The sequence below is a fragment of the Rhodococcus sp. 7Tela_A2 genome (genome assembly GCF_049311045.1).
Taxonomy (GTDB): Bacteria; Actinomycetota; Actinomycetes; order Mycobacteriales; family Mycobacteriaceae; genus Rhodococcus.
This window is the reverse complement of the sequence record NZ_JAXION010000002.1, coordinates 57,672-110,069: the sequence shown is the minus strand read 5'-3', so window position 1 is coordinate 110,069 and position 52,398 is coordinate 57,672. Positions and strand designations below refer to the sequence as shown.

Sequence of the window (52,398 nt, the reverse complement as noted above, 5' to 3'; positions counted from 1 at the left end):
CCATCCACAAAAGCGGATGATCGCACCAAATAATTGGCACTGACATTCATCGGCACACTGTTGAGTTCTCAAAGAACACGCACACACCATCACTCACGAATTTCACAACTCGCTCGTTCCGGGGCAACTGTTCCAGCCTAGATCCCGCACCACACAGACGCAAATCCGTGTCGCTTCCGAACCCAGGGGCAGTACGAAACCTTACCAGAAGATTTCGAACCAGATATTCAGGCGCTCTCGTCCAACCTCGTTTTCCCAGTCCCTGTAGGTCCGGGTCGGTGTCCGTGTCGCTCTGACCTGGATTAAGTTACGCGAGCACCCCCACAAACACCAAATCGCCAGGTCAACGCCGATTCCGGCCGCGTTCAGGGCACCCAGTACTTCGCAGCGAGGCTCTGGACCACCTCGTCGTCCTCGCCGGCCTGGGACAGCAACGCGAGATCGCCGTCGATATCGGTCAGGCGGGGGTCGTCGGCCTCCGCGGCGTCGATCGGCCGGCCCCCGTCCTCCGCACGCTGACGCATGATCTTGTCGCGGACCCGGTCCTTCAGAGAGTCACCCATATACCGAGCATGAGTGCGCCGGTTGTGGTTGTCGAGCGCCGAGGAGGGCGTGTCACCGGTCGTCGCGATCCCGGAACACGCGGATCGCCATGGGGATCACCACGACGAGCGCACCGATGATCAGGATCAGGGAGAAGATTTCCATCAACATGACTCCATGGTCCCTGTCCGCACGACATCACGCGAGGACGACCGAGCCCTGGAACCAGAAGAGGGCCCCCCCCGGGGGGGGGGGGGGGCTCTTCGTGGAGCTGCCTGTCGGAATCGAACCGACGACCTTTTCATTACGAGTGAAATGCTCTACCGACTGAGCTAAGGCAGCATGCCGTTCGGCGTCCGAAGTCTAGCGGACTACCCCCACCGGGATGCAAACCGGCACTTCAGTCACCGGAACGCAGCGCTCAAGCGCGCCGCCATGGCTGCCAGCGCGAACTTCGGCTTGACGTTCTGCGCGAGAGCCTCGCGGCACTCGAGGATCGCTTCGATGCAGTCGAGCAGGGCCTCCGGACTGGTACGGGAGGCGAGATCGGCTGCACGTTCGGTCATGTCCGGATGGTTGGGCGTCGCGGTGGAACCGAACGCGTGGGCGAGGGCATCCCGGTACAGCCCCGCGAGGTCGATGAGCGCGCGGTCCATGATGTCGCGTTCGGTCCGGGTCTTGCGGGACTTCTGCGTGCGCTCGAGTTCTTTCAGTACGCCGGCCGAACCGCGCAGCGCACCTGCGGCTCCCTTACCGGTACCGCCTGCACCGAGCGCCGTCCTCAGCTCTTCTGTCTCACGCTCGTCGCGTTCGACACTGATCTCCTTGGCTTCCACCTCGGCGCTGCGTCCGAGTTCCTCGGCTGCGGAGTACGTCGTCGCAGGCCGGAGAACGGCCCCGGCGAGCTCGAGGGCGCGGTTGCGGTTTTCCCGCGCGATCGTGTCGGTGGCCAGACGGCGGGCCCTGCCGACGTGGCCCGCACTCACCGACGCGGCCCACCGCGCAGTCTTCTCGTCGATGCCGTCGCTGAGCTGCAGGACCTCGGCGATCGACGCGGCGCTGGGCGTGACGAGACCGACGTGCCGGCAGCGGGACCGAAGCGTCACCGAGATGTCCTCGGGATCGGTCGACGGGGCGCACAGCAGGAACACGGTGCGTTGCGGCGGTTCTTCCACCACCTTCAGCAGCGCGTTGGCCGCTCCCTCGGTGAGACGGTCGGCATCCTCGATCACCACGACCTGCCACCGGCCGGTGCTGGGCCGGCGCGACGCGACCTGCACGATGGCGCGCATCGCCTTGACGCTGATGGTCAGGCCCTCGGGGATCACCCGCCGCACGTCGCCGTGGGTACCGGCCATCGTGGTGGTGCATGCGTGGCAGTGTCCACATCCGGGAGTCTGTTCGTCGGTGCACTGCAGCGCGGCCGCGAAGCACAATGCCGCGATGGACCTGCCTGATCCGGGAGGCCCGGTGAACAGCCACGAATGCGTCATCGCCGAGCCGGTATCGCCGTTGCGCGCAGCGACTGCAGCCGCAACGAGATCGGTCTCGACATCGTGCTGGCCGACGAGACGATCGAAGACACCGGACATGCCGACCAGCGTAACCACCGGCACCGACCTGTTCCGTCCGGCTGTCCGAAACGTTCAAGACCTACGTGCCCGGCCCGCTCTACCGTCGGGTCATGACCATTCGATTCTCTGCCATCGGCCTGGTTGTCGAGGACTTCGGGCGCTCCTTCGAGTGTTACCGCACACTCGGCCTCGACCTGCCCGCCGAAGCACCCGACGCGCCGCACTTCGAGGTGACGGCGGCCGACGGTGTCCGTCTGATGTGGGACACGATCGACTCCGTGAAGTCGTTCGATCCGGGTTTCGAACCGGGGACGGGCGGGCCGAGCCTCGCATTCGAGTGCGGTTCACCGGGCGAGGTCGACGAGATGTACGCGGCACTGGTTGCCGCCGGGTGCACTTCGGCGATGAAGCCCTGGGATGCGGCGTGGGGGCAGCGTTACGCGAGCCTGCTCGATCCGGACGGCCACGGCATCGACCTGTTCGCTGCACTTTCCGAGTAGTTACGGCCCGGACCGCGGACGGACGAGGTCACCGAGCGTCGATCCCGACAGGGCGCGCACCTCACGCGCGAGGTGCGACTGGTCGCTGTACCCGCACTCGGCCGCAACCCTGGCCGGGTCTTCGCCCGCACGAGCGCGTTCCACCGCCCGCCGGAAGCGCAGGACGCGGGACAGCGTCTTCGGCCCGTAGCCGAACGCCTGGTGTGCGCGCCGGCGGAGGGTTCGTTCACTCCAGCCGGCAGCGGTCGCGGCATCGGCGACCGTCATACCGGATGCGAATGCATGCGCGAGCCCCGACAGAGGACTTCGAGGTGCTTCGTCCAGATCGCGGCGAGCGGCATGGACGAGGCCGGACACCGGGTCGTCTTCGACGGCCGCCACGATGTCGCGGACCCGGCGCGGGGACCAGATCTGGTCGAGGGAGACGCGCCGGTCGCGCAATTCGGAGGCGTCGACACCCAGGAACACGGGCCCGAGGCCGGGTGCGAACCGCACTGCCGCCAGTTTTCGCCGCGCCGCGAGGTCCGAGAACTGTGCGCGCGTGTCGGGACCCGCAACGAGAAGGCCGTCTTCGTGCCAGATCAGATCCATGCATCCGTCGGGCAGAACGGTGTTTCCGGCCGGTCCGGCGGGATCGGGCGTCGACACCCAGGCGATGACCCCGGGTATCCCGGACGCCCATTCGCGGTACACACCGCAAGGGTAGGCGTCCGGGCCGGGATCAGTCTGCTGCCTTCTTCGCCGCGGCTTTCTTGGCCGGGGCCTTCTTCGCCGCGGTCTTCTTCGCTGCGGTCTTCTTGGCGGGCGACTTCTTCGCCGCGGCCTTCTTGGTGGCCTTCTTCACCGGACCGCGCGCACGCCGGTCGGCGAGCAACTCCGAAGCCCGCTCGTCGGTGATCGTCGGGACCTCGTCACCCTTGCGCAGGCTCGCGTTGGTCTCGCCGTCGGTGACGTACGGACCGAACCGCCCGTCCTTGATCACCATCGGCTTTTCGCTCACCGGGTCCACGCCCAGTTCACGGAGAGGCGGCGTGGCCGCAGCCTGCCGGCCACGGCGCTTCGGCTCGGCGTAGATCTTCAGCGCCTCGTCGAGCGTGACGGTGAACATCTGCTCTTCGTCCGCCAGGGACCTCGAGTCGGTGCCCTTCTTCAGGTACGGACCGTAACGGCCGTTCTGCGCCGTGATCTCTTCACCCGACTCGGGATCGACACCCACGACGCGCGGGAGAGACAGCAGCCGGAGCGCGTCCTCCAACGTGACCGTCGACAGATCCATCGTCTTGAGCAGCGACGCGGTGCGCGGCTTCGGACCGGTGGCCTTCTTGGCCGCCTTCTTCACGGGTGCCTTCTTCGCAGCCTTCTTGGCGACAGCCTTCTTCGTCGCGGTCTTCGTGCCACCGCCGGCGGCCTCGACCTCCTCGACGGGGATCGGTGTCACGTCCGGTTCGGGTTCCGGCTCCGGGGTGGGCTCGGGCAGCAACTCGGTGACGTACGGACCGAAGCGGCCCTCCCGCGCGACGACCTCGTGACCGGTTGCGGGATCGACGCCGAGCACGCGCCCCTCCTGGGGCGTGGAGAACAACTTCTCCGCGTACTCGAGCGTCAGCTCGTCCGGCGGCAGGTCGTCGGGGAGATTCGCGCGCTGGGAGATCGGGTCGCCGTCCGGGTCGTCCGGGTTGACCACCATCCGCTCGAGATACGGGCCGAACCGCCCGACCCGAACATGGACCTCGCGGCCTTCGGCGTCGTCGAACAGACGGATCGAGTTGATCTCGCGGGCGTCGATGTCCTCGAGGTTCTCGCTGACGAGCTTCTTCAGGCCGCCCTGTCGTGCGACCGACTGCTCGCCGCCGTGCTCGCCGCCGAAGTAGAACCTCGTCAGCCAGTCGGTCCGGTGTTCGTGACCGGAGGCGATCTCGTCGAGGTCGTCTTCCATACCCGCGGTGAAGTCGTAGTTCACGAGCTGCGAGAAGTGGGATTCGAGCAGGCCGATCACGGCGAACGCCACCCAGGACGGGACGAGCGCACTGCCTCGCTTGTAGACGTATCCGCGATCGAGGATCGTCTTGATGATCGAGGCGTACGTCGAGGGCCGGCCGATGCCGAGTTCTTCGAGCGTCTTGATGAGGCTCGCCTCGGTGTACCGCGCCGGCGGGTTCGTGGAGTGGCCGTCGGGATCGAGCTTCGTCGCGGTGACCGCGGAGCCTTCGCTGAGGTTGGGCAGGCGCGACTCGGCGTCGTCGGACTGGCCGCCTGCCTCTTCGTCGACGCTCTCGACGTAGGCCTTGAGGAAGCCTGCGAACGTGATGGTGCGGCCCGACGACGAGAACGTGCACTCCTCCCCCGTGCCGGCGGTGCCGGTGATCCGGAGGGTGAGGGTGGTGCCGCGGACATCAGCCATCTGCGACGCGACGGTGCGCTGCCAGATCAGCTCGTAGAGGCGGAACTCGTCGCCGTCGAGACGCGCATGCAACTCACCCGGGGTGGCGAACACGTCGCCGGCGGGGCGGATCGCCTCGTGCGCTTCCTGCGCGTTCTTGACCTTACGGGTGTACTGGCGCGGCGTCGGGTGCACGAATTCGGCGCCGTACAGCTGGGTGGCCTGGGCGCGCGCGGCGCTGATCGCCGACTCGGACAGCGTCGTGGAGTCCGTACGCATGTACGTGATGTAGCCGTTCTCGTACAGCCGCTGCGCGATGCGCATGGTGCGTTCCGACGAGAACCTGAGCTTGCGCCCGGCTTCCTGCTGCAACGTCGAGGTCATGAACGGCGCATACGGCTTACGGGTGTACGGCTTGCTCTCGGCCGACGACACCGTCAGCGCGGTTCCGGCGAGCGCCTCGGCCAGACGACGCGCGTAGGTCTCGTCGAGAACCACGACGCCGGTGGACTTCAGTTTGCCGTCGGCACCGAAGTCACGGCCGGAAGCGACGCGGGAGCCGTCCACTCCGACCAGACGCGCACCGAACGAGCGGGGGCTCGCGGTTTCGCCCGCGTCCATGGTCGCCGCGATGTCCCAGTACTCGGCAGACCTGAATGCCATCCGCTCGCGTTCGCGCTGCACGATGATGCGGGTCGCGACGGACTGCACGCGCCCGGCCGACAAGCGCGGCATGACTTTCTTCCACAACACCGGGCTGACTTCGTAGCCGTACAGCCGGTCGAGGATGCGCCGGGTTTCCTGCGCGTCGACAAGGTCGGTGTCGAGTTCGCGGGTGTTCTCCGCGGCCGCACGAATGGCGGATTCGGTGATCTCGTGGAACACCATGCGCCGGACCGGAACCTTGGGCTTGAGGGTCTCGAGCAGATGCCAGGCGATCGCTTCGCCCTCGCGGTCGGGGTCGGTGGCGAGATAGAGCTCGTCGGCGTCCTTGAGGAGACTCTTCAGTTCGGAGACCTTGGACTTCTTCTCCGGGCTGACGACGTAGAGCGGCTCGAAATCGTGATCGACGTCGACACCGAGGCGGGCCCACGACTCACCCTTGAATTTGGCAGGGACATCCGCGGCGCCGCGCGGCAGATCCCTGATATGACCGACCGACGCCTCGACGACGTAATCGCGCCCCAGGTAGGGGGCGATTTTTTTCGCCTTGGTCGGGGATTCGACGATGACCAGCCGACGTGTACCCGAGGACCCGTCCGAAGTGCTCTTGTCTGCTGCCACCGTGCCGCCTGTGCCTTCCCTCTACCGACATGTCGCGCTTCTCGAAGACATGTATACCGACCACGTCCCCCCGACGTAGCCACACACAGGGTCGCACATCCTGGGCGGACGCCTCATCACGTGTGGTGGTCCCACGGCGCGGCACGAGGCCAGACCTCCCACGCCCCGGGGTCGTCGGGCGGTGCCCCGATGTTCTCGACGAGCCTGGTCAGGCGCTTGCGGCCGGACACTCGCAGGCCCGGTGACGACCCGCGTGTGCCGATGAGAGTGGGTGCGATACCGGCCCGCAGGAACGCCTCGGCGAGGGGCGCATGGGTGTCGGGTGTCTGCGGATCGAGGCCGAGGACGTATCGCTCTCCGTCCACTTCTTTCGTACCCGCGGCGAGAAACCATGCGCGCTGAGCACGCGAACTCGGCACCCACTCGAAGGGCACCGTCTTCACCGTGCCGCGCAACCACAGCAAAGCCAGTGGCATCGTCTCTGCGGCGAACGCCGTGCACACGGTCGTGCGGCCGTCGTCGGTGGTGCCGATCTCCGGTTCCAGCCCCGCCTCGGACATCAGGTGTGCGATCCCGGTAGCGCGCCAGGGGGCATCGACAACGGCGGAGATCCGGGCCCGGTCTCCGCGAATCGCGACCCGGCCCTGGGCTGCCAGCACCCCGCTCAGGTCTGCGACCGAAGGTGGCCCGAGCTCGGCGCCGAAGAACGACAGCTGGCTCACGATCCTTTCCTTCCGGTCGATCGATACCCGAAAATGCATCGTCCCCCATCACCGGAGGTGACGGGGGACGATTCAGATGAGGAGTCGAGCCTCACCTTGCGCTCATGGGAGCAATCTCTCAGACAGCGCGCACGCCGGTGGCCTGCGGGCCCTTGGTGCCCTGACCGACCTCGAACTCCACGCGCTGGTTCTCCTCGAGGGTCCGGAAACCGGCGCCCTGGATCTCGGAGTAGTGAACGAACACGTCTGCAGAACCGTCCTCGGGAGCGATGAAGCCGAAGCCCTTCTCCGCGTTGAACCACTTCACAGTGCCCTGTGCCATGCTTTTCCTTCTCTTTCTTACCACCGGATTCGACAGACCACCGGAAACGCGGCCCGCCCGGCCCCGGTTCCGACCGCTGTACTTCCGAACCCCCGTGGGAAGAGCAAAGCACCGCGCCCGCAACCATCGATCCTGCGAGCGTTCACTCTCTCAAGTCCACGAACACAGAAGCTGCGACCGCGTGCCAGTCAACCATGCCCGGGGCGGTCGCGACAGTAGTAATGGGCACAAACGTCCCAGAAAAATCGAAGGTCCCCGACCGTCGGTACGATTACCGATCGGTAGTGGTTTCCGCCCGCCGCAGACGGCAGAACCGCCGCCCCCGTTCGACCCCGCAAAACCCCGCAACCCCCGGAGCGCTCCGTGCCCAGCTCACCCCCGTTCGATCCGGGTAACGGCACGGCTGCGACCTACGGACGTGAACTCCTCGACCGCCTCCTGGCCGGAACACCCGCCGGCGAGTCCCCGCTCACCCACGTCGCCGCGCTGCCCGCCCGGCCGGCGCAGCACACCGATTGGCCTCGCTGGGCAGCCGAGCCGGTGGTCCGGGCCCTGCGCGAGCACGGGGTACCGCAGCTGTGGAGCCATCAGGCCGACGCCGCCGATCTCGCCGCCGCCGGACAGAACGTGGTCGTCGCCACCGGAACCGCGTCCGGCAAGTCGGTGGCGTATCAACTTCCCGTGCTCAGTGCCCTGGCGACCGACCCGCAGGCCACCGCTCTGTATCTCTCCCCCACCAAGGCGCTGGGGGCCGATCAGCTTCGCGCCGTCACCGAACTGACCATGATGGAGCCCGCACTGTCGACGGTGGCGGCGTGCGCGTACGACGGCGACACCAGCACGGAGATGCGGCAGTGGGCGCGCCGGCACTCACGGTGGATTTTCACCAATCCCGACATGCTGCACGTGTCGCTGCTGCCCGGGAACGCACGGTGGGCGCGGATGCTGCGTCGGCTGAAATACGTGGTGATCGACGAATGCCACTCGTACCGAGGAGTTTTCGGGTCGCACGTCGCACTGATCCTGCGCCGGCTCCGGCGGCTGGCCCGACACTACGGCGCCGATCCCGTGTTCATCCTGGCCTCCGCGACCACCGGCGAACCGGCCGACGCGGCGTCCAGGCTCATCGGTGCACCGTGCCGTGCGGTGACCGAGGACGGGTCGCCCCACGGACCCAGGACCGTCGCGATGTGGGAACCTCCGTTGCTGCGTGAGGTCACCGGAGAACACGGGGCTCCCGTGCGACGCGCGGCCGGGACCGAAGCGGCCCGGCTGCTCGCCGACCTCGTCGTCGAAGGTGCGCGGACGCTGACGTTCGTGCGGTCCCGGCACGGTGCGGAACTCACGGCCATGGGCGCGCGACGGTTGCTCGCCGCGGCAGCGCCCGACCTCGTCGACCACGTTGCCGCCTACCGCGCCGGTTACCTCGCGGAAGATCGCCGCGACCTCGAAGCGGCGATCTCCGACGGACGTCTGCTCGGAGTGGCGAGTACGAACGCACTCGAACTCGGAGTGGACATCGCCGGTCTCGACGCGGTGGTCGTCGCGGGATTCCCCGGCACCGTGGCCTCGTTCTGGCAGCAGGGTGGCCGCGCCGGGCGGCGAGGGCAGGGGTCGCTGGTGGTGCTGGTCGCCCGCGACGACCCCCTCGACACGTATCTCGTGCACCATCCTCAGGCGTTGCTGGGCAGGCCCGTCGAGTCGACCGTGACCGACCCGACGAACCCGTACGTCCTGGGGCCGCAGTTGCTCTGCGCGGCGTCCGAAAAGCCGCTGAGCGACACCGAAGTCGAGGAATACGAGGCGTGGGAGGTTCTCACTCGCCTCGCAGAGGACGGCCTCGTCCGCCGACGTCCGCACGGCTGGTTCGTCACTCCCGGTACACATCCGCACGCGGAGATCGACATCCGCGGCGGCATCGGCGGGCAGGTCGCGATCGTGGAGGCGGAAACCGGGCGGATGCTCGGCACCGTCGAAGGCAGTCGCGCGCCCGCAACGATGCATCCGGGTGCCGTACACCTGCACCGCGGGGAATCCTTCGTTGTCGACGAACTGCACCTTGACGACGGAATCGCACTCGTCCACGCCGAGGACCCCGAATGGTCCACCAGCGCACGGGAAGTCACGGAGATCTGCTGCACGTCGATCGACGAGCATCGGGACCACGGCCCCGTCACCGTCGCGGCGGTGGGTGTCGAGGTGACGCACCAGGTGGTCGGATACCTCCGGCGTCTGCCCTCCGGCGAGATCCTCGATCAGATCCCGCTGGAGATGCCCGAGCAGACCCTGGCGACCCGCGCTGTGATGTACACCGTCGATCCCGGACTGCTCTCGCAGATCGGCCTCACGGCCGAGCGGATCCCGGGTGCGCTCCACGCCGCCGAACACGCGGCGATCGGTTTGCTCCCCCTCGTCGCCACGTGCGATCGAGGGGATATCGGCGGCGTCTCCACCGACCTGCACCCGGACACCGGTCTTCCCACGGTCTTCGTCTACGACGGGCAGCCCGGCGGTGCCGGATTCGCCGAGCGTGGCTACCGCCGGATCTCGCAATGGCTCGAGGCAACCCGAGACGCCGTCGCAGCGTGCGAGTGCGTCTCGGGTTGCCCGTCCTGCGTGTATTCACCCAAGTGCGGCAACGGCAACGATCCGCTCGACAAGTCGGGCGCCGTGCTCGTCCTGACCGCCGTGCTCGACGCGATCGGCAGCCAGGACTGACACCGCACTACAACCGTCAGACCGCCGGCCTGTGCTCGTCCTCGGCACGTTCGGCGGCCAGCAGTGCCGCACGCTCTTTCCGCCGGAGCGCCTGCTGGGCCGGGTCCGGAACCGGGACAGCCGCCAGCAACCGCTTGGTGTACGGATCGGACGGCGACCGCAGAATACGATCGGTCCGGTCGAACTCCACGAGCTTGCCGGCCCGCATCACCGCGATACGACGTGCAAGCACCTCCACGACGGCAAGGTCGTGGCTGATGAACAGGCATGCGAAGCCGTATTCGCGCTGCAGTTCCTGGAACAGCTCGAGCACCTTGGCCTGCACCGAGACGTCGAGCGCCGACGTCGGTTCGTCCGCCACCAGCAGTGTCGGTTCGAGAGCCAGCGCCCGCGCGATACCCACGCGCTGACGCTGACCACCGGAAAGCTGATGCGGGTAGCGGTTGCGCATGTCTCGCGGCAACTGAACCTGATCGAGCAGTTCCTCGACCTTCTTGTCGCGCTGGGTGCGGTCCATTTCGGTGTGCAGCAGCATCGGCTCGCCGATGGACTGTCCGATGGGCCAGCGCGGGTTCAGCGACGAACCCGGATCCTGGAACACGATGCCGACCTTGCGGCGGACCGGGCGCAGATCGCGCGTCGACATCTTCGTGATGTCGGTGCCCGCAACGGACAGTGAGCCGGAGTGCAACTTGAGCAATCCCACTACGGCCTTGCCGATCGTCGACTTGCCCGAGCCCGACTCTCCGACGAGTCCCACGACCTCACCGGGCTCGATGTTGAGGCTCACGCCGTCGACCGCGCGGAAGCCGCTGTTGCGACGCGCCCCGGGGTACTCGATCACGCCGTCGACGATTTCGAGTGCGTACCGCACGTCCGGAGTGTCGTCGGTTCCGGCCTCGCCGACTCGCGAGCCGAGGTGGGGCACCGACGCCAGCAGTTCACGGGTGTAGGCATGCTCCGGCTTGTTGAAGACCTTGTCCGACGTCCCCTGCTCGACGATGGCACCGTTGCGCATGACGAGGATGCGGTCGGCCATGTCGGCGACGACACCCATGTCGTGCGTGATGAGCACGATCGCCGCGTCCACGCGTTCGCGCAGATCCCGCATCAGCTGCAGGATCTCGGCCTGCACCGTGACGTCGAGCGCTGTGGTGGGCTCGTCGGCGATGAGCACCGACGGTTCGGAGGCCAGCGCCTGGGCGATCATCGCTCGCTGGCGCTGCCCGCCGGAAAGCTGGTGCGGGTAGTACTTGACCCGCTTCTCCGGTTCGGGCATATCCACGAGACGGAGCAGCTCGATCACACGCTCCTTGGCCTGCGCTTTGGTCATGTCCGAGTGCGAGCGAATGGCCTCGGTGATCTGCCACCCGATCGTGTAGACGGGGTTCAGGGCAGTCATGGGCTCCTGGAAGATCACGGCAATGTCTTTGCCGCGCACCGAGTTCAGTTCACGTTCCGACAGACCGACGAGTTCACGACCGTCGAGAGTGATGCTGCCGCGGACACGGCTGTTGTCGGCGAGCAGACCCGGTACGGCCATGGCCGTCGTCGATTTACCCGATCCGGATTCGCCGACGATCGCCAGGATTTCGCCCCGCGCCACCTCGAACGAGACGTCACGTACGGCTGCTCTCCAGGTCTTGTCCACCTCGAAATCGATGGTCAGACCGGAGACTCCGAGGATTGCGCGGTCGGTCGTGGTCTCGTCGATCGTGTCGACACTCATTGCGTCAGCTCCGTTTCGGGTCGAGCGCATCTCGCAGCGCATCACCCATGAGAATGAAGGCCAGCACGGTCACCGACAGGAACGCGGCCGGGAACAGCACCAGGTGCGGCGACGTCGAGATGTAGTTCTGGCCCAGGTTGATCTGCAGGCCCCATGACATGGCGGGCATTTGCAGCCCGATACCGAGGTACGACAGTGCTGATTCCGCGGCAATGAACGTACCGACGGCGATGGTGGCGTAGACCAGAACAGGGGTCAGCGCGTTCGGCAGAATGTGCCGGACCAGGATGCGGAAGGTCGAGGCTCCCAGCACCTGGGCGGCCTGAACGTACTCGCTCTCCTTGATGGCGATGACCGACGAACGCACCAGGCGCATTGCTGTCATCCAGCCGAAAGTGATCAGTGCCAGCGACACGGTCCAGATGGTCCGCTCGGACGTCACCGTCAGCAGCACCAGCGCGCCGAGCAAGAGCGGGATGCCGAAGAAGATGTCCGTGAAACGGGCGAGCACGCTGTCGAGGGCGCCACCGAAATAGCCGGCGAGCGCACCGATCAGCACACCGATGATCAGGACACCGATGACTGCGAGGAGGCCGATGCTCAGGGAGACGCGGGCACCGTAGATCACGTTGGCGTAGTAGTCGCAGCCCTGCAGATCCGTTCCGAACCAGTGCTGTGCACTCGGTGGCCGGCGGCTGTCGGACAGGTTGCACGCCCGAGGGTCGATGCCGCGGGCGAACAGCTGCGGCATCAGCGCCATCATCACCAGGACGATGGTGATAATCCCGCCGAACCAGAAGAACACGCTGCGGCGCAACTTCTTCCACGCGTTGCCCCACAAGCTCGCCTGGCCCACCAGTTGGACGGCTTCGCCCGTCATGACATTGCCCGGCTCGCCCTCCTCCACGGCATGTGTACGGGCGGCCTCGGCATTTTTGGAATCCATACCACTACTCGTATCTGATCCGGGGGTCGAGGAATGCGTACAGCACGTCCACGACGAGGTTGAAGAAGATGTAGAAGAAGACCATCAGCGTGACGATGCCGACGACCACCGCACCTTCCTGGTTCTGTACAGCGTCGAAGATTGCGCGGCCCAGTCCGGGAATGTTGAACACCGATTCGGTGATGATCGCGCCGCCCAGCAGTGCGCCGATATCGGCGCCGATGAAGGTCACCACGGGTATCAAGCTGTTACGCAGCGCATGCCGGACCACGATGCGTCGATACCCGACGCCCTTGGCCCGCGCGGTGCGAATGTAATCGGCGGCCATCGACTCCGACACCGCGGTGCGAGTCAGCCGGGCAACGTATGCCATCGACAGCGACGCGAGCACCAGGCCCGGGAGCAGGAAGCTGTACCAGCCGTTGTTGATACCGGCGATCGGGAACAGTCCCAGCTTGTATCCGAGGACGTACTGCGAGACGAAGCCGAGGACGAACACCGGCACCGACACCAGCAGTGTCGACGAGACGAGCACCAGGTTGTCGAAGAAGGAGTTGCGACGCAGGGCTGCGAGCACGCCGGCCGTGATACCGATGACGACCTCGAAGGCGACGGCTACCGCCGTCAACTGCATGGTGACCGGCATCCGTTGCGCGATGGTGTCCAGCACCGGCCTTCCGGAGAAGTCGGAACCGAAGTCGCCCTGCAGAAGTCCGCCGACGTACTTGATGTACTGGACGAAGAACGGATCGTCCAGGTTGTACTGGGCGCGAAGCTGCGCGATGACCGCGGGCGCGAGCGGACGATCACCCGCGAGGGCACGAATGGGGTCGCCCGGGAGGGCGTAGACCATCGCAAAGATCAGAAAAGAGGCGCCGATCAGGACCGGAATGGTCAGCAGCAATCGGCGCGTGATGAAGCGACCCACTGGGTTCTCCTATACGGAACAGAACGTCCTACACAGTGGTGGGGGGCCTCGCTTGTGCTAAACACCCCACCACTTGTCACTCAGTTGACCGTGACGTCTTCGACCACGATGTCGCCGAACGCGTCGATCTTCACGTTGTCGACCCGGTCGCTGTACACGGCCTGGTTGAGACCGTAGAACAGCGGTGCGGAAGGCATGTCGCGGAACAGGATGTCCTCGGCCTTCTGGTACTCCGTCGTGGCAGCCTCGAGCGAGTCGGCGTTGTTACCGGCCGACAGGGCCGCGTCGAACTCGGGGTTGCTGTAGAAGGTGTTGTTCGAGCCCGCGGGCGGCAATGCGCTGGTGCTGTAGATCGGTGCGAGGAAGTTGTACAGGGACGGGTAGTCCATGATCCAGGCGAAGCGGAACGGGCCGGTCATGCCCTTCTCGTCCTGCAACGGCAGGTACTGCGCGAACTGCAGATCGCCGCGCAGCACGTACTCGATACCGAGGTTGCTGCGGATCTGGTTACCGACCGCGGTCATCCACGGGTCGTGCGCGGCTCCGGCGTTGAACCACAGATCAACGGGCTGGCTGCGATCGAAGCCGGCCTCGTCGAGAAGCTTGTTGGCCTGCTCGACGTTCAGCTCACACTTAGCGCCACAGGCGTCCTCACGGTAACCCTCGACGACCGGGGACCCGAAGGACTTGGCCGGCGTACGAGTGTTGGTGAAGATGGCCTCGGTGATGGCTCCACGATCGATGGCCATCGAGAAGGCTTCACGGACACGGGGATCCGAGAAACGCGGGTCGTAGGTGGGGAAGCTGAGCGAGGTGATGTCGGGGCGCGGGCGCTCGAGGTAGCGATCACCGAACTGATCGCGAGCGGTGGCCCACGCGTCCGGCGGCAGGTCCAGCATCACGTCGAGGCCGCCGGCCTGGACGTCCGTGTAACCGGTGGCCAGTTCGGTGTAGACCTTGAACTGCACGCCGTTCGACTGCGCGGCGTTCTCACCGGCGTAGTCCTCGTACTTGGTCACGGTGAAGCCCTGACCGTCGACGAAGTCCTCGTCGGCCTTGAACGGGCCGTTGCCGATCGGACGACGGCCGAAGCCCTCGGGATCGGAGAAGAAGGCTTCGGGCAGCGGCATGAACGCCGAGTACCCGAGCGTGATCGGGTAGATCGCGAAGGGCTCCTTCAGCTCGACCGAGATGGTCGAGTCGTCCACTGCCTTCAGACCGGACATGGTGGTCGCGGCCGGCTCGCCGCCCTCTGCGGCCTGCAGATCGTCGTAGCCCTTCACGTTCTCGAAGAAGTACGACGCGCCGTATGCGTTGGTGCTCAGCGCGGTGTAGTTCCAGGCGTCGACGTAGGACTTGGCATTGACGGGAGTCCCGTCGTGGAACGTCCAGTCCGGCTTCAGCTTGATGGTCCAGTTGACCTGGTCCTCGGACTCGACCGACTCTGCGACGCCGGTGTACTCGACCTCGCTGGTCTCGTCGTTGTAGTTCACCAAGGGCGCGAACAGCGCCTTGAGGACCTGGTTGCCCTCACTCTCGGTGGTGTTGCCGGGAACCAGGGGGTTCTCGGGTTGACCGATGTACAGGCTGTACGTGCCCTCACTACTGCCGGCAGCACTACTGCCGCCACATGCCGCAAGCATGCCGACGGCTACGAAGCCCACCGACACGACCGCGATCGTGCGCTTGATCCTCAAAATCAATCCTTCCTCAGCCCCAACGGGACAGCACCGCTGTCCACGAAGTCCGCGATGATCCACGGTGTCGGTGTGAGCCACAAGAACAAGACCGTGCGGCCCGGAACGTCGGTTGACTCTAGACACACGCCTAGCGACGGACGTGCACGCCCCGCCGGAAAGAAAGCCCGACGAACCCGACGAAATGCGTCCTTAACGCGACGAGCGGGGGTCGCACGGGCCGGGCGAGCCGAGCGAATCCGCGCTTCCATCCACCGGAAGCGTTATCGCAGCACTACACCGCGTCCCGAGGCCTCGTAAATCGGGCAAGTGGCCGACGGCGCCGGAGCCCCCAGTCCTGTGTGACACCCGTCACATGTGATGGGTGTCACATTGGTCCCGCTCGCGCGGTCCGCTCCTCATTCGGTGCCTGTCACCGCGGCCGGACCCGCTCGCGCGACCGCCCTCGCTTCGTCCCCGCCGAAGAGCGACGACACCGGAGCGGTCACCTCGAGGAGCGCGTACCAGTTCTCGATCTCGCATCGTCTCACCCGCACGTGCATGCGAAGCGCGATGGGCTCGGCCGCCTCGCACGCCGCCACGACACCGCGATCGAGCGCCGACGCGACGGCCACCGCGGCGAGGTCGGCCGCGCCCTGCGCACGGTGCCGTGCGACGACGACCGATCCGACATGAAGCAGCGTCGCGGTGACGGCGATCAGGGCCGCCATCACGGCGCAGCCGATCACGCTCGCGCTCCCGCGGTCACCCGCCGGAAGCCGGTCCGACATCACCGCAACCCCTCCGGTTCCCGCACCGAGACGGCTTCGGCCGTCAAGGTCACCAGGGGAAACAGAGGACTCTCGGCCGTCACGACAGCCACGATCAGATCTCCCTCCTCTCGCAGCGTGATTCCGGCGTCGGGGGGCGCGACACGGGCGGCCACCTCGACCGCCCGTGTGCGATCACCTCGTGCGGCGAGTCGCGCGGCCTCTCGCGCCGCGTCGTGACACCGCACCTGATACGCGATGCTCAGCACCGCACCGAGGCACAGGACCAGCACTGTCACCAGACTCGCGATCGCAAGCGCCGCTTCGACGGTGACACCGCCGGCATCCCCGGCCCGGAATCCCCGGATCGCCTCGCACCGGCCGACGCTCGGCCCCCGGCGTCTCACACCGCTGTGTTGAGCGCGCGCTCGACGATGCCGGTCAACGCCGACACGATCGAGTCGCCCGTCACCACCGCGTACAGGACCGCACCGAACGCCGCTGCCGCGATGGTTCCGATCGCGTACTCCGCCGTACTCATTCCGTCGTCGTCCACAACGAGATCCGACACGCGACTCCGGAAACCCCAAATACCGATGGTGCGCATAATTTTCCCTCCTTGCGGCGCGGACGGTCCGCACCGACGTTTCACAACAGCCCTCCCCCGAGCACGTCCCTGGCCAGGCCGATCACTACCGGCACGATGCCCAGACACACGAACGCAGGCAGAAAACACAACCCGAGCGGGCCGCTGACGAGCACACCCGCCCGCTCGATATCGGCGGCCACCCGGTCCTCTGCCTCCGTCCGGTACCGGACGGCCAGTTCTGCCACGGTCTCCGACAGGGGTGAACCGGATTTCGCCGAACGCCGCGCAGCCCTCGCGAAGTCCTCGAGCAGGTCGTCTCCCGGGCCGTCCCATGCCTCGGCCGGATCGGCACCGAGCGCGAGCCTGTCGGCGCCCCTGCGCAGCGCCGCGGCGAAATCCGGTGGAGCCGACTCCGCGACGACACGGGCCGCCGACGGCGCCGGCATTCCGGCGCGCAGACATGCGGCGAAGAGGTCGAACGCAGCCGGCACAGCATTCGGGTCGGGGCGTCCGGCCGATACCTGCAGGCCGGGAACACCTTTCGCATCTCTGAGGCGAGCGTTGCCGCCGGCGATCGGAAGGATCAGCAGGGCCGCGGCAGCGAGCGCGGCAGCGACGGCCGCCGTCATGCGCTCACCCTGTCGGCGATCCGGTCGGTCCACAACAACCCGGCGCATGCCAGCACCGTGCCCGCGACGAGAAGCATGCCGCCGAGTCCGTCGGAAAGCAGAATCCCCACCGGCGCCGCACCCATGAGTTGCCCGAGCCCGACTCCGAGCAACGGGAGGGCCGCGAGGACGGATGCGGTTGCACGCGCCCCTGCCAGGCCCGCGTCCGTGCGAGAGCGAATCCGCATCCTGGCGGAGAGGTCCGTCCGGGCCGCAGCCAGAAGTTCGGTGAGCGCCAGACCGTGCCGATCCGACACGGCCCATGCGTCGACTACCCGTGCCAGACTTCCCGCCAGTCCGTCGCGGTCGCCGGACGGAACCGAGGACCGCAATCCGTCCGACGCGGAACCTCCGAGGCGGGAGCGGGCAGACGCGACCCGGAACGCATCTGCGGCAGGTCCGGTGGTTTCGCGCGCTGCGGTATCGCAGGCGTCGGCAGGATGCGCACCCACTCGCAGATCCGCGATGACTGCCTCCAAGCCGGACAGCAACATTCGCCGATGTGCCTCGATCTGCGCCGCGCGGCGTTTCCGGCGTATCCGCCACAGCGTCGTCGCCGCCACCGTGGCTGCGGCCACCGCAGGTGCGACGCCGACCAGCATGGCGAGTGCGACACCTGCAGCGGCGGCGAGCACTCCCGGGTGACCGACAACGGGAAAACGAAAGGGAACGTGGGGACGGACTCGGTGTGCTCCCGACGAACGCGGGACGACGAGCAACGCGGCGGCAAGGCACAGTGCCGCCCCGATCACGGGACATCCCGTCGGCGAAGAGCACGTTCGAGCGACGCCATGCCCGCGACCGCACCGTGGTCGTACGTCCAGGCCGGCGACACGACGACTCCGGAGACGGGATCGCGTTCGACGACGCCGATCTCGACGAGGCGACGGGCACCACCGGGGCTGCGGTGAACATGAAGGACCACCTGGACCGCGGCAACGAGCTGACTGTGGAGGGCCGCTCGGTCGAGGCCGCCGAGCGCCGCGAGTGCCTCGAGCCGTGCCGGTACTTCGTCCGGCGAATTGGCGTGCACGGTGCCGGCGCCCCCGTCGTGGCCGGTGTTCAGCGCCGTCAGGAGATCGACCACCTCCGCCCCGCGAACCTCCCCGACGACGATCCGGTCGGGTCTCATGCGCAACGCCTGACGGACGAGGTCCCGCACGGTGACCTCCCCGACCCCCTCGACGTTGGGCGCACGCGCGACCAGCCGAACGACGTGGGGATGCGTGGGCACCAGCTCGGCAGCGTCTTCGACGCAGACGATCCGCTCCCGGTGGTCCACTGCTCCCAGCAGCGCCGCGAGCAGTGTGGTCTTTCCGGCACCGGTGCCCCCGACCACCAGGAACGCGAGTCGCGCACGGATGATGCGGTGCAGCAGACGGTAGGCGTCGTCGTGCACCGCACCGCGTTCCCGCAGGGCATCGAGTCCTTGGGTGGCGGGTCGCAGCACCCGCAACGACAGGCACGTTCCGCCCTGCGCAACCGGCGAGAGCACCGCGTGCAGCCGGACTCCGAACTCGCCGTGGCCGGGCAGCCTGCCGTCCACCCACATCTGCGCGTCGTCGAGTCTGCGTCCGGCGAACAACGCCAGACGCTGCGCGAGGCGGCGTACTGCGGTCTCGTCGGCGAAGGTCACGTCGGTCAGGTGCAGTCCGGAGCCCCGGTCGACCCACACCCGATCGGGTGCGGTGACGAGTACGTCTGTGACCGCCGGATCACCGAGCAGCACTTCGAGCGGTCCGGCTCCGGTGAGTTCGGTCTGGAGGTGCCGGAGGGCGGAGAGAAGGTCGGAGTCGCCGAGCACGCCCCCGGCTTCTGCGCGTAGCGCGGCAGCTACCCGCGCGGGGGTGAGATCCCCGGGTTCGTCCGCGAGGCGGTCGCGAACCCGGTCGAGCAGGTCGGCGGCGACAGTCCCGGTCACGCGATCCACCGCGTTCGCGGGCGAGCCGGATCGAGCCCGTCGAGCAGGGCTTCCGCCGCACCGACGAGCGGTGACCGCGACCGCAACCGGATACCCCCGCGTTCGAGTGTCTCGGCAAGGCCCGGTTCGGGCCGCATCGACGCGAGCAGCGGTAGCCCGGTGACCTCCGCGACGTCGTCGGGTGTGAGCCCACCCGGGGCCGGTCCCCGGACGACGAGGCCGGCCGGCACTGCGCGTTCGAGGAGTCGATCCGCGATCCGTGCCGACGACAGCGCTGCACCGACGCGGGCCGGCACGACGACCGCCGTGAGATCTGCGAGGGACAGGAGTGCGTCGGCGACGGGACCGAAGGCCCGCCCGATGTCAGCGATCACGGTCGTCCCGGACCGGTGCACCGCGTCCACGACCGCCGTCGCCGCGCCGGCGGTGAGTTGCGCGCCGGAATCCCGATCCGTGGACAGGACCCCGAGCCCCTGAGTCCACGAGGGGACGGCGTCGCGGAGCGCCCGGGCAGAGATGCGTCCGCTCTCGACGGTGAGCCCGGACCATCGCACGCCGGGCCGTTCCTCGAGTCCGGTGAGCACGTCGATACCGCACCCGTAGGGATCGGCGTCGACGAGCAGGACGTCGCGGCCGGAGTCTCGCCGCGCCGACGACCAGGCCAGGGCGGCAGCGAACGTCGACGCTCCTGCACCACCACAGCCCCCGACGACGGCGATCACCGTGCCGCCGGCTGCGTCGGGCTCGGCGGTCGCACCGATGACGGCGAGCAGTTCCACTTCGCTGTCGGGCAACCCGAGGACGTGTTCGGCTCCCACGACCGCAGCGGCCTGCCACTCCCGCAGGTCGGCGGCTCCCGGACACACGAGTACGACACCGGGCCGCCGCGGAAGATCGGCGGCACACGCCAGCGCCGACGCGTGGTCCACCACGACGACGGCGGCATCGGTCCAGGAACGGCGGGACGGCGGCGCGACGGCTTCGTGGAGTTCGCGATCGGCGGCCGCAGCGACGCGGCGCAACGCCGCGATCAGAGCGGTATCGTCGGTCAGCCCGAGGACGTGGGTCATGTGCTGAGCGTGCGGGGTGAACGCTCCGGCGGGACCGCAGAACTGCGTGCGACGCCGAATCTGGGGATCGTCGGAACGCCTGTGGACAAACCCCGTCACCTGCGGACTTTCGGGGAGGGAACGCCGCCGCGAGGGCCGGCGGGAACCCCCGGAACGAGGACGACCCTCGCCAGGGGGGAGGAGGCGAGGGTCGTCTGTGTTCAGCCCCGGGGGGGTCGGGCTGAACACAACCCGGACGGATCCGGGCAATCGTGATAGTACACCGAACGTGCACGCTGTTTGCAACTGAGCGGACCGGCGTGGCGAGGGCCACGCGCGACCCCCACAGTCCGCCTCCGGGCACCTATTGTGGTGCTCGTGACTGACGCGTCCGGGAACACGAGCACCGGCATCTCGACAGTGGATCATCCGGCAGGAAGTGGCCGCATCGCCGCCTTCTTCGACCTCGACAAGACCGTCATCGCGAAGTCGAGCGTTCTCGCCTTCACGCGCCCGTTCTTCAACGAAGGACTGCTCAGCCGCCGTGCCGTGCTCGAGAGCAGTTACGCCCAGTTGCTGTACGTGCTGTCCGCCGCGGATCAGGACCGCATCGAGCGGATGCGCGAGCACATCGCGCACATGTGTGAGGGCTGGGACGTCGAGCAGATCAAATCGATCGTCGACGAGACTCTGCAGGAAGTGGTCACTCCCCTCGTCTACGCCGAAGCGAAGGACCTCATCGCCGATCACCGGGCGCGTGGTCACGACGTGATCATCGTGTCGGCCTCGGGCGAGGAGGTCGTCACGCCGATCGCGCAGGCACTCGGTGCCTCCCACAGCGTCGGTAGCCGCATGCGGATCGTCGACGGACGGTACGCCGGTGAACTCGAGTTCTATTGCTTCGGGGAGGCCAAGGCCGTCGCGATCCGCGAACTGTCGGACCGGTACGGGTACGACCTGGCACAGAGCTTTGCCTACTCCGACTCCGCGACCGACCTGCCGATGCTCCTGGCGGTCGGCAATCCCCGTGTCGTCAACCCCGGTCGGGCGTTGCGACGTGTCGCGACCGAGAACCATTGGCCGATACTGCGATTCACACTTCCCGTGCCGTTGAAAAGACGTATTCCGACGTCGCCTCGCGCACTCTGGATGGCGGGTGGGATCGCCGGCGCACTCGCCCTGATCATCGGTGTTTCGAGCCGTCTCGCGCGCCGGTCGCACGCTTCGCTGCGGTACTGATTCCGGGCGACCCGCGGCGGATGGCGCACACCGCGTCCGCGGCCCTCCGTGCCACCCGAATATCGCACTGCACAACACGATTTCGCCGAACGGCACAGATGCGACGCGAAGCCGGCATGGGGCTTGCCTACCCCACCGCAAGGGGGGTAGAAAGGAACTACGGAACGACGGAAGGCCAAGAGCGAATCAGAAGAGAAGATTCGATCTCCCGACCGGAGTTCCCAGCACGGAAGCCGAGTACCCACGCGGAGCAGGTGCCACTATAAGGGCAGAAGCGTTGTGGGCTTGCGAGATGTGACTCTTCGAAGGTAAAGACCCCGCACCCGTTGCGAGGCCGAGCCGAGATAATCGCACCGTCGCCGAGGCCGTTGAGACACAACCCATTTCAGCACGCATGGTAACGCGGTTCACCGTGTCAGCGGGTGGTACGCCGATTCTATATCGACGCGTCACCCGCTTTTCCTGTGTCCAGCGCTTGTCGCTGCGGGCCCGGCGGCCTCCGTCGAATCTCCCGAGTGCCGGGCCGATCAGCCCGCGAACGCCTCGGCGATCGAGGTGGCTTCGCGCGCTCCCGCCTCGAGCGACCCGCAGCAGAAGATCACCCACCCGCCGACGCCCTCGGCGGTACCACCGGCGAAACCGTCGATCCCGCTGCGATACGCGTCGAGCCGGCGCATCCAGTGGACCTCGGGCACTCCGAGGTTCCGGGTGTCGAGACCGGTCGCCACACACACCAGCCGCGACGCCGCCCGTGCGACCACGCCGTCCGCGACGCCGAACGGCTTCAATGCCTGCAGTTCGCCGTGCACGATCGCCGCGAGCACCGGCGCGGGTGCGTCCGACCCACCTGTCACGAGTTGCGCCAACGCGTCCAGACGTTCTCCGACCCCGCTCCCGGTACGTGGCCGCCCGAGCTGACCCGCGTCCTCGAGGAGGTCCGCCGCCGCGAGCAGATGCAACCGGGCCAGGGCTTGCAGAGGCGCGCGGCGCCACGTCGACACCATGTTGCCCAGCGCGTCACCGTCGAGCGTCTGCGCGACACGCAGCGCACCGGCGAGGATCGGGTCACCGGCTTCACCGGGCTGCGGCAGCTCCATCGACCCACCGTCGATTGCGGCAGAGGCTCGCGCCGCGCGCACCGACGCCTCGGCTGCGGTGTTCGCCCAGCCCCGCCGGTTCGTGCGATGGCGATGGACCTCCGCGAGCGCGTCGCGCGCACGGTCGGCGGCGTCGCGCACGCCGGGGAGGTCGAGGAGCGGTGCAAGCGGGTCGGTCACAGTCTCCGACGGTACCGCCGGTGTTCCCGGCGACCGCCGGTGGGACCGGGCGTACGCACCGCACCACACCACTCGTCCCCGCCGCAGACCACCCGTCGCTCGAAACCGACCGATGGGCGACTGTGGCGTGACCATATACAGGCGCAACGGTGCGATGCGCGTCACAGATGATTACGCTCTCAGGAGCCCTGACGATAGACGACCCGAAAGGTGCCCCGCATCATGACGAGCGCAGCTCCGGACCACGAACAGCAGGCCTTGCCTCCGAGTGCCGAGTTCACAGCCACCGCCAACGCCGGTCCGGAGTTGCAGGCTGCTGCCGACGCCGATCGCCTCGGATTCTGGGCGACCCAGGCCGAACGACTCGAGTGGGCCTCCCCGTGGACCGAGGTGCTGGACTGGTCGGACGCACCGTTCGCGAAGTGGTTCGTCGGCGGGCAACTGAACGTCGCCTACAACTGCGTGGACCGGCACGTACTCGCCGGCAACGGTGACCGCGTCGCCATTCATTTCGAAGGTGAACCCGGCGACACGCGAGCACTGACGTACAACGACCTGCTGGCGGAGGTCTCCCGCGCCGCGAACACCTTCACGGAACTGGGCCTGGTGGCCGGCGATCGCGTCGCCATCTACATGCCGATGATTCCCGAGGCGATCGTCACGATGCTCGCCTGCGCTCGTCTGGGCCTGACGCACTCCGTGGTGTTCGCAGGTTTCTCCGCGACGGCGCTCCGCTCACGTATCGACGATGCCGAGGCGAAGCTTCTGGTCACCGTGGACGGTCAGTGGCGCCGCGGCGCCGCCGCGCCGCTCAAGGCGTCGGCCGACGAGGCGACCGCCGGTGCCGCGTCGATCGAGCACGTTCTCGTGGTTCGGCGCACCGGCATCGACGTCGAGTGGACCGAGGGCCGGGACCTGTGGTGGCACGACACCGTCGAGCAGGCATCGCCCGAGCACGAGGCGCAGCCGTTCGACGCCGAGCACCCGCTGTTCATCCTCTACACCTCCGGCACCACGGGTAAGCCGAAGGGAATCATCCACACGTCGGGTGGCTACCTCACGCAGGCGTCGTACACCCACCACAACGTGTTCGACCACAAAGCGGGCGAGGACGTGTACTGGTGCACCGCCGATATCGGCTGGGTCACCGGACACACCTACATCGTGTACGGACCGCTGTCGAACGGCGTGACGCAGGTCGTCTACGAAGGCACCCCGAACTCACCGACCCAGCACCGGCACTTCGAGATCATCGAGAAGTACGGGGTGAGCATCTACTACACCGCCCCCACGCTGATCCGCACCTTCATGAAGTGGGGACGGGCGATCCCCGACGCGCACGACCTCTCGTCGATCCGCGTGCTCGGCAGTGTCGGCGAGCCGATCAACCCCGAGGCGTGGCGCTGGTATCGCGACGTCATCGGCGGGGGCAAGGCTCCGATCGTCGACACGTGGTGGCAGACCGAGACGGGTGCGATCATGATTTCCCCGCTGCCCGGGATCACCGCGACCAAGCCGGGCTCGGCGATGGCGCCGCTGCCGGGCATCTCCGCGAAGATCGTCGACGACGAAGCCCGTCCGCTCGGTCCCGGCGGGAACGGCTACCTGGTACTCGACCAGCCGTGGCCGGCCATGTTGCGCGGCATCTGGGGCGATCCGCAGCGGTACCGCGAAACGTACTGGTCACGCTACGAAGACCAGGGTTGGTACTTCGCCGGCGACGGTGCGCGCTACGACGAGGACGGGGACCTCTGGGTACTCGGCCGTGTCGACGACGTCATGAACGTCTCCGGCCACCGCATCTCCACCTCCGAGGTGGAGTCGGCCCTGGTGAGCCACCAGACCGTCGCCGAAGCCGCCGTCGTGGGCGCGGCCGACGAGACCACCGGTCAGGGCATCGTCGCCTTCGTGATTCTGCGGGAGAACGTGGAGAACACCGGTGACGCGCTGATCAAGGAACTCCGCGAGCACGTGGCGGTGGAGATCTCCCCGATCGCGAAGCCGCGTCAGATCACGGTCGTACCGGAACTGCCGAAAACGCGTTCCGGCAAGATCATGCGACGGTTGCTGCGCGACGTGGCCGAAGGCCGCGAACTCGGTGACACCTCGACCCTCGTCGATCCCGCGGTGTTCGACGCGATCCGGGGCAAGTAGCTCCACAGACGGTGCGGCCCCTTCCGGACTTCGTGTCCCGGGGGGGGCCCCACTCGTCTCCGGGCAGCGCGGGTTTGGGGTCGCGCCGGATCGGTCACTCAGGGGCGGGCGCTCCGGCAGGTCTACAATTTTCGACGGTGTGCCGGGAAGTCTGGTCGGCGAGCGCTCGACCCTACCGGAATCCGCCGAACCGAAAGCCGCCCGTTGTCCCAACCCGCCTGGAGCACCTCGCTCGCCCGTTTCCTCCGTACCGAAACCGTGGGCGGATCCCTTCTCCTTCTTGCCGCCGCGCTGGCCCTGATCTGGGTCAATTCCCCACTCGGCGACTCCTACACCGCCCTTCGCGACTTCCAGATCGGTCCGGAGTCGCTGCACCTGCACCTGTCGCTGGGCACGTGGGCCAAGGACGGGCTTCTGGCGGTGTTCTTCTTCGTCGCCGGACTCGAACTCAAACGCGAACTCGTGGTCGGCGAACTCGCAGACCGCAAGAAAGCCCTGCTGCCGGTGATCGCGGCGTGCGGAGGCGTCGTCCTGCCCGCTGTCATTGCCGCGACCGTCGGCTGGGGCGCTCCCGGAATGGATCGCGGCTGGGCGATTCCCGTCGCGACCGACATCGCCTTCGCACTGGGCGTCCTGGCTCTCACCGGTTCTCGCATACCGACCAGTGCACGAGTCTTCCTGCTCAGTCTCGCGGTGGTCGACGACCTGATCGGTATCGCGCTGATCGCGGTGCTGTTCACCTCGGGACTCGCGTTGATGTGGCTGGTCGCGACCGTGGTCCTCGCCGCGGCGTACTGGGTTGCCCAGCAGCGCCGCATCACCACGGCATGGCTGTACGTGCCGCTCGCGCTGCTCACCTGGTACGCCATGCACCAAGCCGGGATCCACGCGACGGTCGCCGGAGTCGTTCTGGGTCTGCTCACACGCGTCCGCACCGACCCCGGCGAGGACTACGCACCCTCCGAGCGTCTCGAGCACCGGATCCAACCCTGGTCGGCAGGATTCTGCGTGCCCGTCTTCGCGCTCTTCGCCTCCGGGGTGCCTCTCGGCGCGGAGATGATCGGCAACGTCTTCACCGACCCGGTCGGTCTTGCCATCGTCCTCGGTCTGCTCATCGGCAAAACGGTGGGAATCTTCAGCAGCGCCTGGCTCGCGATCCGGGTGGGTATCGCGACCCGCCCGACCGGTCTGATGTGGGGAGATCTGTTCGCGCTGGCGGTGCTCGGCGCGATCGGGTTCACCGTCAGCCTGCTCATCGCGGAACTTTCGCTCGGGGGTGTCGACGGTGGCGCCGCCGCCGAGATCGCCAAAGCCGCCGTCCTGGTTACCTCGTTGATCGCGTCGATACTCGGTTCGGCGCTACTGTTACGGCGTGGGCGAGCCCACCGCAAGCAGAACGAACCAACCAAAGGGGTCGACTAGTGAGCGTGACGAACGGGAACCGTCCCGGGGACGGTGTGCCGACGAGTATCTCGGGCATTCCGCTGACGAAGGTGGACGCTCCGACGCCGCGGGATGCCAGCGTCGGTGATCTTGTCCGTGACGTGGCCACTCAGGTGTCGACACTCTTCCGCGCCGAAGTGCAGCTCGCGAAGGCGGAAGTGACCGGTGAGGTCAAGAAGGGCCTGCAAGGCAGCCTCTTCTTCGTCCTGGCGCTCGCCGTCCTCACCTTCAGCTCCTTCTTCTTTTTCTTCTTCCTCGCCGAACTCCTCGACGTCTGGGTTCCGCGCTGGCTCGCCTTCCTCATCGTCTTCCTGATCATGGTCGTGGTGACCGCGCTCCTCGCGTTGATCGGTTATATGCGCGTGCGCAAGGTGCGCGCACCGAGCAAGACGATCGACTCGCTCAAGCAGACGAAGTCGGTCCTGCCGAACCACCAGGACGACCAGGCTCCCGCCGGTCGTCATCACGCAGCGCGCTGATGCGCCGAGCGATATAGAGGTGGCTCCACCCGCCCCGCCCACGGCCCGCTATCCCGGGCCGTAGACGCATCGTGACATCCACGCGAACGGAATCCGGTTCCACGCGGTCGAAACCGGCCCGCACGATCCGGACACCCCGCTCGTACTCTTCGTGCACGGTTTCGCGGACCTGTGGTGGTCCTGGCGTCACCAGCTCACCGCCTTCGCCGAGTCGGGCTATCGAGCCGTGTCGGTGGACCTGCGCGGCTACGGCGATTCGGACAAGCCCCCGCGCGGATACGACGGCTGGACCCTGTCCAACGACATCGCGGGTCTCGTCCGCGCGCTCGGGCACAGCGAGGCGATCCTCGTCGGGCACGCCGACGGCGGGCTGGTCTGCTGGGCGACGGCGGTTCTGCATCCTCGGCTCGTGCGTGCCATCGCCGTCGTCGATTCACCCCACCCGATCTCTCTGCGCGACGGGGCACTGCGCGACAAGGCGCAGCGAAAAGCACTCCTGCCGACGTTCCTGTCGTATCAGGTGCCGTGGCGGCCCGAACGTCGGCTGGTTCGCGACGAGAGTCGCGAGATCGAACGGCTCGCGCGCCTGCGCTCGGGGCCGGAGTGGCAGGCCACGCCGGAATTCTCCGACGTCGTCGAGCGCCTCCGCTCGGCAATCCGTATCCCCGGCGTCGCGCACTGCACGCTGGAATACCAGCGGTGGGCATTCCGGAGCCAGTGGCGGCCCGACGGGCGACGTTTCATGAAGGCGATGGACGTCACACTCTCGCTGCCGGTCCTCCAGTTGCACGGCGTGCTCGATCCGTACGTACTGGCCGCGACGCTGCGCCGGTGCAAGCGTCACGCGCCCGGACGCGTCCTGAAGTTCGTCGACGGCGCGGGTCATTACGCGCATCAGGAGAAGCCCGACGTCGTGACGTCGCAACTACTCGGCTTCGTGCGGGGTCTCTGACTCCGACGGACAACCGCACGGGCCGGGCGCCGGCGTCAGACGATGCAGACGCCGGTTTCCACGGGTTCGAACACCGACCCGGCCAGTGCGAGTTGACGGCTGATCTCCCCGGCCGTGAGCACGAATCCCGTATCGGAGTCGTCGATGGCCGCGCCGAACACCATGCCGAGGACGAGACCCTGCGCGTCGACGAGTGGTCCACCGGAGTTGCCCTGCTGGATCAGACCGCGCACGGTGTAGACCTCTCGTTCGACAGTTCCGCTGCGGTAGATGTCGGGTCCCTGCAGATCCAGCGTTTCGCGGACCCGTGCGGCGCTCGCCGTGTACGGCCCGCCACCCGGATAGCCGAGGACGATCGCGTTCTCACCCGAGTCCGCGGGCACGGGGGCGAATGCCAGCGGTGGGGCCGTGAGCCCGGGCACCGACAGGATCGCGACGTCCACGGCCGGGTCGAACAGCACCACGGAGGCGTCGAGTGCGCCCTGTTCGGTGTCGACGGTCACGGCGGCAGTGCCCGCCACGACGTGGGCGTTCGTCATGACCCGTTCCGGCGCCACGACGAAGCCGGATCCTTCGAGTGCCTTCTGGCAACTCGGCGCGAGTCCGTTGATGCGGAGCACGCTCGGATGGAGATCTGCCGCCACCGGGCTGTCGAGCAACGAAGCGTCGGGGATCGCGACCTCGGCGATCGGGGTCCTGCCGAACGGTCCGATCACCTCGGGTAGCCCGGACGTGTCGAGCAGAGCCGAGAATTCGTTGGGTATCGCCCGCATCCACTCGGGAGCGAATTCGTCGACGGTGCCGAGGACATGAGAACCCCGCACCGCTGCGGACACCACGGGCTGAGTGGTGGCCGTCAGCGGAATGGCGAGAAGCCAGGCGGCGACGAGCACGGCGACGGCCTGCAGACCCGCGCCCACGACGCTGTCGACCGCCCGGACGCCGGGGCTGTGGATGCCACTGCGGGCAGCCCGGCCGAGCACCATCCCGGCCACCTCGCCGATCACGACGAGCACCACGATCAACGCGATCCCCGCCAGGATCCGCATTCGCCCCTCTTCGACGTGCACGAGCACGTGCGGCGCGATGAGAATGCCGGCGATCGCACCGAGCAGTACACCCAGGAACGCGAGGGCCGACGCAACCGCGCCCTGCCTCAGTCCCGACGATGCCGCGATGACGACGATCAGCACGATGATCAGGTCGAGCCAGCCGGATCCGGTCACGGTTCGACCACCTCGGTCTCCATTTCGGCGAGTACGACATCGAGGTCACGAATGTCGTGGTGATCCCATTCGATTTCCCATCCGGAGACGGCGAACAGGCCTGCGAGCACTCCTGCGGTGAAACCCCACACGAGCATCCCTTCGACCCGGAAGGCCGGTCCGCGATAGCCGAGCGCGTGCCGTACCTGGAAGCGGTTCCGCGGGTCGAGCAAGTCGTGCAGCGACACGCGCACCACGCGGGAAGCCTCGGCGGGATTGACCACACCGACGGGGCTCGGACGCTCCCAGTACGCGATCACGGGTGTCACGTCGAAGCCCGAGGGCGGGATGAACAGTTCGGGGAGCACAGCGAGCGGACGTACCCCGGCGGGGTCCAGGCCCGTTTCCTCCTGCGCTTCGCGCAGAGCGGTGTGTTCGGGACCCTCGTCGTCGGGATCGGCGGCGCCACCGGGAAACGCGACCTGTCCGCTGTGCTGGCGCAGGGTCGCCGCACGCTGGGTGAGCAGCACATCCGCGTCGGCCGGCAGGCCGCCACGGGCGAGCGGGTCAGGCGTCGGCGAACCACCGAACAACACCAGGACCGCCGCTTGCCGGACCGGGAGCCCGGAGGGCGCGCGCCGGTTGATGATCGGATTGTCGTCGTGCGGGTCCTTCGGCTCGAGGGTCGTGACCTTCCGCAACCAGTACGGCGTCATACCGCCACCCCCAGGTATTCGTCGACCACGGCGGCGACCTCGTCGGCGGAGCGGAAGGGCTGAGGCAGCACTTTGGCCACCGAGCCGTCGGCTCGCAGCAGGATCGTCACCGGCAGCACCGCCGGGGCTCCGACCGCGGCCTGGACTCGTCCGGAGCCGTCCTGCACTCCGGGCAGATGCACGTCGTAGTCCGTCAGCTTGCTCAGCGCATTGGCCTCGTTGGGATCGGTGTGCACCGTCACCACGGTCACCGCATCTCCGGCTCGTTCGGCGAATTCCTCGAGCACGGGCAGTTCTTCGGCGCACGGGCCGCACCACCACGCCCACAGATTCACCACAGCCGGTTTGCCCGCGAGTGCGGCGGCCAGGTCCACCGTGGAACCGTCGCCGACGCATTCGAACGTCAACCCCGCGAGCGGGCTGTCCGCAGACGCTCCCGCTGCAGGCGTTCCCGCTGCCGGCGGGCAGGGATCCAGAGCGGCGGTTTCCCGGAGGGGCGCGAGAGCCTGCGGGTTGTCCTGCGCTCGCCGGTCGACGGGTGCGGCCGAGGTCGCAGCGCCGGTCGCCGAGGGAGCCGGTGCGTCATCGTTGCCGCGCGGCCAGATGGCGACGATCAAGGCGATCACGACGACCAGTGCTGCCAGGCTCCAACGGCCTGCTGAGGAAGGGTGCACCGGCGTCACCTACCGGCCAGCTCGAGCAGATGCTCGGTCTCCGGTCCCTTCACCAGCGCGGCGGCGGTCGGCGGGTCGGTGGGTCCGATCCCGTAGGACGGGCAATCCTTGGCGAGCACGCACACTCCGCAGGCGGGTTTGCGCGCGTGGCAGACCCGACGGCCGTGGAAGATCACCCGGTGGGACAGCAGCGTCCACTCCTTGCGTTCGATGAGCGTTCCGACGGCGTGCTCGATCTTCACGGGGTCGGTTTCCGTGGTCCACTTCCAGCGTCCGACGAGCCGAGCGAAGTGCGTATCGACGGTGATTCCCGGCACATCGAAGGCGTTGCCGAGAATGACGTTCGCGGTCTTGCGCCCGATGCCGGGCAGCTTCACGAGGTCGTCGAGCCGAGCCGGCACCTCGCCGTCGTACTGCTCGAGCAGAGCCTGGCCCAGACCGATGAGTGCGTTCGCCTTGTTGCGGAAGAAGCCGGTGGATCGGATGAACTCTTCGAGCTCCGTCCGGTCCGCTTCGGCGTAGGCGCGGGCATCGGGGTACCGGGCGAACAACGCGGGAGTCACCTGGTTGACGCGCACGTCCGTGCACTGAGCGGACAGGATCGTCGCGACCGCCAGTTCGAGCGGCGTCGTGAAATCGAGTTCGCAGTACACATGGGGAAAAGCCTCGGCGAGCCGCCGATTCATCCGTCGCGCGCGGCGCACCAGCGCGAGCCGGGATTCGGAGCGGGGGGCCGCGCCCGAGTCACCACGGGGAGCCTGATCGGAGCTCTCGGACGGGGTCGCATGCACCTGGACCACTGTACGTAAACCCCTCCGCATCAATCCGCCCCCGTGTCTCATCTGAGACCTAACCCGTGTTTACTTCCCGGTATGCAAGCTCTCGCTGTGGTGCTTTTCCCAGTGCTGCTGACGCTGTTCGCACTCGCCATGGAGCGTGTCGAGTCCCGCCTGAGTCGTCTTTCCGTCCGCGAGGACGAGGTCGAGGAATTCCTCGACCAAGCCGACCAGGGCGATGTCGCCGCGCTCGCTCGCGAAGGTTTCCCCGGGGCTCTCGCCCGGTTCCACCGCCGTCGGCGCCGGGGGTCGACCGAGTCGGACGGCAGCACCTCACATCACGGTCTCGGGACGCGTCGCGCCAGCTGACCCACATACTCGCCGGTAGCCTGCGAGAAGGTTTTCGGAAGCAAAACACCCGATCCGTGGTGTCGGTCACTCACGCCTGACCTCGGCACAGTAGACTGGGGAGTCGTACGCCTGACAGGTGACCTCCGTCGGATGCCCGTAGACGTGCCGACACAGCAGCAAGACAACGTTTTTTCATTTCCCAAAAGGAGCGCACGTGGACGAGGTCCTGGCCAGAGCAGGCATCTTCCAAGGAGTCGAGCCCTCTGCGGTTGCGGCGCTGGTCAAAGAGCTTCAGCCGGTCGATTTTCCCCGTGGCCATGTCATCTTCAACGAAGGTGAGCCCGGCGACCGCCTGTACATCATCGTCTCCGGCAAGGTGAAGCTCGGTCGGCGTTCGCCCGACGGTCGCGAGAACCTGCTGACCATCATGGGCCCGTCCGACATGTTCGGCGAGTTGTCCATCTTCGACCCGGGCCCCCGTACGTCCACCGCGACGACCGTCACCGAGGTGCGTGCCGTGAGCATGGACCGCGAGGCACTCAAGGCGTGGATCGACCAGCGCCCCGAGATCGCCGAGCAGCTGCTCCGCGTGCTGGCCCGCCGGCTCCGCCGCACGAACAACAGCCTCGCCGACCTCATCTTCACCGATGTTCCCGGTCGCGTCGCCAAGGCTCTGCTGCAGCTCGCGCAGCGTTTCGGCACGCAGGAGGCGGGCGCTCTGCGCGTCACGCACGATCTGACGCAGGAAGAGATCGCCCAGCTCGTCGGTGCGTCGCGCGAGACCGTGAACAAGGCTCTCGCCGACTTCGCGCACCGCGGCTGGCTGCGCCTCGAAGGCAAGAGCGTCCTGATCTCCGACTCGGAGCGTCTGGCGCGTCGCGCCCGCTGACACGCGGCATCACGACACACGGGCGAGCCCGGCACGCGACACGCGTCCCGGGCTCGTTCGTTTACGGGTTGTGAGGTCTCGCCGTCAGGCGAAGCTCCTCAGGTATTCGAGTTGCACGTTCACCGACTTCTCCGCCGCGTCCCACAACGACCGGTCGACATCCGCATACACGTGCTCGACGACGAGGCGCGCTGTCGCGTCCTCACCGAGGGTGCGCACCGCGGCACGCACCTGTTCGAGGCGCTGCTCGCGATGGGCGAGGTAGTCCCGCGCGATCGTCTCCAGGTCGTCCAGTTCGGGGCCGTGCCCGGGCAACACCGTGTAACCCGGCCCCAAGCCGATCAGTGCACGCAGCGAGCGGAGATAGTCGCCGAGATCGCCGTCGGTGTCGTCGAGCACCGTGGTGCCGCGTCCGAGGATGGTGTCCGCGGTCAGGACACTGTTGTCGTCCTCCACGACGAAGGACAGCGAATCCGCGGTATGGCCCGGTGTCGCGAGTACGCGAATGCGAAGCCCGGCGGCTTCGACGACGTCACCGTCGGAAAGTTCGTTTCCGCCGCCGTGCCGGTGATCGGCCGACGACGCATGCACGGGGCAGTTGGCGAGTTCGGCGAACCGGCCCGCACCTTCGGTGTGGTCGAAGTGCCGGTGACTGATGAGTGTCGCGGCGACAGGAACCTGCGCGACGCGCGCGAGATGCGCTTCGTCGAGCGGGCCCGGATCCACCACGACGCACTCGTCTGCCCCGGGCGCACGGAGGATCCACGTGTTGGTGCCCTCCAAGGACATGACCGAGGGGTTCTCTGCCAGGACCACGGCAGCGTTCTCCGTGATCTGCCGCAGCCGGCCGTACGCGGGGTGGACCAGCGCCATGTTCTTGCCTTTCCTGACAGGGACGTCGTGGTCGATCCCACTCTACGAGGGCCGCGGATCGATGTCCCGGGCCACGACCCCCGTAGATCGGGTCACCGCCGTAGGTCAGCGCACCTCGACGATGAGTTCGACCTCGACGGGAGCCCCGAGCGGCAGTTCCGCGACGCCCACGGCGGAGCGGGCGTGCGCACCGACGGCACCGAACACCTCACCGAGGAATTCCGACGCGCCGTTGATCACGCCGGGCTGGCCGGTGAAACCCTCGGCCGAGGCCACGAATCCCACCACCTTCACGATGCTGGCGATGTTGTCCAGGCCGACGAGTCCATCGATTGCCGCCAGCGCGTTGAGCGCGGCGGTACGTGCCGCCTGCTTCGCGTCCTCGGGCGAGACCTCGGCGCCGACCTTGCCGGTGTGGGTGAGGGTGCCGTCGACGAGCGGCAGCTGGCCCGAGGTGTAGACGATGTCACCGGAACGGACGGCGGGCACATACGCCGCCACCGGCTTGGCGATCGGCGGCAAGCTGAGCCCCAACTCGGCGAGGCGTGCGGACCACTGTTGTGCCACCGCGTCAGCCCTTCGGACGCTTGAGGTAGGCAACGTGCTGTTCGCCGGTGGGTCCCTGCAGGACGGTGACGAGTTCCCACCCGTCGGAACCCCAGGTATCGAGAATCTGCTTGGTCGCGTGTGTGAGCAGGGGCACGGTCGCGTACTCCCACGTAGTCGTTTCACTCATGTCATGACCCTATCCGCCGCCTTAACGAGCGCACGACTTATAGGCTCGTGGTCGTGGCAACACCGACATCTCATTCCGGCGAGTGGCCGGCCGGCGCCGCACAGGCGCGACTGCACTTCGTGTCCGGCAAGGGCGGTACCGGCAAATCGACGGTCGCGGGAGCGCTCGCGCTCGCGCTCGCCGCGGGCGGCCGCAAGGTCCTGCTCGTCGAGACGGAAGGCCGGCAGGGAATCGCGCAGTTGTTCGACGTTCCGCCGTTACCGCCGGTAGAGACGAAGATCGCCTCCGCCGAGGGCGGCGGAGTCGTCTCCGCGCTCGCCATCGACATCGAGGCGGCGTTCCTCGAATACCTCGACATGTTCTACAACCTGGGGTTCGCGGGCCGTGCGATGAGGCGGATCGGTGCCGTCGAGTTCGCGACCACCCTCGCACCGGGTCTGCGTGACGTGATTCTCACCGGCAAGATCAAGGAAACCGTGGTGCGCACCGACGCGTCGGGACGCCGCGTATACGACGCGGTGGTGGTCGACGCGCCGCCCACGGGACGAATCAGCAGTTTCCTGGACGTCACCAAGGCCATGGCGGACCTCGCGAAGTCCGGCCCGATCCGGTCGCAGAGCGAAGGCGTGGTGCGGTTGCTGCACTCCGACGAGACGGTCGTGCACCTTGTCACTCTGCTCGAAGCGCTACCCGTTCAGGAAACCGCGGACGCGGTCGAGGAATTGCAGGCAGCAGATCTGCGCCTGGGCACCGTGATCGTCAACCGCACCGCGCCCGAACATCTGCCCGAAAATCTCGTCGATGAATTTGCCGGCGGGCGGGTACCCGGAGAATCGATCCGCGCCGCGTTCGGCCGGGTCGGGGTGAAGCTCTCCGACGACGATTTTGCCGGGCTGCTCACCGAAGCCATCGAGCACGCTGCAACCTTGCAGGCACAGCAGGTCAGCGCCGCTCAACTCGACGACGTGAAGGTGGCGCGCATGTCCTTGCCCTCCATGGCCGACGGCATCGACCTCGGCGGCTTGTACGAGCTTGCCCAGGCACTGACCGAGCAGGGCGTCCGATGACCGGGAAGGCCCGCGTCGCCACTCCGCTCGATGTCGGCGGAATCCTGGCCGATCCGTCGTCGCGGGTGATCGTGTGCTGCGGATCGGGAGGCGTCGGGAAAACGACCACTGCTGCCGCGCTGGCGTTGCGCGCTGCCGAGAAGGGCCGCAGCGTGGTGGTCCTGACGATCGACCCGGCGCGTCGGCTCGCGCAGGCCCTCGGGGTGCAGAGTCTCGACAATTCGCCGCAGAAGGTGGAACTCCCGGCCGGATCCACCGGCGAATTGCACGCGATGATGCTCAACATGCGTCGCACGTTCGACGACATGGTCCTCGAGCATTCCACGCCCGACAAAGCCCAGCAGATTCTGGACAATCCCTTCTATCAGACCGTCGCGTCGTCGTTCTCCGGTACGCAGGAGTACATGGCGATGGAGAAGCTCGGACAGCTCGCGCAGAGCGACGAGTGGGATCTGATCGTCGTCGACACACCGCCGTCCCGGAATGCGCTGGACTTCCTCGACGCTCCGCAACGGCTCGGCGCGTTCCTCGACGGCCGGATGATCCGGATCTTCACCGCTCCCGGCCGGGGCATCGGGCGTCTGGTCACCGGAGCGATGGGCATCGCTCTCAAGGCCGTGTCGACGATCGTGGGCAGCCAGATGCTGTCGGACGCGTCCGCGTTCGTGCAGTCGCTCGATTCCATGTTCGGAGGGTTCCGCGAGCGCGCCAACCGGACCTATCAGCTGCTCCAGCAGCCCGGCACCCACTTCATGGTGGTGGCGTCCGCAGAACCGGACGCGCTCCGAGAGGCCTCCTACTTCGTCGAGCGGCTCGGTGAGGACCGGATGCCGCTCGCGGGCCTGGTGCTCAACCGAACGCATCCGACCCTGTCGAAGATGCCCCCGGACCATGCGCTGACCGCGGCCGACGCACTTGCCGAGCGGGGCGGTGACGACGCGGAGGCTGCCGAAGCCGTCCTGCGTATCCACGCGCACCGCGCAGTCACAGCCAAGCGGGAACTACGTCTGCTGCGGAGTTTCACCGCCGCGAACCCGCGCGTGCCCGTGGTGGGCGTGCCCTCGTTGCCGTTCGAGGTGTCGGACCTCGAGGCGCTGAGGGCCGTGGCCGACCAGCTCACCCGCGAGGCCTGAACCTCTGCGGGTGGGCGGTGTCAGACCGCGTTCTGGTGGTGACGCTGCGCTGCGAAGAAGTCTGCCCAGGATTCGACCTCGGGGTGCTGCTTGAGAAGTGCTCGGCGCTGGCGCTCGGTCATGCCTCCCCAGACACCGAACTCCACTCGATTGTCGAGTGCGTCAGCGCCGCACTGGAGCATCACAGGGCAATGTCGGCAGATGACCGCGGCTTTGCGCTGTGCAGCGCCTCGCACGAACAGTTCATCGGGATCGACTTCGCGGCACCGTGCCCGGGAAACCCAGGCAATGCGTGCTTCCGCTTGGTCGACGTCGAGCCGGGCCGTCGGGGTGGTCATGTGCATTCAGTTGCCCCTCTACTCTCCGAACACCGCTACGCGGTGTCCGATATTGCGTAGGAGTCGCGCCGTAGCGCTTCCCCTATAACGCAATCTCCCCTGTCAAGGTGTTACCTGCATCACACTGATGTCTCAATCTAGGTAACCTGACGCCCGGGCGCAAGGCGAGGAAAACCTTTTCTGGTACGTACGTGCATAGCTGCACGTCGCGCGGCATGCCGCCGCCCTCAATACGACCGCGGAGGACGGCTGCCCGTACTGTGTACTTCGTGTCGATCCGAAGCACGGTGGCGAAGCTTGTTGGTTGTACCGCCCTCGGCGGCGTTCTCGTGGCAGGGATGCTGTTCCCGGCCGCAGGGGGTTTCGGGTACGTCTCCAACCGCGCCGCCGACACCGTGGACAACAGTTCTGCCGAACTCGTGGAGGGTGTCGTCCCCGCGGTGACCACGATGGTGGACAACGCGGGCAACCCCATCGCCTGGCTGTACGAGCAGCGCAGGTTCGAGGTGCCCAGCGACCAGATCTCCAACGAGATGAAACTTGCGATCGTCTCGATCGAGGACAAGCGCTTCCCGGAGCATCGGGGTGTCGACTGGCAGGGCACGATGCGCGCGTTCCTCACCAACACCACGAGCGGTCAGGTCGAGCAGGGCGCGTCGACGATCGACCAGCAGTACGTGAAGAACTACATGCTGCACGTCGTCGCCAAGACCGACGCCGAGCGCCGTGCCGCCATCGAAACCACTCCGGCTCGTAAGATCCGTGAGATCCGGATGGCGCTCACACTCGACGAGAAGCTGACCAAGGACGAGATCCTCACCCGGTATCTCAACCTGGTGCCGTTCGGCAACGGTTCCTTCGGAATCCAGGACGCTGCGCAGACGTACTTCGGCATCGACGCCAAGGACCTGAACATCCCGCAGTCCGCGATGCTCGCCGGCATGGTGCAGTCCAGTTCCGCACTGAACCCCTACACCAACTCCGAGGGCGTCCTCGAGCGTCGCAACATCGTTCTCGACACCATGATCGAGAACATTCCCGAGCGTGCCGCGGAGATCCGCGAAGCCAAGCAACTCCCCCTCGGTGTCCTCCCCGAACCCAACACGCTGCCTCGCGGCTGCATCTCCGCAGGTGATCGTGGCTTCTTCTGCGAATACGCGCTGCAGTACCTCGAGAACGCCGGGATCTCGCGCGAGCAGATCGACAAGGGCGGATACGTCATCCGCACCACGCTCGACCCCGAGGTCCAGTCGTCGGTGAAATCGTCGCTCGACAAGTTCACCAGCCCCACCGTCGATGACGTCGCCTCCGTGATGAATGTGATCGAACCCGGCCAGGACACGCACAAGGTCCTCGCGATGGGCTCGAGCCGCACGTACGGCCTCAACGGCGACAACAAGGAAACCGTCCAGCCGCAGCCGTACTCGCTCACCGGTCACGGTGCCGGGTCGATTTTCAAGGTCTTCACCGTCGCCGCGGCGATGGAGCGGGGCCTCGGCACGTCGGCAGTACTCGACGTCCCCAACCGGTACAACGCTCGCGGACTCGGCGACGGTGGTGCCCGCGGTTGCCCGCCGAACTACTACTGCGTCGAGAACGCCGCCCCCTACCCGGCGAGCCTGTCGGTGAGCGATGCGCTCGCCCAGTCACCGAACACCGCGTTCGTGAAGCTGATCGAGGCCACCGGTGTCGAGTCCGTCGTCGACATCTCCGTGCGACTGGGCCTGCGCTCGTACCTGCAGCCCCGCACGTCCGGATTCGGCGACCAGTCGATGTCGGACATGCAGAAGGATCAGCACCTCGGGTCGTACACACTCGGGCCGACCTGGGTCAATCCACTCGAACTGTCGAATGTCGCGGCAACTCTCGCGTCGCACGGCAAGTGGTGCCCCCCGTCGCCTATCGAGGGCGTGTTCGACCGCGAGGGCAAGCCTGTTCCGATCACCCAGGAGGCCTGCGAGCAGGTCGTCGAGCCCGGCCTGGCGGATACCCTCGCCAACGCACTGAGCAAGGACACCTCGGGCGGTGGCACGGCAGCGGGTGCCGCCGGATCCGTGGGATGGAACCTGCCCGTCTCGGCCAAGACAGGTACCACCGAGTCCCACATGTCGTCCGCATTCCTCGGCTTCACCAACCGGTACGCGGGCGTCGTCTACACCTACGGTGACTCCCCCACGCCCGGCCAGATCTGCTCCGGTCCCGTCCGGCCCTGCTACGACGGCAACCTCTTCGGCGGCACCGAGCCGGCGCGAACCTGGTTCTCCGCGATGCTGCCGGTGGCGACACGATTCGGCTCGATCGAACTTCCGCCGGTAGACCCGCGTTACGTGCGCGGTGCCGGCAACGCCCAGGTGCCCGACGTGGCGGGGCTCCCTCGTGAGCGCGCCACGCAGCAGCTTCAGGACGCCGGATTCTCGGTGACGGAGGCGACGGTGAAAGCCGAGCAGCGCGCCGGCACCGTGACGAGCAGTTCCCCCTCGGGTTCGGCCGTCCCGGGCAGCACGGTGACGATCTTCGTCAGTGACGGCTCGGTGCGCGCCGTGCCGTCGGCCAGTGCCACCCCCGCCCGGCCCGACGGCCGGGAGGTGCCCGACACCACCAGCCGTTCCACTCCGGCGCCTATTCCGGGCCGGGAACCGGAGCAATCCGAATCGTCGCCGCCGCCGGACGAAGATTCGTCGACGACCACCACTCCGAGCAGACCCGACAACTGACCGGTCCCGATAGATCAGGGCGCGACCTCCACGAGGTCGCGCCCTGATTCTCTTCGGTGGAGTGGGCGAAAACTACAGCCGCGAACGGACCGCCGCCGAGAGCCGTTTGCCGTCTGCCTTCCCCGCGGCGATCGCCGTCGCAGCCTTCATGACCTGCCCCATGTTCTTGGGCCCGGGACGCTCACCGATCTCCTCGGCGACCTGCCCGATCGCGGTGTCGACGACGTCGACGAGTTCCGCGTCGGTCAACGGCGTCGGGAGGTATTCGTCGATGATCCGGCCCTCGGCATGCTCTTTGGCGGCGAGTTCACCGCGGCCGTTCTCCGTGTACACCTCGGCTGCTTCGCCGCGCTTTTTGGATTCGCGCGCCAGAACTTTGAGGATGTCCTCGTCGGAGAGTTCGCGAGCTTCCTTACCCGCCACCTCTTCGGTCTGGATCGCGGACAGCATCATGCGGATCGTCGCCGTGCGCAGCTTGTCCTTGTCCTTCATTGCCGCGGTGAGGTCCGCGCGCAGTGTGGATTTGAGCGAGGGAGTGGTGTCGGTCATGGAGGAAACGCTACGCCCGAGACCACGAACACGGCGCGCGGACCGATCGCGGCGGTACCCTGGACGAGTGCCTGATGTTTCTGCTCTTCGCCGCGTCGCAGTCGGCGCCGCCGGAGCTTCTGCCCTCGGCCTCGGCTACGCGACTCTGATCGAACGCAACGCCTTCACTTTGCGAGAGGTGACGGTCCCGGTGCTTGCACCGGGCGCATCGACCCTCCGCGTTCTCCAGATCAGCGACCTGCACATGATGCCCAACCAGCGTCTCAAGCAGAACTGGTTGCGCGAACTCGACTCGCTCGAGCCCGACCTGGTGGTCGACACCGGGGACAACCTGTCCCACCCGCGGTCGGTGCCGGCCGTGGTTCAGGCGCTCGGCGGTCTCCTCGCACGTCCCGGCCTGTTCGTGTTCGGGAGCAACGACTACTTCGGGCCGGTCCCGAAGAACCCGTTCGCCTACTTCGACAAGAACCACGACCGCGTCTACGGCGCGCCGCGGCCGGGGGGCGATCGGCGGGCCGCGTCCCCCCACCGCGGCTGGCACGACATGACGCATGTGCGTCGCGACATCGAGGTGGGCGGCGTTCGTATCGCCGTCGCCGGAGTCGACGACCCGCACCTCGAGCGCGACCGGTACGAGACGATCGCCGGCCCGGCAGATCCGTCCGCCGACCTTCGCCTCGGTTTGACGCATTCCCCCGAGCCGCGCGTGCTGGATCGCTTCGCGGCCGACAACTACGACCTGGTGCTCGCCGGTCACACCCACGGCGGTCAGCTGTGCCTCCCGTTCGTCGGCGCGCTGGTCACCAACTGCGGTATCGACCGGTCGCGGGTGAAGGGCCCGTCCCGGTGGGGCTCGCATATGCAGCTTCACGTGTCCGCCGGCCTCGGCACGTCGCCGTTCGTCCCCGCACGGTTCTTCTGCCGTCCGGAGGCCACGCTGCTGACGCTCGTCCCGGCTCCGCGCGAGACCCGGCACCGGGATCTCGACAGCGCGGCCGAAAGCGCACGATCTCACCGCTGACCAGCAGATTTAACCTTCGCCCGAGTCGTGATGTAAGCTAGCCGAGGTTCATCACGGGGTGTGGCGCAGCTTGGTAGCGCGCTTCGTTCGGGACGAAGAGGTCGTGGGTTCGAATCCCGCCACCCCGACTCGTAGAAGGACTCATCAGGGCATCTTCTCTTCACGGAGAAGGTGCCCTGATTGCATTCCGCCGCACCTCTCCGGACGCAGTGGTGTCCCCCACGTGAGGGTGAAACACTTCGGGGCTCGTTTTCGATCTAAGCGCGAGTGAGCAAATCCGGGTGGTCCCACTCGGCGCGAGGAAAAGGACCGAAAGTGACATTCCCTGTTCTGTCCAAAGGACAAAACATCCCCCTGCCCGGAGACCTGTCTCAAATCGACGTGGTTATCGGGTGGACCGAATCGGAAATAGAGGTGGACGCATCAGCGCTCCTCCTTACCGCGGAGGGAAAGGTCCGGTCGGACGCGGATTTCGTCTTCTACAACCAGACGGAATCTTCGGACGGATCCGTCCGATTTCTGGGCACAAGTTCCACCGAAAGCGGCGCACAGGCCCGGATAGCGATCGACTTGACGACTGTACCCACCGACGTACAACGAATCGCGCTGGCCGGAAGCGTCCACACTGGCACGTTCGGCGACCTCGGCAAGCTGACCCTTCGGGTTGTCGACGGTGCGGGTCATGCGCTCGCGGAGTATGTCACCGCGGAGGCGAATACAGAATCGGCTTTTTTGTTCGGAGAGGTGTACCGCAGAAACAACGAATGGAAAGTACGGGCTGTAGGCCAAGGCTGGGACTCAGGACTCACCGGCCTCGCGCAGGACTTCGGTGTCGACGTCGACGAGGAGCCGGACACCGCTGACGCAGCCACACCCGACGCGAACGAGGAATCCCACCCCACCGAGACGTCCGCCGACTCGACCGCAGCCGTCGTCGTCGTCGAGGTCGCCACACTCGAAGAAGGCCGTGCCCGCAAAACTTCCGACTCGGGGGTGCGCACCTCCAAACGCGTCGCCAAGCGGACCAAACCGATCGAATTCACCCTCGCCGAGCAGGAGAGTTGGCAACCTGCACGGTTGTTCTCCGTGGCGGGTATCGGGGCAGGGGAAGAACAGGAACGTCGCGCAACATCTGCGCTCGTCGCCACCATGCAGGCGGTGCCTGTGTTTGCACGCGCTATCTGTTCTCGCGTAGGTGCGCCCGCCGGAGCGTTCGAGGGGTACCTCGAAGTTCCCTACGAGCGCGGCGAATCCCGAGTCATCCCCGACGCTGTACTCAAGGTGTCCCGAGGTTCTCGCCTGTGGACCGGGCTCCTGGAAGTCAAGACCGGGAGCGGCAAGCTCAAGCGAGAGCAACTCGAGAACTATCTCGATGTCGCTCGGCGAAAGAAGTACGACGTGGTGATCAGCCTGTCGAACGACATTCCCGCCAGCGCAGGAGAGCTGCCCGTCGAGGTCGATCGACGCAAACTCGCCAAGGTTGCGCTGCGACACCTGTCTTGGTCCGAGGTTGCTCACGAGGCTCGAATGCTTCTCTCCCACGGGAGTATCGAGAACCCGCTGCAGGACTGGATCTTGCGTGAATTCCTCCGTTACCTCGACCACCCCCGCAGCGGCGCCGCCGAGTTCGTAGATATGGGACGGCACTGGGTCGCCGTACGCGATGCCGTCGCCGCTGGAACCCTGCGGGCAGGTGACTCCAAAGCCCGAATAGTCTCCGGCACCTGGGTGGCGCTCGCGCGCCATCTCGCGCTCCGATTCACGGCCGAACTCGGAGTAACGGTCAAGCACATTCTGCCGCGACGTTTCAGCAACGATCCGGATGCGCGCAATTCCTACCTTGCCGACCGCCTCGCCACTGACGGAACTTTCGAGGCGGTCTTGCGGATACCGGAGACAGCGGGTGACCTCGTGGTACTGGCGGATATTCGGACCAACAAGATTCAATGCCGGATAAGTGTCGCCGCTCCGGATGAAGGAACTTCGACACGACGCGTGTCATGGCTGGTCAAACAGATCAAAGACGCGCCTGGGAACGTTCGGGTCGAAGCGGTTTTCGCTGAGCGAGGCAACGAAGCATGCGAGCATCTGGATACGATTCGGACGAATGCGAAGACTCTCATCGAGGGCCGCACCGGCGAAATTGTCTCCTTCACACTCGAGCAGTCGTTTCCGATGGGTAGCCGTCGGTCGGGAACAGCTGCAGGGTTCATCAACAGCGTCACCTCGTCTGCCGAGGCGTTCTATCGCGACGTGGTGCAGCCGCTCCGTGTGTGGGTGCCGGCCGCACCCCATCAAGCCGAACTGGTGACCCCCGACGAGGGAGCAGACGTGGAGTGATCCCCCGTCCAGCTGCTGCAAACGTCCCACGCTGACTGCACAGCGCAGGGAAGCAAACGAAGCTTCCTCCGGCCGCCCCACCCGGGAATAACAGTCTAGAAGTCTCTTTTAATGGCTGTTTTAGGACCAGAATCCTGTAATCTGGGTGGGGCACGTTGGCGTGGCGCCGCTGGCAGACGGGCAGGAACGGAGTCGCCGAGTCTGGCGCGGATACGGTTCCCAGTTCGGGGAAAAGCGAGCAGCACCCTCGCCGTGTTGGTCTCCGCAGGAGTGCCCGTCTACGTCTCGCCGCAGGTCAAGATCATGGGCCTGCACCCGGAGCGCCGCGCGGACGCGGTTTTCGTGCCCGGCGGCGGCGCCTACGGGCGTTATCCCTATGTTCTCGAGCTCGCACTGCCGGATTTCGCACCCCGGGTGAGGTCAGGGCAGCAGACGGTCGAGGAAGTCGTTGCTGAACACGCGATGGGGGTCGTTGCGGTCGAACGCCGCCAGGGCGGCGTCCCAGCCCTCGTCGGACGACAAGCCCTCGCGATACATCGCGGGGATGGTGCCGCCGAGGAAACCGGCGTCGCGGTACCCGCCCTCGTTGTCGAAGGCCCACCCCTTCGACCATTCGGATCGGAAGGTCGCGTAGTCGCCCGAGTAGCGGTCGGCCATCCACTGTTCCATCTCGCGGAAGAAGGCGGACAGTCCCGCGGTGCCCGGAATCGACACGACGTTCATCCAGATCGCGGTGTCCCAGTCCGGACGGTCGGGCCGGGGACGTACCGGTGAAAGATTGGGAGCGCCTGCCGAATCGGTGAGGACCTCGGATTGGTCGTCGATGCGGCACAACCGGACCTCGAACGGCATGTTGACCGGATACTGCCCGAGCGACGCGTAGTACGTCATCCGCTCGTGCAGCCACGTCGTGAATTCGTGGATGACTTGCGCGATGTTCTCGCGCCGGGTCACCACCACGCCTCCACCGGCGACGACCCGCAACGTGGTGGCCCGAAGGTAGAACATCAGGTCTTTCGACCATCCCCACAGATCGCTGGTGTCGGTGGCCACGAGTCCCGCTGCGACCGCGCCGAACTGAGAGGCACCGAACGCGGGGGTGATGGCCTGGTTGCCGCTCGCCACCTGAGCGAGCGCATCGGTCACCGGTTCGGGGATGGAGTCGGAGAACACGTAAGGATAGGGGCCGAAGACCTCACGCGATTCTGCCGGTTTCTCCGGACTGACCGACCAGGTCTTGAGCCACGGCGTCTCCGTGAAGGGAAACCAGATCGCTTCGACGCGTCCGTGTTGTTCGACGTAGCTTTCGAACGTGCGGCCCGGCGCACCGGGCGGGGCGAAGAGTTCGCGCCACGGCACGTTGGTGGAACTCTGGCAGCGCACGCGGTAGTTCGCGCCGGCCTGCAACGTGACCGAGGTGACGAAGGTTCGTCCGAGGTGCGCGAGCAGGGGCGTGATTTCGGCGTCGGAGCGACGGAACTCGCGCAGTTCGTAAGACCCCGCGGCGTCGTTCCATACGACGGCGGTGAGGGCGAGCACGAGGTTCGACAGCGACCCGAACGACTGGCCGGGAACGACCGTCTCACCGGCGGCGGGGTACGTGGAGCCGTGTGCTCCGATCGACAGGGCACCGGCGATCGAGATGTCCCCGATGGCCGGGGAATTCGCCCAGCCGAGCCCCTCTCGTTGGAGGGCGCTCAGGATGGCTTCGATGCTCGCGCCGGCGTCGGCGGTGACCGTCGCCGGATAGCCGGTGGGATCGACCGATACAGAATTCAGTTGCGACATGGTGTCCACCAGGACGACCTTCTCGACGTTCTGCCCGGCTTCGAGGGTGAGGGGGCTCCAGCTGTGCATGGAGCCCCGCGGCCGAATCCGGAAGCCGTGGATCCGCGCCCAGTCGGCCAGCCGCACGATGTCCTGGGCGTCACGGGCAGTCGCGGTCCACACTGCGTCGAATTCGATCGTCTTCGCCCAGTTGACGAATCGCTGCTGCGCGAGCGGAATGTCCGCGGGGAAGTTCGGGGGCGCCGCGATGGTCGCGGCCGGATCGCCGAGCGGCACAGCACCCGCGTGGCTCCACCCTGTCCCCATCACGAGCGCGGCGCCGGCCGCGGCACCGAGAAGTCCACGGCGACTGAGGATGGGGCCGGAGGCGCGAATGCTCACGGTGGCGAGCTCCGTTCTGTCGGGACGAGCCGGGCTATGGCCTAAAAATAGAACAAGTTCTCTTTTTAGGCCATAGCCCGGCCAACCGACAGTCCCCGGGTTCGGACCCGCCCGGATTCGAGGCGGCGCTACCTCGTCAGAACGCGGGGCTAGAACGCGAGACCGGAAGCCTCGAGGGTTTCCATGATGTACTCGGGAGCACCGTCGATGGACCACACGGCAAAGGCCACGGTCGCGAGGGTCAGTGCGGGCCCGAGGATCCCCATTTCGAACGGCCCTCCGGCCCTGATCGCGATCATCTTCGGGAGTTTGATCTCCCACCAGCGGGAACCTCCCCACGGAACGAACGGCGCGAGGAAGGGAATCCCCTCCTTCGTGATGGCGTCGCCGATACAGTGCGTCACGCATCCCAGCGCCACCGCGACACCGAGCCCGGTCGACCCCACCTCCCCCGGGAACCATCGCCACGTGAGGATCGACAGCACCGCCGCGACAGCCGTGACGGTGAACCATCCGTTCTTCTTTGCCCAGTTACCGAACAACCCCCGCAATGCCAGGCCCAGGGTCACAAAGAGGACCGCGATGACTGCTGCCCGGTCGAATCGCGCGACGAGCAGGGACACCCCCGTACCGAGCAGAGCAGCGAACAGCGCGGTGTGGGTCATCGTGCGGTGGCCCCCACGACGCTTTCCGTCGCGCCGGCCCTTGGTGATCGAGTAGTACCCCAGCGACACCTTGTCGATCCCTCGCGCCGCGACCTGACTGATCGGGCCGAACGAACGCGACACGGTCGATTGCGCCGTGTCGAGGTCGGGTAACAGTGCTGCGCCGGAACAGACGGCCGCGAACGCGAAGGCCTCGGCCGTCGAGGTCGGCCCGCCCCATTCGCGGGGAAGCACATCGGCGACGATGAGGCCGACGAGCGCCCCTGACACTGCATGGGTTGGGCCCATCACCATCTCGCACAACACCTTTCGACGCACGGAATCGAGTCCGGCCCGGGGGGACGTGCCACCGGGGCCGGACTATCAACCTAGCAATCACACCCGACCCACCCGTCACACGGATGTTCGAATGCGCCGAAAGGCAGACGAGGAGCGCTTACGCTCCCGCGCGCACGCCTTCCTCGACCTTCTTGCCGAGTTCCGCGTCGACGTTGCGCCAGTATTCGAAGATGCGCTCGTAGAGTGCCTCCGAGGTCCCGCCCAGCACGTGGCCGATGATGTTGTTCGCCAGCCGGTCGCGCGCCTCGTCGTCGAGAACCTCGCGGACGAGGATGCCGGCCTGAACGAAGTCTCCGTCTTCCGGGTGTTCGATGTATCCGGCGCGCACCGCTTCGGTACCGAACGTCCACAGCCCGTCGTCGCCGGCACGCTCGGGATCGGCGTGCGGCCCACCGAAACTGTTCGGCGCGTACACCGGCGTGTCCGGGTCGTTGAACCGGTACGTCATGGTGCCGTCCTGCGAGTAGGAGTCGACGGTGTTCTTCGGTGCATTCACCGGAAGCTGGGCGTGGTTGGCGCCGATCCGGTAGCGATGCGCATCGGCATAGGAGAACACGCGGCCGAGCAGCATCTTGTCGGGCGACAACCCGATTCCGGGAACGACGTTCGAGGGCGCGAACGCCGCCTGCTCGATTTCGGCAAAGAAATTGCGCGGGTTGCGGTTCAAGGTCCAGGTGCCGACCTTGACGAGCGGGTAGTCCTTCTGCGACCAGACCTTGGTGACATCGAACGGGTTGAAACGGTAGGTCTCCGCCTCGGCGACCGGCATGATCTGCACGTGCAGCGTCCAGCTGGGGAAGTCGCCCCGCTCGATCGCGTTGTACAGGTCGGCCCGGTGGAAGTCCGGATCGGTGCCGGCAAGGGTGTCGGCTTCCGCCTGGGTCAGGAACTCGATGCCCTGATCGGTCTTGAAGTGGTACTTCACCCAGAACCGCTCACCGTCGGCGTTGATCCACTGGTACGTGTGCGAACCGAAACCGTCCATGTTCCGCCACGAACGCGGGATGCCGCGGTCGCCCATGAGCCAGGTCACCTGATGTGCCGACTCCGGGCGCAGGGTCCAGAAGTCCCACTGCATCGTGTGGTCGCGGAGACCCGAGCCCCGCAACCGCTTCTGGGAGTGGATGAAGTCCGGGAACTTGATCGGATCCTTGATGAAGAAGACCGGGGTGTTGTTACCGACGATGTCGTAGTTGCCGTCTTCGGTGTAGAACTTCACGGCGAAACCGCGGGGGTCACGCCAGGTGTCGGGACTGCCCTGCTCGCCCGCAACCGTGGAAAAGCGCACGAGCGACTCGGTTTTCGCACCCGGCTGGAAGAGTGCTGCCTTGGTGTACGCGGAAACGTCTTCCGTGACCACCAGTTCGCCGAATGCTCCGCCGCCCTTGGCGTGCACGACACGCTCCGGCACCCGCTCACGGTTGAAGTGTGCGAGCTTTTCGATCAGGTAGTGATCGTGCAGGAGAATCGGCCCTTGGGTTCCCGCGGTGAGCGATTCGTTGTCGCTGGCGACGGGAATACCGACGTCGTTGGTGGTGAACCGGGTGTTCGACATATCAGTGTCCTCCGAATTGCATGCCCGGATTTCGGGTGTGCGTGATCGGCACGGGCCGCGAGAAGCGAGTCCGTGCTGGTGAAGCGATGAAAGATGAGCGGGGGTGCAGGGAACGGCTAGCGGCAGTTCGCGCACAGGCCCCAGAAGGTGACTTCGGCTTCGTCGACGACGAAACCGTGGTCGTCGGATGGGGTCAGGCACGGCGCCGCGCCGACGACGCAGTCGATGTCGACCACCGAACCGCAGTTCCTGCAGACGAGGTGGTGGTGGTTGTCGCCGATGCGCGTCTCGTACCGGGCCGCCGATCCGGCAGGTTCGATTCGCCGGAGCAGTCCGGCACCCACACACGCCTTCAGAACGTCGTATACAGCCTGGGTGGACACGGATCCGAGAGTCTCCCGCACTCGGGCGGCGATGTGGTCGGCATCCGAATGAGGATGCTCGGCAACCGTTCCCAGCACGGCAACTCGCGGAGCCGTCACCCGCAGGCCCGCGGAACGCAGTTGTTCCGTGGGGTCGAAGTGGTGCCCGTCCATTCGTTGCATGGGACCCAGTATGCCCCTTTTCTGGAATTAGTCAAGAAAAGGGCATACCGGTCTACTTCGCAGGTCCGGTGCTCATCTGTCCGGAGGTGATGACGATGCCGTGGTGGGTTCCCGGACGCAGCCAGCGGCTCAGCGTCGGCCCTTCCGCCTCCACCCCGACCCGTGCGTATCGGAACTTGCCCCGCAGTCGTGCGGTCGCGCGAGAGATCGAACCGTCGTCACCGGGCTGTGCGAAGGTGAGGCCACCGATGATCGGAAGTTCCGGGCCGCGCGGGCGAGCCGAGGTCGCGACCTTCCATCCTCCCCCGGCTGCGGAGAAGTCGCCGAGCACATCGCCCGAGAACGTCGCCAGCACCTTCGGCAACCGCCAGTGCGCCCGGCCGCCGTGCACCGACGGTTCGGAATCGACCGCGATGAACGGCACCGCCATCGCCGGGATCAGTCCCCGTCGTAACACCGGGCTGGCCAGGATCTCGCGATAGGGCCCCACCGGGGAATCCAGGTAGTCGACCATCATCGCGAGAGTGATCGGGAGGGTCGGGCCGTCGGGCCCGTATTCCGCGGCGGCAGGCGTACTGCGGTGCCACCACAACGTCGCCCGTACCGCTGCCGGCCACGGCGGGGGCGGCGACGTCGGCCATTCGGTGCGCTCGTCTGCGCTCTCAGGCACTTTCCACAGCACGGTCTGCGTCCTTTCGTCGAATCGGATGGATCGGGAGCCGGAGCGCAGCAGGAGCGCCGGCAGGGACCGTCGGCTTCACGGGTGGAACCGCGGTCACCGGTTCGTAGGGTGCGCCGAGTGGGGGCCGGGTGTCGTTCGTGCCCTTGTTCGGCCACAACGCCATCGCCCGCTCGGCCTGCGCGGTGATCGTCAGCGACGGGTTGACCCCGAGGTTGGCACTGACGACAGACCCGTCGACGACGTGCAGACCGTCGTGCCCGTAGACACGCAGGTACGGGTCGACGACGCCGCGTTCGGGAGAATCACCGATCGCACAGCCGCCGAGGAAGTGCGCCGTCATCGGGATGTTGACCAGGTCGACGATCGAACCGCCCGGGTCGCCTCCGATCTTCTGCGCGATGCGGCGGATCGCGTCGTGCCCGACCGGAATCCACTCCGGAGGCCGCTCCCCCGGTCCCGGCTTGCTGGTCAGCCCGCGACCGAGCGGGGTGCGCCTGGTCTTCAGTTCGAGGGAGTTGTCGTCCGTCTGCATCACCAGCGCGATCACGGTACGTTCCGACCAGTTCCGCACGGACAGATTCCGCAGGAACGCACCCGGATTCCGGGCCGCGACACCGAAGAATTTCACCAGGCGGGGCACCCGGCCGCCACCGTCGACGAGCATCGCCTGGATCATCCCGATGAGATTGCTTCCCTTGCCGTACCGCACCGGTTCGATATGGGTGTGATCGTCGGGATGGAACGACGAGGTGATCGCCACACCCCCGGTGTAGTCCACGTCGCGATTCCGGGCGGTCGCCGCGAGTACCGCCTCGGAGTTGGTACGCACGACCGTTCCGAGGGTGCGCGACAGGTTGGGCAGATCCCCGGTCTCGCGGCTCGCGAGCAGCAGGCGTGCGGTGCCGTAGGTGCCGGCGGCGACGACCACTTGGTCGGCGGTGAACACGGTGCGGCGCTTACGAATGCCGTTGGTGCTCCGGGTGTGGACCTCGTAGCCACCACCGGGGCGGGGAACCACCCGGGTCACCGTGGTCAGTGCATGGATCACTGCGCCCGCGCGTTCCGCGAGGTACAGGTAGTTCTTCACCAGGGTGTTCTTTGCCCCGACCCGGCACCCGGTCATGCAGCTTCCGCATTCGGTGCAGCCGGTGCGCTCGGGTCCGGCACCTCCGAAGTAGGGATCCGCCACGGTCTTGCCGGGCTCGTCGAAGAACACGCCCACCGGCGTGGTCACGAAGGTCTCACCGGCGCCCATCTCCTCGGCGACCTCGCGCATCACCTTGTCGGCGGGAGAGGTGGTGGGGTTCGGGCGCACGCCCAGCATCCGGGCGGCCTGATCGTAGTACGGGGAGAGCTCGGCCTCCCAGTCGTCGATGTGCCCCCACTGAGGGTCCCGGAAGAAGGGTGTGGGCGGCTTGTAGAGCGTATTCGCATAGTTGAGCGAGCCGCCGCCGACGCCTGCACCGGCCATCACCAGGACGTCGGGAAGCAGGTGCATGCGCTGGACTCCGTAACACCCCAGTGCCGGTGCCCACAGGTACTTGCGCAGCCGCCAGCTGGTCTTCGGCAGATCCTCGTCCGAGAAGCGACGGCCCGCTTCGAGAACGCCTACCTTGTAGCCTTTTTCGGTCAGCCGTAACGCGGCGACACTGCCTCCGAATCCGGAGCCGATCACGAGAACGTCGAAGTGGGTCATGCTGTTGCTCCTGCCGCGGCGGTCCGCTGCGTGTAGTTCTCGAGATCGAACTGCTTCGTGCGCGCACGGTAATGCCATGTGAACGTCGGCCACATCACGGAGTTGCGGCCCTTCTCGTCGATGTACCAGCTACTGCAACCTCCGGCGTTCCAGACCGTCCCCTCGAGGATCGGATCGAGTTCGTCGGTGTAGCGGCGCTGCGCGTCCCCGGTCACTTCGAGGGCGGCGATCCCGCGGGATCGCATGGTGCGCAACGCGTCGGCGATATATGCGGCCTGCGATTCGAGCATGTACACGATCGAGCTGTGTCCGAGGTTGGTGTTGGGTCCGTAGACGAGGAACAGGTTGGGGAACCCGTGTACCGAGATTCCCAGGTGGGCCGCGGGGCTGCCGTCCCACGTCTCGGCGAGTGTACGGCCGTCGGTTCCGCGGATGTGGTGGGCGACGGGAGGTTCGGTCGGCGTGAAGCCGGTGCCGAAGATGATGGTGTCCACCGGGTACTCGTTGCCGTCCTTGTCGACGACGCCGTTCTCCGTCACCGCGGTCAGCCCGGACGACACCACGCTCACATCGGACCGCGTGATGGTGGGGAACCACTCGTTGGACAGCAGGATCCGCTTGCAGGTGATCGCGAAATCGGGTGTGAGCCGCTCGCGCAGTGCCGGGTCCTGTACCTGCTTGCGGAGCACCTGCCGGGCGCGGCGCTCGAACAACGGCAGGAAGTATTTGCGGGCGAACGGCTTCGTCATACCCACGACGTAGATTTCCTTCTGCCCGTATACGGCGCCCCGCATGAGCTTCTGGGTGAAGGGGAAGCGGCGGTACAGCGACCGGACCGAGCGCGCGATGGCGTGGTCGTGCTTGGGCATGACCCACGACGCGGTGCGCTGGAACAGGGTGAGGTGGGCGACGCGGTCGACGATCGCGGGAACGAACTGGATGGCCGATGCCCCGGTGCCGATCACCGCGACGCGTTCACCGGTGAGATCGTGGTCGTGGTCCCATTCGGCGGAGTGGAAGGTCTTGCCCCGGAACATCTCGAGTCCGGGAACCTTCGGGTAGGTGGGCGTCGAGAGGGCGCCGGTTGCGGCGACGAGCACGTCTGCGGTGAGGTCACCGCGGGACGTCGACACCGACCACACTGCGCGGGCGGCGTCCCACTGTGCCTCCCGCAGTTCACATCCGAACATCGTGCGCTGGGTGACACCCTCGTCACGAGCAACGCGCCGGAGGTAGGCGTAGATCTCTTCCTGGGTGCCGTGGGCACGCGACCAATCGGGTTCGGGCGCGAAGGAGAACGAGTACAGCGCGCTCGGGACGTCGCATGCGGCGCCGGGGTAGGTGTTGACCCGCCACGTACCGCCTACGTCGTCTCCCCTTTCGAGGACGAGAACATCTGCGGTCGGATCCTGGCGCAGCAAGGTTGCGGCCATTCCGATTCCGCCGAAGCCGGCGCCCACGACAAGGGTGTGCACGTGGTCGGGGAGCATCGCGAGACTCAT

General features: G+C 66.9%; 49 protein-coding genes and 2 tRNA genes (1 of these 51 cut by a window edge). 15 read left to right on the top strand and 36 right to left on the bottom strand.

Annotation, left to right across the window (positions count from 1 at the left end; translation table 11 throughout):
* Window positions 1–365: 365 nt before the first annotated feature.
* The 3 genes from TVH25_RS00970 to TVH25_RS00960 form a co-directional block, all read right to left on the bottom strand.
* Window positions 366–563 (bottom strand): hypothetical protein, encoded by a 198-nt coding sequence (locus TVH25_RS00970; protein WP_169623033.1) that lies wholly within the window; start codon window positions 561–563, stop codon window positions 366–368.
* 246 nt (window positions 564–809) lie between these two features.
* Window positions 810–885, bottom strand: a tRNA-Thr gene (locus tag TVH25_RS00965).
* Between the two features lie 62 nt (window positions 886–947).
* Entirely contained in the window at window positions 948–2,135 is a 1,188-nt protein-coding gene (locus tag TVH25_RS00960; RefSeq protein WP_169653040.1) for a DNA polymerase III subunit delta', read from the bottom strand.
* A gap of 92 nt (window positions 2,136–2,227) precedes the next feature.
* On the opposite strand from TVH25_RS00960, the gene TVH25_RS00955 reads away from it, so the two are divergent.
* Window positions 2,228–2,617 carry a VOC family protein gene (locus tag TVH25_RS00955; protein WP_169653039.1) on the top strand — a complete coding sequence of 130 codons (390 nt, stop codon included), beginning with the start codon at window positions 2,228–2,230 and terminating at the stop codon, window positions 2,615–2,617.
* Here TVH25_RS00955 and TVH25_RS00950 read toward each other — a convergent pair whose 3' ends face one another.
* From TVH25_RS00950 to TVH25_RS00935, 4 genes are all read right to left on the bottom strand, one after another.
* On the bottom strand, window positions 2,618–3,310 hold the full coding sequence (locus TVH25_RS00950; RefSeq protein ID WP_169623036.1) for a helix-turn-helix transcriptional regulator: 693 nt from the start codon (window positions 3,308–3,310) through the stop codon (window positions 2,618–2,620).
* A 28-nt stretch (window positions 3,311–3,338) separates the two neighbouring features.
* Window positions 3,339–6,281, bottom strand: a complete 2,943-nt coding sequence (gene topA / locus TVH25_RS00945) for a type I DNA topoisomerase (RefSeq protein WP_422423152.1) — start codon at window positions 6,279–6,281, stop codon at window positions 3,339–3,341.
* Window positions 6,282–6,397: 116 nt separating this feature from the next.
* The gene (locus tag TVH25_RS00940; protein WP_422423151.1) at window positions 6,398–7,003 is read right to left on the bottom strand and encodes a hypothetical protein; all 606 of its coding nucleotides are present in this window, start codon (window positions 7,001–7,003) and stop codon (window positions 6,398–6,400) included.
* A 118-nt stretch (window positions 7,004–7,121) separates the two neighbouring features.
* Entirely contained in the window at window positions 7,122–7,325 is a 204-nt protein-coding gene (locus TVH25_RS00935; protein ID WP_054720028.1) for a cold-shock protein, read from the bottom strand.
* Between the two features lie 363 nt (window positions 7,326–7,688).
* Here TVH25_RS00935 and TVH25_RS00930 point away from each other — a divergent pair, with 363 nt between their 5' ends.
* A complete protein-coding gene (locus TVH25_RS00930; RefSeq protein ID WP_422423150.1) occupies window positions 7,689–10,043 on the top strand; it encodes a DEAD/DEAH box helicase in 2,355 nt (784 codons plus the stop codon).
* Window positions 10,044–10,059: 16 nt separating this feature from the next.
* On the opposite strand, the gene TVH25_RS00925 is transcribed toward TVH25_RS00930, so the two are convergent.
* The 11 genes from TVH25_RS00925 to ssd all read right to left on the bottom strand — a co-directional run bounded on the left by TVH25_RS00925 (window position 10,060) and on the right by ssd (window position 20,340).
* Window positions 10,060–11,772, bottom strand: a complete 1,713-nt coding sequence (locus TVH25_RS00925; RefSeq protein WP_422423149.1) for an ABC transporter ATP-binding protein — start codon at window positions 11,770–11,772, stop codon at window positions 10,060–10,062.
* 4 nt (window positions 11,773–11,776) lie between these two features.
* Complete coding sequence (locus TVH25_RS00920; RefSeq protein WP_422423148.1) at window positions 11,777–12,718, bottom strand: ABC transporter permease; 942 nt, start codon at window positions 12,716–12,718, stop codon at window positions 11,777–11,779.
* 4 nt (window positions 12,719–12,722) lie between these two features.
* On the bottom strand, window positions 12,723–13,646 hold the full coding sequence (locus tag TVH25_RS00915; RefSeq protein ID WP_169653034.1) for an ABC transporter permease subunit: 924 nt from the start codon (window positions 13,644–13,646) through the stop codon (window positions 12,723–12,725).
* Between the two features lie 80 nt (window positions 13,647–13,726).
* On the bottom strand, window positions 13,727–15,343 hold the full coding sequence (locus tag TVH25_RS00910; protein WP_206038894.1) for a peptide ABC transporter substrate-binding protein: 1,617 nt from the start codon (window positions 15,341–15,343) through the stop codon (window positions 13,727–13,729).
* Between the two features lie 398 nt (window positions 15,344–15,741).
* A complete protein-coding gene (locus TVH25_RS00905) occupies window positions 15,742–16,113 on the bottom strand; it encodes an Rv3654c family TadE-like protein (protein ID WP_296549843.1) in 372 nt (123 codons plus the stop codon).
* Window positions 16,113–16,460, bottom strand: a complete 348-nt coding sequence (locus TVH25_RS00900) for a TadE family type IV pilus minor pilin (RefSeq protein WP_169623065.1) — start codon at window positions 16,458–16,460, stop codon at window positions 16,113–16,115. The genes TVH25_RS00905 and TVH25_RS00900 overlap by 1 nt, the downstream gene beginning before the upstream one ends.
* Window positions 16,461–16,495: 35 nt before the next feature.
* A complete protein-coding gene (locus tag TVH25_RS00895; RefSeq protein WP_422423147.1) occupies window positions 16,496–16,699 on the bottom strand; it encodes a DUF4244 domain-containing protein in 204 nt (67 codons plus the stop codon).
* Between the two features lie 41 nt (window positions 16,700–16,740).
* The gene (locus TVH25_RS00890) at window positions 16,741–17,310 is read right to left on the bottom strand and encodes a type II secretion system F family protein (RefSeq protein WP_169653033.1); all 570 of its coding nucleotides are present in this window, start codon (window positions 17,308–17,310) and stop codon (window positions 16,741–16,743) included.
* Window positions 17,307–18,101: a type II secretion system F family protein gene (locus TVH25_RS00885; protein ID WP_422423146.1), complete on the bottom strand. Its 795-nt coding sequence runs from the start codon at window positions 18,099–18,101 to the stop codon at window positions 17,307–17,309. The genes TVH25_RS00890 and TVH25_RS00885 overlap by 4 nt, the downstream gene beginning before the upstream one ends.
* Window positions 18,098–19,270, bottom strand: coding sequence for a TadA family conjugal transfer-associated ATPase (locus TVH25_RS00880; RefSeq protein WP_296549837.1), 1,173 nt, complete (start codon window positions 19,268–19,270; stop codon window positions 18,098–18,100). The genes TVH25_RS00885 and TVH25_RS00880 overlap by 4 nt, the downstream gene beginning before the upstream one ends.
* Window positions 19,267–20,340 carry a septum site-determining protein Ssd gene (gene ssd, locus TVH25_RS00875; protein WP_296549835.1) on the bottom strand — a complete coding sequence of 358 codons (1,074 nt, stop codon included), beginning with the start codon at window positions 20,338–20,340 and terminating at the stop codon, window positions 19,267–19,269. The genes TVH25_RS00880 and ssd overlap by 4 nt, the downstream gene beginning before the upstream one ends.
* 348 nt (window positions 20,341–20,688) lie before the next feature.
* Between ssd and TVH25_RS00870 the strand changes: the two genes are divergently transcribed.
* Window positions 20,689–21,558: an HAD family hydrolase gene (locus TVH25_RS00870; protein WP_378528922.1), complete on the top strand. Its 870-nt coding sequence runs from the start codon at window positions 20,689–20,691 to the stop codon at window positions 21,556–21,558.
* Window positions 21,559–22,085: 527 nt separating this feature from the next.
* Here TVH25_RS00870 and TVH25_RS00865 read toward each other — a convergent pair.
* Complete coding sequence (locus tag TVH25_RS00865) at window positions 22,086–22,835, bottom strand: oxidoreductase (protein ID WP_422423144.1); 750 nt, start codon at window positions 22,833–22,835, stop codon at window positions 22,086–22,088.
* 222 nt (window positions 22,836–23,057) lie between these two features.
* On the opposite strand from TVH25_RS00865, the gene acs reads away from it, so the two are divergent.
* The 4 genes from acs (at window position 23,058) to TVH25_RS00845 (ending at window position 27,863) form a co-directional block, all read left to right on the top strand.
* Complete coding sequence (acs, locus tag TVH25_RS00860) at window positions 23,058–24,989, top strand: acetate--CoA ligase (RefSeq protein WP_422423143.1); 1,932 nt, start codon at window positions 23,058–23,060, stop codon at window positions 24,987–24,989.
* Between the two features lie 204 nt (window positions 24,990–25,193).
* Window positions 25,194–26,411, top strand: coding sequence for a Na+/H+ antiporter NhaA (gene nhaA / locus TVH25_RS00855; RefSeq protein ID WP_422423142.1), 1,218 nt, complete (start codon window positions 25,194–25,196; stop codon window positions 26,409–26,411).
* Window positions 26,411–26,911 (top strand): phage holin family protein, encoded by a 501-nt coding sequence (locus tag TVH25_RS00850; RefSeq protein ID WP_169623049.1) that lies wholly within the window; start codon window positions 26,411–26,413, stop codon window positions 26,909–26,911. Before nhaA ends, TVH25_RS00850 begins: the two co-directional genes overlap by 1 nt.
* A 76-nt stretch (window positions 26,912–26,987) precedes the next feature.
* The gene (locus tag TVH25_RS00845) at window positions 26,988–27,863 is read left to right on the top strand and encodes an alpha/beta fold hydrolase (RefSeq protein ID WP_422423158.1); all 876 of its coding nucleotides are present in this window, start codon (window positions 26,988–26,990) and stop codon (window positions 27,861–27,863) included.
* A 35-nt stretch (window positions 27,864–27,898) separates the two neighbouring features.
* Here TVH25_RS00845 and TVH25_RS00840 read toward each other — a convergent pair whose 3' ends face one another.
* From TVH25_RS00840 to nth, 4 genes are read right to left on the bottom strand one after another with little or no spacing between them, the layout of a single operon-like run.
* Window positions 27,899–29,089 (bottom strand): MarP family serine protease, encoded by a 1,191-nt coding sequence (locus tag TVH25_RS00840; protein WP_169623051.1) that lies wholly within the window; start codon window positions 29,087–29,089, stop codon window positions 27,899–27,901.
* Complete coding sequence (locus TVH25_RS00835; protein WP_169623052.1) at window positions 29,086–29,784, bottom strand: NUDIX hydrolase; 699 nt, start codon at window positions 29,782–29,784, stop codon at window positions 29,086–29,088. Before TVH25_RS00835 ends, TVH25_RS00840 begins: the two co-directional genes overlap by 4 nt.
* Window positions 29,781–30,458 (bottom strand): TlpA family protein disulfide reductase, encoded by a 678-nt coding sequence (locus tag TVH25_RS00830; RefSeq protein WP_422423141.1) that lies wholly within the window; start codon window positions 30,456–30,458, stop codon window positions 29,781–29,783. The genes TVH25_RS00835 and TVH25_RS00830 overlap by 4 nt, the downstream gene beginning before the upstream one ends.
* 5 nt (window positions 30,459–30,463) lie before the next feature.
* Complete coding sequence (nth, locus tag TVH25_RS00825; protein ID WP_206037440.1) at window positions 30,464–31,279, bottom strand: endonuclease III; 816 nt, start codon at window positions 31,277–31,279, stop codon at window positions 30,464–30,466.
* Window positions 31,280–31,330: 51 nt separating this feature from the next.
* Between nth and TVH25_RS00820 the strand changes: the two genes are divergently transcribed.
* Together TVH25_RS00820 and TVH25_RS00815 are read left to right on the top strand one after the other, a co-directional pair.
* Complete coding sequence (locus TVH25_RS00820; RefSeq protein WP_169623055.1) at window positions 31,331–31,603, top strand: hypothetical protein; 273 nt, start codon at window positions 31,331–31,333, stop codon at window positions 31,601–31,603.
* Window positions 31,604–31,799: 196 nt separating this feature from the next.
* Window positions 31,800–32,474 (top strand): Crp/Fnr family transcriptional regulator, encoded by a 675-nt coding sequence (locus tag TVH25_RS00815; RefSeq protein WP_111731607.1) that lies wholly within the window; start codon window positions 31,800–31,802, stop codon window positions 32,472–32,474.
* Between the two features lie 84 nt (window positions 32,475–32,558).
* Here the strand turns inward: TVH25_RS00815 and TVH25_RS00810 are convergent, their stop codons facing one another.
* From TVH25_RS00810 to TVH25_RS00800, 3 genes are all read right to left on the bottom strand, one after another.
* A complete protein-coding gene (locus TVH25_RS00810; protein WP_296549826.1) occupies window positions 32,559–33,347 on the bottom strand; it encodes an MBL fold metallo-hydrolase in 789 nt (262 codons plus the stop codon).
* A 105-nt stretch (window positions 33,348–33,452) separates the two neighbouring features.
* Entirely contained in the window at window positions 33,453–33,914 is a 462-nt protein-coding gene (locus tag TVH25_RS00805) for a RidA family protein (RefSeq protein ID WP_378528347.1), read from the bottom strand.
* Window positions 33,915–33,918: 4 nt separating this feature from the next.
* Window positions 33,919–34,083 carry a hypothetical protein gene (locus tag TVH25_RS00800; RefSeq protein ID WP_169623058.1) on the bottom strand — a complete coding sequence of 55 codons (165 nt, stop codon included), beginning with the start codon at window positions 34,081–34,083 and terminating at the stop codon, window positions 33,919–33,921.
* Between the two features lie 47 nt (window positions 34,084–34,130).
* Between TVH25_RS00800 and TVH25_RS00795 the strand changes: the two genes are divergently transcribed.
* Window positions 34,131–35,150 carry an ArsA-related P-loop ATPase gene (locus tag TVH25_RS00795; protein ID WP_422423140.1) on the top strand — a complete coding sequence of 340 codons (1,020 nt, stop codon included), beginning with the start codon at window positions 34,131–34,133 and terminating at the stop codon, window positions 35,148–35,150.
* Window positions 35,147–36,283 carry an ArsA family ATPase gene (locus TVH25_RS00790; protein WP_296549822.1) on the top strand — a complete coding sequence of 379 codons (1,137 nt, stop codon included), beginning with the start codon at window positions 35,147–35,149 and terminating at the stop codon, window positions 36,281–36,283. The genes TVH25_RS00795 and TVH25_RS00790 overlap by 4 nt, the downstream gene beginning before the upstream one ends.
* 20 nt (window positions 36,284–36,303) lie before the next feature.
* Here TVH25_RS00790 and TVH25_RS00785 read toward each other — a convergent pair whose 3' ends face one another.
* Window positions 36,304–36,627, bottom strand: coding sequence for a WhiB family transcriptional regulator (locus tag TVH25_RS00785; protein WP_169653028.1), 324 nt, complete (start codon window positions 36,625–36,627; stop codon window positions 36,304–36,306).
* Window positions 36,628–36,908: 281 nt separating this feature from the next.
* Here TVH25_RS00785 and TVH25_RS00780 point away from each other — a divergent pair, with 281 nt between their 5' ends.
* The gene (locus tag TVH25_RS00780) at window positions 36,909–39,335 is read left to right on the top strand and encodes a penicillin-binding protein (RefSeq protein WP_422423157.1); all 2,427 of its coding nucleotides are present in this window, start codon (window positions 36,909–36,911) and stop codon (window positions 39,333–39,335) included.
* A 72-nt stretch (window positions 39,336–39,407) separates the two neighbouring features.
* Here TVH25_RS00780 and TVH25_RS00775 read toward each other — a convergent pair whose 3' ends face one another.
* A complete protein-coding gene (locus TVH25_RS00775) occupies window positions 39,408–39,884 on the bottom strand; it encodes a GatB/YqeY domain-containing protein (protein ID WP_169622629.1) in 477 nt (158 codons plus the stop codon).
* Between the two features lie 67 nt (window positions 39,885–39,951).
* On the opposite strand from TVH25_RS00775, the gene TVH25_RS00770 reads away from it, so the two are divergent.
* The 3 genes from TVH25_RS00770 (at window position 39,952) to TVH25_RS00760 (ending at window position 43,245) form a co-directional block, all read left to right on the top strand.
* Complete coding sequence (locus TVH25_RS00770; RefSeq protein ID WP_422423139.1) at window positions 39,952–40,905, top strand: metallophosphoesterase; 954 nt, start codon at window positions 39,952–39,954, stop codon at window positions 40,903–40,905.
* A gap of 54 nt (window positions 40,906–40,959) precedes the next feature.
* Window positions 40,960–41,033: transfer RNA gene (locus TVH25_RS00765), tRNA-Pro, on the top strand.
* A gap of 187 nt (window positions 41,034–41,220) precedes the next feature.
* Complete coding sequence (locus tag TVH25_RS00760; RefSeq protein ID WP_422423138.1) at window positions 41,221–43,245, top strand: TerD family protein; 2,025 nt, start codon at window positions 41,221–41,223, stop codon at window positions 43,243–43,245.
* Between the two features lie 420 nt (window positions 43,246–43,665).
* Here the strand turns inward: TVH25_RS00760 and TVH25_RS00755 are convergent, their stop codons facing one another.
* On the bottom strand, window positions 43,666–45,339 hold the full coding sequence (locus TVH25_RS00755; protein ID WP_422423156.1) for a cholesterol oxidase substrate-binding domain-containing protein: 1,674 nt from the start codon (window positions 45,337–45,339) through the stop codon (window positions 43,666–43,668).
* A 224-nt stretch (window positions 45,340–45,563) separates the two neighbouring features.
* Window positions 45,564–46,373, bottom strand: coding sequence for a metal-dependent hydrolase (locus tag TVH25_RS00750; RefSeq protein WP_422423137.1), 810 nt, complete (start codon window positions 46,371–46,373; stop codon window positions 45,564–45,566).
* A 142-nt stretch (window positions 46,374–46,515) separates the two neighbouring features.
* Entirely contained in the window at window positions 46,516–47,973 is a 1,458-nt protein-coding gene (locus TVH25_RS00745) for a catalase (protein ID WP_422423136.1), read from the bottom strand.
* 116 nt (window positions 47,974–48,089) lie between these two features.
* Window positions 48,090–48,509 carry a Fur family transcriptional regulator gene (locus tag TVH25_RS00740; protein ID WP_206037334.1) on the bottom strand — a complete coding sequence of 140 codons (420 nt, stop codon included), beginning with the start codon at window positions 48,507–48,509 and terminating at the stop codon, window positions 48,090–48,092.
* A 61-nt stretch (window positions 48,510–48,570) separates the two neighbouring features.
* The gene (locus tag TVH25_RS00735) at window positions 48,571–49,188 is read right to left on the bottom strand and encodes a hypothetical protein (RefSeq protein WP_422423135.1); all 618 of its coding nucleotides are present in this window, start codon (window positions 49,186–49,188) and stop codon (window positions 48,571–48,573) included.
* Window positions 49,181–50,896: a GMC oxidoreductase gene (locus tag TVH25_RS00730; protein WP_422423134.1), complete on the bottom strand. Its 1,716-nt coding sequence runs from the start codon at window positions 50,894–50,896 to the stop codon at window positions 49,181–49,183. Before TVH25_RS00730 ends, TVH25_RS00735 begins: the two co-directional genes overlap by 8 nt.
* A complete protein-coding gene (locus TVH25_RS00725) occupies window positions 50,893–52,398 on the bottom strand; it encodes a flavin-containing monooxygenase (RefSeq protein WP_422423133.1) in 1,506 nt (501 codons plus the stop codon). Before TVH25_RS00725 ends, TVH25_RS00730 begins: the two co-directional genes overlap by 4 nt.
* Window positions 52,395–52,398, bottom strand: the 3' portion of a protein-coding gene (locus tag TVH25_RS00720; protein WP_422423132.1) for a TetR/AcrR family transcriptional regulator. 575 nt of this gene lie beyond the right edge of the window; only the last 4 of its 579 coding nucleotides appear in the window; its start codon lies beyond the right edge, outside the window — the gene reads right to left on this strand; the stop codon is at window positions 52,395–52,397. The genes TVH25_RS00725 and TVH25_RS00720 overlap by 4 nt, the downstream gene beginning before the upstream one ends.

Excerpts from the sequence above, each read along its gene's own strand:
- TVH25_RS00775 (WP_169622629.1), bottom strand. The coding sequence starts at position 39,884 with ATGACCGACACCACTCCCTCGCTCAAATCCACACTGCGCGCGGACCTC.
- TVH25_RS00750 (WP_422423137.1), bottom strand. The coding sequence starts at position 46,373 with ATGGTGATGGGCCCAACCCATGCAGTGTCAGGGGCGCTCGTCGGCCTC.
- TVH25_RS00810 (WP_296549826.1), bottom strand. The coding sequence starts at position 33,347 with ATGGCGCTGGTCCACCCCGCGTACGGCCGGCTGCGGCAGATCACGGAG.
- TVH25_RS00935 (WP_054720028.1), bottom strand. The coding sequence starts at position 7,325 with ATGGCACAGGGCACTGTGAAGTGGTTCAACGCGGAGAAGGGCTTCGGC.
- TVH25_RS00920 (WP_422423148.1), bottom strand. The coding sequence starts at position 12,718 with ATGGATTCCAAAAATGCCGAGGCCGCCCGTACACATGCCGTGGAGGAG.
- TVH25_RS00895 (WP_422423147.1), bottom strand. The coding sequence starts at position 16,699 with ATGCGCACCATCGGTATTTGGGGTTTCCGGAGTCGCGTGTCGGATCTC.
- TVH25_RS00890 (WP_169653033.1), bottom strand. The coding sequence starts at position 17,310 with ATGACGGCGGCCGTCGCTGCCGCGCTCGCTGCCGCGGCCCTGCTGATC.
- TVH25_RS00925 (WP_422423149.1), bottom strand. The coding sequence starts at position 11,772 with ATGAGTGTCGACACGATCGACGAGACCACGACCGACCGCGCAATCCTC.
- TVH25_RS00785 (WP_169653028.1), bottom strand. The coding sequence starts at position 36,627 with ATGCACATGACCACCCCGACGGCCCGGCTCGACGTCGACCAAGCGGAA.
- nth (WP_206037440.1), bottom strand. The coding sequence starts at position 31,279 with ATGCGGAGGGGTTTACGTACAGTGGTCCAGGTGCATGCGACCCCGTCC.
- TVH25_RS00970 (WP_169623033.1), bottom strand. The coding sequence starts at position 563 with ATGGGTGACTCTCTGAAGGACCGGGTCCGCGACAAGATCATGCGTCAG.
- TVH25_RS00820 (WP_169623055.1), top strand. The coding sequence starts at position 31,331 with ATGCAAGCTCTCGCTGTGGTGCTTTTCCCAGTGCTGCTGACGCTGTTC.
- TVH25_RS00835 (WP_169623052.1), bottom strand. The coding sequence starts at position 29,784 with ATGACGCCGTACTGGTTGCGGAAGGTCACGACCCTCGAGCCGAAGGAC.
- TVH25_RS00755 (WP_422423156.1), bottom strand. The coding sequence starts at position 45,339 with ATGGGGACAGGGTGGAGCCACGCGGGTGCTGTGCCGCTCGGCGATCCG.
- ssd (WP_296549835.1), bottom strand. The coding sequence starts at position 20,340 with ATGACCCACGTCCTCGGGCTGACCGACGATACCGCTCTGATCGCGGCG.
- TVH25_RS00960 (WP_169653040.1), bottom strand. The coding sequence starts at position 2,135 with ATGTCCGGTGTCTTCGATCGTCTCGTCGGCCAGCACGATGTCGAGACC.
- acs (WP_422423143.1), top strand. The coding sequence starts at position 23,058 with ATGACGAGCGCAGCTCCGGACCACGAACAGCAGGCCTTGCCTCCGAGT.
- TVH25_RS00730 (WP_422423134.1), bottom strand. The coding sequence starts at position 50,896 with ATGACCCACTTCGACGTTCTCGTGATCGGCTCCGGATTCGGAGGCAGT.
- TVH25_RS00800 (WP_169623058.1), bottom strand. The coding sequence starts at position 34,083 with ATGAGTGAAACGACTACGTGGGAGTACGCGACCGTGCCCCTGCTCACA.
- TVH25_RS00725 (WP_422423133.1), bottom strand. The coding sequence starts at position 52,398 with ATGAGTCTCGCGATGCTCCCCGACCACGTGCACACCCTTGTCGTGGGC.
- TVH25_RS00955 (WP_169653039.1), top strand. The coding sequence starts at position 2,228 with ATGACCATTCGATTCTCTGCCATCGGCCTGGTTGTCGAGGACTTCGGG.
- TVH25_RS00905 (WP_296549843.1), bottom strand. The coding sequence starts at position 16,113 with ATGTCGGACCGGCTTCCGGCGGGTGACCGCGGGAGCGCGAGCGTGATC.
- TVH25_RS00745 (WP_422423136.1), bottom strand. The coding sequence starts at position 47,973 with ATGTCGAACACCCGGTTCACCACCAACGACGTCGGTATTCCCGTCGCC.
- TVH25_RS00790 (WP_296549822.1), top strand. The coding sequence starts at position 35,147 with ATGACCGGGAAGGCCCGCGTCGCCACTCCGCTCGATGTCGGCGGAATC.
- TVH25_RS00740 (WP_206037334.1), bottom strand. The coding sequence starts at position 48,509 with ATGGACGGGCACCACTTCGACCCCACGGAACAACTGCGTTCCGCGGGC.